The organism is Streptomyces sp. NPDC003042, assembly GCF_053591315.1.
The window spans coordinates 1-57,671 of record NZ_JBSFTP010000047.1 but is presented as its reverse complement, the minus strand read 5'-3'; the positions used below and the strand labels follow the sequence as shown (position 1 = coordinate 57,671).

Below are 57,671 nucleotides of genomic sequence, written 5' to 3'. Positions count from 1 at the left end.
AAACAGGTCACCGGAACGGTTTTCACGCGGTTCATGGTGTGGGGATCACGGAAGACCAGCTCGCGGTCCATGGAGGCCATCACGATCGCGTACTTGCCGTTCGGCGTGAAGTACAGGTTGTACGGGTCGTGCACCTCGACGGGCTTGCCCGCCTCGCCGGTGGCCGGGTTGATCGGGGTGAGCGTGTGGCCGCGGTTGTTGTTGACCCACAGGGTCTTCATGTCCCACGAGGGCACGACGTGCTGCGGCTGGACGCCGACCGGGATGGTGTCGATGACCTTGTACGTGGCCGGGTCGATGACGGACACCGTGTTGGAGCTGGTGTTCGGCACGTAGACGCGGGACGGGAAGTCCTTGACCACCGGGGACAGGTTGCCGGGCCGGTTCGCCGCGTACACGTCGTTGGGGTCGAGGACCGGCGGCATTCCCGGGAGTCCCGGCGGCACGGCCTGGGCGGGCCGGGCCGGCCCCTTGGAGCCGAGCGCCTCGGGCGTGCCCTTCCCGCCGGATCCGCAGCCGGCCAGGGCGGCGAGGAGCAGGGCGGCGAGGAGCGCGGTGGCCTTCCGGGGAAGGCGGTTGTTGATCATGACGTCAGCAGCTCCGTGGTGGTCACCGCGCGCAGGTCGCGGCGCGCGAGTTCTTCGAGGAGGGGCGGCATCGCGTCGACCGTGTCCGCGTAGCCGAAGTGCAGGCTCACCACCGATCCGTGTCGGATCGTCCCGGTGACGGTGCGGATGACGGCCGCGGCGCCGGGCGAGGTGAAGTCGAGGGAGTCCACGTCGTACGAGAGGACGTGCGGGTAGCCCGCCCGCTGGGCCAGCTTCTGGACGAGCGGGGTGGCGTACTGGGTCTGCGAGGGGCGGAACCAGGTGCCGATGGAGCCGGTGAGGCGCCTCAGGCGCTGGGCGCAGCCGGTGATCTCGGCGTAGGCCTGGTCCTCGGGCAGGTCGTTGATGGCGAGGTGGCGCTGGGTGTGGTTGCCGAGCTCGTGGCCGCCGTCCAGGACGCGGCGGGCCAGGGCGGGGTGGGCGTCGAGCCAGCTGCCGATGGCCAGTACGGTGACCCGCGCGCCCGCTCTCTCGGCCTCGGCGAGTACGGCGCGGGCGATGGCGGGGTCGCCGTTGCCGTGGAAGGTGAGGGCGACGCGGGGGCGGTCGCGCGGGCCGTGCGCGATCTCGACGGGCTGTCCGGCGAACCGGCGCGGGCCGGCGGCCGGGACGGCCGGGGCCGCTTTCGCCGGGGCCGCTCCGGCGGCGGTCGGCTGGGCGGAGGCCGACGGGGCGGAGGCGGGGGGCGCGGCGGCGGTCCGGCCCGTTCCGCAGGCGGCGGTGAGGCCGACCACGGTGGCGACGCCCGCGCGCAGGGCCGCGCGGCGGCCTGGTGGTGAGAACACCTACCCATTTAAGGGGTGGATGGGGCGGAAGATAATGATTGACCCCATTACGGACCTTCGACGCCCCGAGTTCCACTGGGGTTCATCCGTTACGTGATCAACGATTCACTCACCGGAGTCGATAGTTATTCATGGATTACCAGGTGAGTGGCCCATCTCACCTAGGATTTAGGCAGAAACTCTTGCGATATGCACACTTATGTCCAAGTAGCGGCTTTTGGCGTTCCCGCCCGCGTCTGCCATAGTCGGAATCACGGCTTCCCCATTGACCCGAGCGAAGTCGCCCCGCCGAGGATCACACCCCTTCGATCCTCGGCGCACCCATGAAACCCCCGCAGCGCCCCACCCCGGCGACAGGGGGTTTCTGGCGTTCCGGGGTCCAGAGGGATACCCCCTAGCGGTCGGCGACCCGCATCTCGAACCAGGTGATCTTGCCGCGCGCCAGCAGATCGGCGCCCCAGCGGTCGGACAGCTTGTCCACGAGGAACAGCCCGCGGCCCGTGGTGTCCAGTTCGTGCACCGGCATCAGACAGGGCAGCCCGCGCGAGGGATCCCGCACCTCCACCCGGATCCACCCGCGCCGGCGCACCATCCGTAAGCCGAACGAACGCGCCCCGGTGTGGCGTACGGCGTTGCCGACGAGTTCCGAGACCAGCAGGACGGCATGCTCGGCGATCTGCGGCGACAGGCCCCAGAACCGGATCACCACGCTCTGGGCGAGCCGGCGGGCGGTGCTCGCGGACTCGGGCATGGACGGCAGTGTCACCTCGGCCTCGGCCGGGTTCCCGTACAACTCCAGCGCCTTGAGACCTTGTTCGTCCTCAACCGCTGCCGTGAGCCGTACGGCCGAAGCGCTGCTGCGCTGCCGCGGCTGTTCCACACCCTCCAGGCCCGCCATGCACCCATCATGGACGGCCGGTACGCCCGTCCGGGCCGTTCCGCAGGAATACACCCCCGGAATCGGAGATCCGGAGGGAGCGCTTTGGCATATGCGGAAGGCAATCGGCGGCCCATGACACCACCACGACCTGCGGTGACAGGCTGCTGGCCGACGATCACCATCCGTAGATCACGCTCTCGCCTCAAGGCTCCCTTAAGGCCTGGCTAAACCACCCACAGGGAGGAACGGGCGACGACGGCATCATTCACACGGCCGCGTACGGCCCGCGCTCATACGAACTTGGCCTTGCCCGGGCCCTCTTCGACGAAGCTGCGCATCCCGCGCTCCCGGTCCTCCGTGGCGAACAGGCCCGCGAACCAGTTGCGTTCGATGGTCAGGCCCGTGTCGATGTCCGCCTCCAGGCCCGCGTCCACACACTCCTTGGCCGCGCGCAGCGCGATCGCCGGACCCTGCGCCAGCTTCGCGGCCCACGCGTGCGCCTGCTCGTACACCTCCGCGGCGGGCACCACGCGGTCCACCAGCCCGATGGTCAGGGCCTCGTCGGCCTTGACCATCCGGCCGGTGAAGATGAGGTCCTTGGCCTTGGAGGGGCCGATCAGCCGGGACAGCCGCTGGGTGCCGCCCGCGCCAGGGATCAGGCCGAGCAGGATCTCGGGCTGGCCGAACTTCGCGTTGTCGGCGGCGATCCGGTAGTCGGCGCAAAGGGTGAGCTCGCAACCGCCGCCGAGCGCATAGCCGGTGACGGCGGCGACGACGGGCTTGGGGATCCGGGCGACGGCGGTGAAGGCGTCCTGCAGGGCGCGGGACCGGGCGATCATCGCCGCGTGGTCCATGGTCTGCATCTCCTTGATGTCCGCGCCGGCCGCGAACACCTTCTCCCCGCCGTAGAGGATGACCGCGCGCACGTCCGAGCGGTCGGTGGCCTCCACCGCGAGCTCGCGCAGCCGGTCCTGGGTGGCGATGTCCAGGGCGTTCATGGGCGGCCGGTCCAGGCGGATGGTACCGACGCCTTCGGAGACTTCGAGAGAGATGGTCATACGGGTGAGGTTAGTGCCAGGGGGTCCGGGGGTCTCCCCGGAAAAGCACAGCACCAGGAGTGGCCCGGTGCTGTAGGTCACAGCACCGGGCCACCCGGACTTCGTACGCCTACGCGGCGAGGCTTACTTGATCCACTCCGACCACGCCATGTTCCAGCCGTTGAGGCCGTTGTCCGGGGCGATCTGCTTGTCCTTGGAGTTCTTCACGACGAGCACGTCGCCGATCAGCGACTCGTTGAAGAACCACGCCGCCGGGGTGTCCTTGTCGCCGGCGCCACGCACGTCGCGCAGGCCGACACAGCCGTGGCTGACGTTCTCCGAGCCGAACGTGCTCGAAGAGGCCCAGTAGTTGCCGTGGACGAAGGTGCCCGAGGTCGACAGCCGCATCGCGTGCGGGACGTCGGAGATGTCGTACTCGCCGCCGAAGCCGACGGTGGCGCCGTTCATCCGGGTCACCTTGTACTTCTCGCTGATGACCATCTGCCCGTTGTACGTGGTGGTCGACGGGGCGCCGGCCGTGATCGGGATGTTCTTGAGCACCTGGCCGTCGCGGACGACCTCCATCTGCTTGGTGCTCGCGTCGACCGTGGTCACCTGGGAGCGGCCGACGGTGAAGGTGACCGTACGGGTCTGCTTGCCGTAGACCCCGGGGCGGCCCTCGACCCCGTCGAGGGCGAGCCTCACGGTGACCTTGGTGCCCGCGGCCCAGTAGTTTTCGGGGCGGAAGTCGAGGCGGTCGTTGCCGAACCAGTGGCCCTCGACCGGCACGGACGGCTCGGCCGTGACGGTGATGGCCTTCTCGACGGCTTCGGGATTGGTGATGCCACGGGTGAAGTTGATCGACACCGGCATGCCCACGCCGACCGTCGCGCCGTCTTCCGGCGTGTAGTGGCCGATGAAGGTGTTGACCGGGGTCAGGGTGGTGAAGGTGGTGTCCTTGGCGGACTCCCGGCCGGCCTCGTCCTTGGCGACCGCGTGCACCTTGTACTCGGTGGCGGAGGCCAGGTGGCGGGCGGGCTCCCAGCTCGCGCCGTCCTCGGCGAGCTTGCCCTCCACGGCGTTGCCCTTGGTGTCGGCGACCGCCACCGTGGTGAGCTTGCCGCCGGTGCTGGTTATCTTCAGGACGCCGCTGGTGGCGACTTCCTTGGACCCGTCGTCCGGCTTGACGCTGACCACGGCCCTGGACGCCTCGGTGCCGGTCTTCGCGCCGCCACCGCCCGTCCCGCCCTTGTCCCCGCCACTGCCCCCGCTGTTGCCGCCGCCGCTGCACGCGCTGGTCAGCAGCAGGGCCGCTCCCAGCAGGAGGGCCGGCAGGCCGGTGCGGACGCGGCCGCGTATCGGCTGCAGGTTCACTCGTGTTCTCCCCATGTCCCCCGCGCGCGGACAGTCGCGCGCTTGCCGACAGGTAATCACATGGGGACAACACGAAAGGGCACGGTCTTGTCACTGTTCCGTCCCAAGTGTCGGGGCGGTCAGGGCTGTCCGGGCGGTGGGCGGTTCAGTCCTCGGTGCCCGGTTTGGTACCCCAGACGTAGACGGAGTCACCGTTGCGGAGGAGGTTCCACAGGCGTTCCGCGTCCCGCGGCGTGAGGTTGACGCAGCCGGCCGAGCCGCCGCGATCGAAGAACTGTCCGGGGCGGCCGTGCAGGGCCTGGCCCCCGTCGAAGAACTGGGCGTGGGGCATGGGGGTGTTGTAGAGCGTGGACACGTGGTTCTTGTTGCGCCAGTAGATCTTGTGCCAGCCGCGACGGGTCTCCTGGCCGTCGCGGCCGGTACGGATGGCCACGGGCGTGAAGACGACGCGGCGTCCGCGCTGCACCCAGAGCAGCTGCCGCGTCAGGTCGACGCAGGTGACGCGGTAGGTGCGGACGGGGCAGGCGCCGGCGGCGTTGGGGTTCGCATGGGCGGCGATGGCGACCATGGTGCGGTAGGTCGCCAGGCCCGCGTAGCCGTTGGCGGGGGTGATCCCGTACCTGCGCTGGAAGACGCGCACCGCGCCGCAGTCGGCCGGGGACTGCACCCCGTCGGACGGCCGCTTCAGGTAGGCCTCCAGCTCGCGCTGGTAGGGGCCGGTGCCGGCGGTGCAGGCCGTCTCCGGCTCCAGGACGGTGGCGGAGGCGGAGGCCTGCGCCGGTCCGGTGAGAGCGAACAGCGCGGCGAGGACGGCCGTCCCCGCGATCACGCCTGTCGTCCGACCTGTCGTCATACGGTCCTCCTCGGGTCCCGCGGCTGGGCTCATGACTTGTCCCGCTTGTTGTGCAGCGTCACCGCGAGCCGCCTGCCGGGGGTCTTCGCGTCCAGCCTCAGCGGACCGGTCACCCGGTTGTCCGGCACGACGTAGCCCTCGGAGACGTCCGTCTCGACGAGGTAGTACCAGCCGTCGGAGAGCCGGTCGAAGTCGCACACACCGGCGCGGTCGGTGGCGCAGCCGCGCTTGGCCCTCAGGTCGGCGTTGACGCCCCGGGTCTGGAGTCCCTTGGTGTTGTTGGTTTCCTTCCAGACCTCGAACACCGCTCCGCGCAGCGCCTGTTTCGTCTTGGCGTCCTTCGTCAGGATCCTGATCGAGCCGCGCCCCTGCTGACCCTTCTTCTGGTTCTGGAAGGTGAGGACGACGCCCTGGGCGATGTGGCCGTCCTCCAGGGGGAAGGCGGCAACCGGGTCGCGGGGCGGTTCGTAGCCCGCCGGGGCGGCCGTCTGGCGCCAGTAGTACGTCTCACCGACCGGAAGTTCGATCGCGCAGGTGCCCTTGGCGTCGGTCACGCACGCGCCGTCGGTCTTCTCGTCGGGGTGCTGTCCGGAGGTCTGGAGCCAGGCCTGGTCGTTGGTCTCGCGCCACAGCTCGAAGCGGGCGCCGGGCAGGGCGGCGCCGGTGTTCTCGTCGGCCGTGCGCAGCACGACCTTGGCGCCTGCCGCCGCCCGGTCGTCGCCGGAGTCCGCCGCGAAGGCCGTCGGCGCCGCCCCGACAGCCAGCACGGCCGCGATCGCCGGCCCGAGGGCCCGTTTCCTAGCTGACATGACGCTCCGTCCGTTACCTGCCCCGATGTGCCCTGACAGGCTGGAGGCACGCTTCGGCGGGGCGGCGGCAGGACACTCCCCCGCTACGGCATTGCGGTCACACGAATCACCCGTTCGTGCTCGCGTGACGGCGAGAAGCGACGGCTCGGGCTACGGGCTACGGGCGACGGGCGACGGCTTCAGGCCACGGCCTCAGGCGATGGCGGAGCCGGCGACCCAGTCCGCCCAGGACATGTTCCAGCCGCCCAGACCGTTGTTCGCGGCCACGGTCTTGTCCTGCGAGTTCACGACCTCCACCACGTCCCCGACCAGCGTCCGGTCGAAGAACCAGCCGGCCGGGGTGTCGGAGCCGCCGCCCTTGTCGTCGCGCAGGCCCACACAGCCGTGGCTGATGTTGGTGGAGCCGAAGGTGTCCGGGCTGGCCCAGTAGTTTCCGTGCAGGAAAGTGCCGGAGGCGGTGAGGCGCATGGCGTGCGGGACGTCGGGGATGTCGTACTCGCCCTTGCCGTCCTCGCTCGTGAAGCCGACGGTGGCGCCGTTCATCCGGGTGACGTCGAACATCTCCATCACCACCATCTTGCCGTTGTAGGTGGTGTTCTTGGGCGCCCCGGCGGTGATGGGGACCGTGGACACCAGCTGCCCGTCCCGGCGGACCTCCATGGTGTGGGCCTCCGCGTCCACGGTGGAGATCTGGGAGCGGCCGACCGTGAAGCGGATGGTCTTGTCCTGGATCCCGTACGAACCGGGCGCGCCCTCGATGTCGCGCAGGTTCATCTTCACGGTGACCTCGGTGCCGGCCTTCCAGTACTCCTTGGGCCGGAAGTCGAGGCGCTCGCCGCCGAACCAGTGGCCCACGACCTCCACCGCCGGGTCGGAGGTGACCTTGATGGCCCGTTCCACGTCCGCGCGGTGCTTGACGGCGCGGCTGAAGTTGAAGGAGACGATCATGCCGGTGCCGACGGTGGAGCGGTTCTCGGGTTTGAAGTAGCCGATGAACCGCTCCTCGGGGACGTAGGTGGTGAAGGTGGTGTGCCGGGCCTGGCGGCGGTTGTGCCCGTCGAGGGCGACGGCGTCGACCGTGTACTTGGCGGCGAGCGAGAGCCGACCGGCCGAGGGGTCGGGGCTCCAGCTGAGGCCGTCGGCGGCGATCGATCCGGGGACCTTCTCCTCCTGGGCGTCCTCCACCTTGGTCACGACGACCCGCTCGAGCCGCCCCTCGGGAACATTGACCCGCAGCGGGCCGTCGGCCGGCACCCCCTTGGCGTTGTCCGCGGGGGTGATCCGGATGGCCTCGTCCGGCGACCGGGGTTTGCCGGGCAGCTGGATCTCGACCGGGGAGCGGCCGTCCTCGGTGCAGCCGGTCAGCCCGCCCAGCAGGCACGCCCACGCCGCCACGGCGGCGAAGCCCGCCCCTGCCCGCCTCGTCAGAAAAGTCACGTTCCGTCCAACGACACGCCCCCTCCCGGGGAAACGTGGGCGCGGGCCACGTTCCGGGCGGGGCAGTGCGGGCAGAACAGTGTGAAGGACCAGACGGGGGCGGGCCCAGGCCGGGACGCCGGGGCCGCAACCGCTACCCCCGCCGGTACCCAGGAGCCGTGGAGGCGTGCAGTGTCGAGCGCAGCCGAGCAGGAGGCGGTGGAGACCGCCGCGACGGACACCGTGCGCAAGCGGGTCCAGGCGCAGGTGTTACGGGTGTCCGCGCGCCCGGGACCACCGGTGTGGCCAGGGTCCTCGCACCCGCTGGGAGCCCGTTACCACGTCGGCCCCGGCGGGGTCGCGGGTACCAACTTCGCCCTGTGGGCGCGGGGCGCGGAGGCGGTGGAGCTGTGCCTCTTCGACGGGGACGGCCCCGAGAGCACCGAGACGCGCTGCGCCCTGACCGAGCTGACGCACGAGATCTGGCACGGCTTCGTGCCCGGCGTGCGCCCCGGGCAGCGGTACGGATTTCGGGTGCACGGCCGCTGGGACCCGTGGACGGGGGCCCGGTTCAACGCGGCGAAGCTGCTGCTGGACCCGTACGCGCGGGCGGTGGACGGGGCCCCGGGGAATGATTACGGCACGCTGCCGCCGGAGGTGTACGGGCACGTGCGGGACTGGCCGCAGCAGTACATCGCGGACACGGTGCGCGACGACCGGGACTCGGCGCCCTTCGTCCCGAAGGGGGTCGTCGTCCACGATGACGACGACTGGGCGGACGACGTCCGGCCGAAGACGCCGTGGGCCGATTCGGTGATCTACGAGCTGCACGTGCGCGGCTTCACGATGCGCCATCCGGGTATTCCCGAGAAACTGCGGGGCACGTACGCGGGGCTCGCCCATCCGGCGGCGATCGAACACCTGACGCAGCTGGGCGTGACCGCGGTGGAGCTGCTGCCGGTGCACCAGTTCGCGCACGAGGACCATCTGCTGCGGCGCGGGCTGCGCAACTACTGGGGCTACAACTCGGTCGGCTACTTCGCCCCGCACGCGGCGTACTCGTCGAGCGGGACGACCGGGCAGCAGGTCGGAGAGTTCAAACGGATGGTGCGGGCGCTGCACGCGGCGGGGATCGAGGTCATCCTCGACGTGGTCTACAACCACACCGCCGAGGCCGGCGAGCTGGGCCCGACGCTGTCCCTGCGCGGAGTCGACAACCGGGGCTACTACCGGCTCCAGTCCGACCAGCGCCGCTACGCCGACTACACGGGCTGCGGGAACACCCTGCACGCCGGGCGCCCGCACGTACTGCGGCTGATCACCGACTCGCTGCGGTACTGGGTGACGGAGATGGGGGTGGACGGCTTCCGCTTCGACCTGGCGGCGGCGCTGGCCCGCTCGATGCACGACGTGGACATGCTCTCGCCGTTCCTGGCGGTGATCGCCCAGGACCCGGTGCTGCGGCGGGTGAAGCTGATCGCGGAGCCCTGGGACGTGGGCTCGGGCGGCTACCAGGTGGGCGCGTTCCCGCCGCTGTGGACGGAGTGGAACGACCGGTACCGGGACGCCGTACGGGATTTCTGGCGGGGCGCGCTGCCCGACGTACGGGACCTCGGCTACCGGCTGTCGGGGTCGAGCGACCTGTACGCGTGGGGCGGGCGGCGGCCGTACGCGTCGGTGAACTTCGTGACGGCGCACGACGGTTTCACGCTGCGGGACCTGGTCTCGTACGAGCGCAAGCACAACGAGGCCAACGGGGAGGAGGGGCGCGACGGGACCAACGACAACCGGTCCTGGAACTGCGGGGCGGAGGGGGAGACGGGTGACGAGCGGGTCGGCGCGCTGCGCCGGCGGCAGCTGCGCAACCTGCTGACGACGCTGCTGCTGTCGACGGGCGTGCCGATGCTGGTGGCGGGGGACGAGTTCGGGCGCACCCAGGGCGGCAACAACAACGCCTACTGCCAGGACAACGAGACGGGGTGGGTCGACTGGTCGCTGCTGTCCGATCCGGCGTGGGCCGGGCTGTTCGCGCTGACCCGCCGGCTGATCGCGCTGCGCCAGGCCCATCCGGTGCTGCGGCGGCGGGCGTTCTTCTCCGGCCGGTCGCAGGGCGCGGACGGGCTGCGGGACCTGGCCTGGTTCACCCCGGCGGGGGCGGAGATGACGGAGCGGGACTGGTACGCGCCGGCCGCCTCGGTGGGGCTGTACCTGTCGGGGCGGGACATCCCCGGCCGGGACGAGCGGGGGCGGCAGGTGACGGACGACAGCTTCCTGGCGCTGCTGCACGCCGGGGACCGGCCGGTGGAGTGGGTGCTGCCGGGCGCCCCGTGGGCGGGGGTGTACGAGCTGGTGCTCGACACCTCGCGGGAGTCGCAGGACGCCCCGCCCGCGAGCCGGCACCGCGGCGGGGAGAACCTGACGGTCCCGGCGCGGTCGGTGCTGCTGCTGCGCGTCCTGACGTGACGGGCCTCGCTGGGCTCCCGGCGGACGGCGGGGGCGGGGCTGGTGGTGGTCGCGAACCCGGCCGTACCGCTGCTTCAGGACGTACGGGCGCATCCCGAGCCGAAGGCCGCGTACGCCCTGCGATGATGTGGCCGTTCATACGAACGGCGAACAAGAGTTCAGGCAGGGGTACGCATGGCGAGAGTCGGGACCGCGCTGCGGGAGCTGCGCGGGGCGCAGAAGTCGGCGAAGGGGGTGTCGCTCTACTCGCGGTTCGTCAACCGGCCCGCCGGGCGGTACCTGGCCGCCGGGTCGTACGCGCTGGGGCTCACTCCGAATCAGGTGACGCTGGTCAGCGCCGCCTTCAGCTTCGCCGCCGTCGCGGCGGTCGCGCTGGCCGCGCCCTCGTGGGGGCTGGGGATCGCCGTGTGGGCCGCACTCGCGGTCGGCTTCGCCTTCGACTCCGCCGACGGACAGCTGGCCCGGCTGCGCGGCGGCGGCAGCGCGGCGGGCGAATGGCTCGACCACGTCGTGGACTGCGCCAAGCTCACCGCCCTGCACACCTGCGTGCTGATCGCCTTCTACCGCTTCCCGGATACGTATGGGATCGCGGGGGGCGCGACCGGCGCGGACGGCTGGCTGCTGGTGCCCCTCGGCTTCCAGTTCGTCTCGGTCGTCACCTTCTTCGGCGGGCTGCTCACCGAGAAGCTCAAGCCCAAGCCGGCCCCGGGAAGCCCCGCCGCCGCGCCGTCGACGCTGCGCGCGGTGGCGTTGCTGCCCGTGGACTACGGCGTCTTCTGCCTGGTGTTCCTGCTGCTCGGCGGCGGGAAGCTGTTCGTCTACGGGTACGCGGCGCTGGGCGCGGTCGCCTCGCTGTTCCTGCTGGCGTTCCTGACCAAGTGGTTCCGGGAGCTCAGCGCCGTTCGGCGGTGAACGGCTCGGCGACCGGGACGGGTTGGGCGAGCACGTCCAGGGCCCGACGCAGCTGGGTGCTGGAGGTGTGCACGGTGTAGGGGAAGTAGACGACGTCCACCCCGTGTTCGGCGAAGTCCTGCTCCAGCCGCTTGCCCTTGGGCGTCCCCCGCCAGTCGTCGCCCTTGAAGATGACGTCGAAGCGGACCTGCTTCCAGGTCTCCACCTTGTCGGGGACCGTTTCGACGAAGGCGGCGTCGACGTACTTGACGCTGCGGACGATCTCCAGCCGTTCGACGAGCGGGATCATCGGGCGGCGGCCCTTGGCGAGTTCGGCCATCTCGTCGGAGACCACTCCGGCCACCAGGTAGTCGCACTGGCTGCGCGCGTGCCGAAGGATGTTCAGGTGTCCGATGTGGAACAGGTCGTAGGCCCCGGGCGCGTAGCCGACCCGGTACGGTCTGCGCGCTGACGCTCCACGGTCGGACAAGTCGTACTCCGTCATCAGGTACCCCCCAGAGACCACACCCCCCGGTGTGGCAGATCAGCCGACAATAGCGTGCACGTTCCACACCTTGTGGGTGAACGAATAGGGTGACGTGCGCATCATCCAGGGGAGAAGGGGACGTTCAGTGTCCAGATCCGGTCACCGGCGGCTGCTGCTGGTTTCCACCAACTACGCCCCCGAGCACGCGGGCATAGGCCCGTACGCCACTCAGATCGCGGAGCACTGGGCGGATCTCGGCCACGAGACCCACGTCCTGGCGGGCATGCCGCACTACCCGGCCTGGTCGGTCGAGCCGGAGTACAAGGGGGCGCTGCGGCGCACGGAACAGCGCGCGGGGGTCACCGTGCACCGGCGAGCGCACACCGTGCCGCCGCGTCAGACCGCCGTCAAGCGGGCGCTGTTCGAAGGATCGATCCTGCTGCACGGAGCCGTGGCCCCGCCCCGGATGCCGAAGCCCGACGCGGTCATGGCGCAGATGCCGAGCCTGGCCGGCGGGGTGCTCGCCGCGCGGCTGGCCGCGCGGTGGAAGGTCCCGTACGTCCCGGTCGTCCAGGACCTGATGGGCGCCGCGGCCGCGCAGAGCGGGATCAGCGGCGGCGACAAGGCGGCCGCCATCGCCGGGCGCGCGGAGGCGTACGCCCTGAAGCGCGCCACCCTGGTCGGCGTCATCCACGAGACCTTCGTGGACCGGGTCGTCGGGATGGGCGTGGACCCCGGGAAGATCCGCCTGGTGCCCAACTGGTCCCACGTGCCGCAGCCCACCAAGCCGCGCGGCGAGACCCGGCGCCACCTCGGCTGGGCGCCCGGGCAGACGGTCGTCCTGCACTCCGGGAACATGGGCCTCAAGCAGGGCCTGGAAGTCCTCGTCGGCGCCGCCCGGCTGGATCCGAGCGTCCGGTTCGTGCTCATGGGCGACGGCAGCCAGCGCTCGGCCCTCGCCCACCTCGCGGCCGACGTGCCCAATCTGGACATCATCCCCCCTGCCGCCGACGGCGAGTTCCCGGATATCCTCGCCGCGGCGGACGTCCTCGCGGTCACGCAGCACGCGGCCGTGCTGGACATGAGCGTGCCGTCCAAGCTCACCTCCTACTTCCAGGCCGGCCGGCCGGTCGTCGCGTCCGTCGCGGCGCGGGGCGGCACCGCCCAGGAGGTGGAACGGTCGGGCGCGGGGGTGCTCGTACCACCGGAGGATCCGGGAGCCCTGCTGAAGGCCGTACGGGCCCTGGCGCAGGACCCCGAGGGGGCGGACGCGTTGGGGGCGGCCGGTCCCGTCCACGTGGCGGCGCACCTGAGCCGTGGGGCGGGCCTGGCCCGGATCGACGCACTGATCGACGAAGCTCTTGGGGGGCACCCGACGTGACCGAGACGAACCGGCCGGCAGCGGCCCCGGCCGACGACGAACCCGATCTCCTCAGGGACCAGTTCCGCCAGCTGCTGCGCTACCGGCGGCTCATCGGGGCGGGGATCGGGATCGGCCTGCTGGGCGGCGTCTACCTCGGCATTTCCACGGCGGACACCTACGTCGCGACCGCCGACGTCGTCCTGCGCGCGCCCACCGACGACCCGTTCAACCCGAGCCTCGCGCCCGACAAGGCGATCAACATCGGCTCCGAACGGCAGGTCGCGCTCTCCAGCTCCATAGCCGTCGAGGCCGCGAAGAAACTCGGCGTGGCCGACAAGGACTTCGGCGCCCTGCGCAGCGGCCTCCAGGTCACCAACCCGCCGCAGACGATGGTGCTCCGCTTCACCTACACCGCGTCCTCCCCCCACGAGTCCGCCAAGCGCGCCAACGCGATGACCGACGCCTACCTGCTCAAGCGGCAGGAAGCCCTCGACGTCACGCGCGACCAGATGGTCAAGGGTTACAAGGCCCAGCGCGACCCGGTCGCCAAGCAGCTCGACGAGCTCGTCAAGGAGATCGCCCGGATGCCGGCCGGCGCCCCGCGCGACACCGCCACCTCCACCAAGACGGACCTCCAGAGCGAGGTGGGCCGCTACAACGGCAGCATCACCAAGCTCGAAGCGCTCGACATGACCCCGGGCCGCGTCACCAGCAAGGCCACCGCGCCCAGCAACGACGACGGCCTGGGCCTGGTCATGTCGCTGGCGCTCGGCGCGGCCGTGGGTCTGGCGCTCGGCCTGCTCGCCGCCTGGGTGCGGCTCGTCTTCGACCCCTCCCCGCGCTCCGAGGGCGATGTGGCACGGGCCCTGCGCGCACCCGTGCTGGGCTCCCTGCCCCGGGACAAGACCGGCGGCGGGCCCCTGCTCGCGGCCGGCGAGGAGGATCCCCGGCTCGCCGAGGAGTACCGCTCGGTGGCCTTCCGGCTCGCCTACGACGCCCGCTTCGCCGACCGGCGCCGCCTGCTCGTCGTCGCCCCGCGCGGCAGCAGCGAGATCGCCGCCGCCGTCGCCGTGAACCTGGCCGCCTCCTTCGCCGAGACCGGCAAGGACGTGCTGCTCATCGAGGCCGACCTGCGCACCCCGGTCCTGGCCAGCCAGCTGCCGACCGACGCCGGCGGACGGCCGCGCTGGGGCCGGCAGCCGGGCGGCTCCCCCGACGGGCACCCGGGCCGGCAGGCGGAATCCGACTGGCCGGACGGACGCCAGCTCGTCGTGGACGCCGGGGAGTCGGGCGCCTTCGACCTGATCCCGGGCGAGCGGGTGCGCAACGTCGCCCGCGCGCTGACCTCCCCGCGCGCCACCCGGCTGATCTCCGAGGCCGACTCCCCCAACTCCACCGTCGTCGTGCTCGCGCCGCCCGTGCTGTCCTACGCCGACGCCCTCGCCCTCGTCGACCGCGTCGACGGCGTCCTGGTCGTCTGCGACCCGCGCGCCGTCCACCGCACCGACCTGTCCCGCATCCGCGAACTGATCAGCGGCGCCGGCGGCATCGTGCTCGGCGCGGTGCTGCACGGGCCGCTGCCCGGCGAGAAGCGCGGGCGCGGCAAGACCAAGCGTGCGGCCGCCACCCCCGTCGCGCCGCCCGCGCCGCAGCCGATCCCGCGCGAGGCGGCCGAACCGGAGCAGCACATCCCGGGTGACGGCACCGACACCGTCGCGCTGCGCACCGTACGCACGGGCCGGAGGTGAGCCGGCGGGGCCTCGCCGCGCTCTCCTCGGTCCTGGACCAGGCCGCCTCCAGCGCCACGAACATCCTCGTGGTGGTACTGGCCGCCCGGCTCTCCACGGCGGCCGGCTTCGCCGACTTCTCGATGGTGTACGTGGCGTTCAGCGTGCTCCTCGGACTGAACATGGCCTACGTCGGCCAGAGCGTGGTGCTGGAGAAGGGCGAGGGGCTGGGCACGGTGTGCCGCTCCTCGGTCGCCTTCACCGGGGCCGCCTCGGCGGTGGCGGGGGCGGTACTGGCCCTCGTCGGCCTGCTGCTCTCCGGGGCCACGGGGCGGGCCTTCCTCGCACTGGGACTCGTACTGCCGTTGGTGCTCGTACAGGACGGGCTGCGGTACTGCTTCTCCGCCCTGCGGGTGCCGGAGCGGGCGCTGGCCGCCGACGCGCTGCGGCTGGCGTGCGCGGTCGCGGCGCTGGCCGTACAGCCCGAAGGGGCCTCGGCGGGGCGGCTGGTCTTGGTGTGGGGGCTCTCCGCGCTGCCGGCGCTGGGCCTCGGGCTGTGGCTGCTGCGGCCGTACGTACGGGGGGTGCGGGGCGAGCTGCGTCCGTACCTCGACCGGGGGCACCTGGGACGGCGGTTCGTGGTCGAGTTCGCGGTGGGCAACGGCTCCAGCCAGCTCGCCGTGCTGGGCCTCGGTCTCTTCGCGACGCCGCTGGCCGTCGGTGCGCTGCGCGGTGCGAGCACCCTCTTCGGGCCGCTGAACGTGCTGTTCAACTCCGCGAACGCCTTCGGGCCGCCGGTGCTGGGGCGGCTCGGCGGCAAGCCGGGTGTGGTCCGGGCGACGGCGCTGCTCGGGCTCGTACTCGCCGCCGTCGGCGCGGGCTGGGCGGCGGCCCTGTACGTCCTGCCGGACCGGCTGGGCCGGGAGCTGCTCGGTGACACCTGGGCCTCGGCGGCGGCGCTGCTGCCGGCGACGGGGGCGCAGTACGCGGTGATGGGGCTGGGAACGTGCGCGCTGCTGACGCTGCGGGTGCTGGCTCCGAAGGCCACGCTGTCCTTGCAGGTCGTCTTCTCGCTGCTGTCGGTGGGCCTGCTGCTGGGTGGCTACGCCGTGTGGGGCGTGGCCGGGGCCGCGTGGGGCCTGGCGGCCGGCTCGACCCTGAAGGCGGCGGCCGCCTGGCTCCGGGTCGCCCGGCTCAAGTCCCCTGCTCCGCAGGACGAGCCCGTCGCGGCGTAGCCGCTGCCCGGCACCTGCCGACGCAGCTCAGCCGAATCGAGCCCCGCCGCCGATTGAGGCGCGGGTCCGGGCGGAGCCCGGGAACGGCGGGGCGCGGGTCAGCGCAGCGTCGTGGCCCGGTCCTGGCGGTACGTCGCGACCAGCGCCAGGCACAGGGCCGCGATCGCCACGCGCCCCGACGCCTGGAGCAGGGGGCCCCGCAGCAGGATGAACGAGTACCCCGCGACCAGCGGGACCACGACCGAGATCAGACTCCCCGGCGGGGACCGCCGCGTGGCGCGCTTGGCGTAACGCCGGTCCACGCGTGCCGAGGCGTACCCCATGCCCAGCAGCCCGGCGCCCATGCCCAGCGGGCCGAAGTCGATCCACAGCTCCGCCCAGATCGGGGAGGAGAGGTTGGTGTTGACCGTGCCCATCCACTGCCCGACCATCACCCCGGTGTCGCGCGGCTTCCCCGGCCACACCGATCGCGGCACCGCGAAGAAGACGGACCCGGCGAGCTGGCGCCCGTAGAAATGGCCGGGGCCGGAGTTGGAGAAGGTGATGGTGTTCGCGAACATGCCGATCTGGTCGTAGTCCTTGAGCGCCATCGGCTCCAGGAACGAGGTCGTCTCGACGGGCTTGTAGTTCTTCTCGTCGTACCGGAAGCGGTCCGCGAACGGGAAGACGAGCAGGGCGACGACCACGGCCATCGACAGGGCCACCCGGTACATCGCGGCGCTCACCGGGAAGACGGTGAAGAGCAGCGCGAACATGACGGTCAGGAACCAGTAGCGCGGGTTCGAGACCGGGTTGTTGACCACCAGGTTCAGCGCGGCCAGGGCCGCCCAGGTCACGATGACCGACACCTTGCGGCGGGCGAACTTCGAGGTGATCATCCAGCGCGTGTAGAGGAGCAGGGCGAGCAGCGCCGGTACGGTGCCGAAGCCGCGCAGCAGGGCCTGGCCGGCCTGGCCGTCGCCGTTGGAGACGCCCGCCTCCTCGATGCCCGCGATGATCTCCTGGCGGCTGGAGAAGAAGACGGCCGGGCCGCCCAGCTTCGCGATGAACGCCGCGCTGCACAGGAACGCGAGGACGGTCAGCAGTTGGAGCCGCCGCCGGTGCGCCATGACGGGCCGGGGCTCCTTCTGGGAGCCGCCCGCGCGGCCCGCCGGCCGGTGCCGGGCGAGCAGGACGCCGACGTCGAAGGCCGTACAGCCGAGGAGCACCAGGCCGATGGCGACGGTGAGGTCGGAGCGGGGGCCGACGACCGGGGTGGGCACCTGCCCGAGGACGGCCTGGGCGAGGGGGGCGACCCCCATGGCCATGTAGACGAAGAGCCAGAAGGAGCCCTGGAGCAGCTTGCGGCGGCTGGTCAGCACCATCGCGGAGAGCCGGGCGCCCGCGTACATGGTGAGCAGCAACTGGAGCCAGAAGGCGGCGTCGTGGGCGCCCGCGCCGGACTGGACGGCGACGAAGAACGGCAGGAAGACGGTGAATCCGAGGGCGAGCGGTACGGAGAGCGCCCGGGAGAGCAGGGTGCGCGAGGTGGTGACCGTGCCCCACTGGCTCTCGTCCTCGACGGGGGGCGGCGCCACCGTGGCGGAAGGCTTGCGTACGTCCGTCACCACTGTCGCATCACTGTCGCCCCCACCCCTGTGCGTGACCCGCGCGCAGTCTAGGACGTGATCCGTAAGTCACCAAAGGGTGAGCTGCGGATCGCGGCCGGGGCGGTGTCCGGGCTGCCCGGCGTGGTCACGCTTTGGGCGTGGCTCATCCGGGGTCGCTCGGGACCGCTGTCCGGCGGTTCGGGGAGCAGAGGTTCCACGGCATTGCCGTGGGACTGCCACGCGGCCGACACCGCAAGCGGCAGCGAACCCCGCCCCCGCGACGCTCAAGCCGGTTGGAGGCCCGGTTCACCGGCGGCGACGGCCCAGGAGGCAGTGGTACGCACCGGCGCCTGACGGACCGCGATGGTGTCGACGGTCCGTGCGTCGGTGATCCACTGCTGACGGTCGATGTTCAGCCGCAGATAGCCGCGGCGGGAGCCGTCGTAATAGCGGACATGCGGATTCAAGACGGGGTTGAACGCCCTGAGCGGTGCGTCAAAGGCGGCGGGGAAGTCGGAACTGACGCTGGTTGCCGTGAACTCGACGGCGACCGGTTGACTGGAGAGGTCGTCGCGTTCGATCCGCAGATCGCTGAACCAGGAAGAGTGGATGTCGCCCGCGAGCACGATCGGGTTCGGCACTCTGGCGTCGCGCAGGAAACCCAGCAGCCGGCGGCGGGCGGGGTCGTAGCCGTCCCACTGGTCGAGGTTGACGATGGAGGGCAGCGGCCGGGTCGGGTCGAGGAAGTTGGGGAGCCGAATCTGGCTCATCATCACCTGCTGGGCGATGACGTTCCAACGGGCAGGGGAGTCGGCCAGTCCGCGCCTCAGCCACCTCTCCTGGACATCGCCGGTGAGTGTGCCGGCGGTGTTCTGCGTGCCGGCCGCCTCCGGGCCGAAGTCGCGGGGGTAATCCCCCGGCTGGTCCGTGCGGTACTGGCGGGTGTCCAGCACATTCAGCCGAAGCAGGTCACCGAAGTCGAACCGGCGGTAGAGCCGGTAGTCCGGGGAGCCGGGATCGAGGCGGTGCCGGAGCGGCAAGTGCTCGTAGTAGGCCTGGTAGGCGGCCGCGCGCTGACGCGCGAAGGTGGCGGGGTCCTGCCTACGGGCGCCGACATCATCGTTCTCGTCCATGAGATCGGCGTAGTTGTCCTCCACCTCGTGGTCGTCCCAGGTGACGATCCAGGGGAAGGCGGCGTGGGCTGCCCGCAGCGCCGGGTCGGTCTTGTACTGGGCGTGCCTGGCCCGGTAGTCGGCGAGGGTGACCAGCTGGTCGAGACCAGGGGTCGTGGGGGTCGTGTGCAGCCGGTCGGGGTAGACGCTCTCGGGGTCGAACTCGTAGATGTAGTCACCCAGGTGCAGCACCGCGTCGAGGTCCTCCTCGGCGAGCCCGCTGTACGCCGGCCAGTAACCGTTCTGCCAGTCCTGGCAGTTGACCACGCCGAACCGAAGCGCACCGGGGCGGGAACGCGGCGACGGGGCGGTGCGCGTCCGGCCGACCGGGCTGAGCTGTCCGCCCGTCCGGAAGCGGTACCAGTAGTCACGGGCCGGGGCCAGGCCTCGTACATCGACGTGGACGCTGTGGGCGAGCGCGGGGTCGGCGTCCACGGCACCGCGGCGGACGACCCGGCGGAACTGCGGATCGGCAGCGATCTCCCATTCCACGCGCACCGGGCTGGTCCCCATGGAGGGGGCGTCGTAGGGATCGGCGACCAGCCGCGTCCACAGGACGATCCCATCGGGCAGCGGATCACCGCTGGCCACACCGAGTTTGAACGGGTCCTGCTGGACCCGCTCCGCGTGGGCGGTACGGATGCCCAACGCCTGAGCACCCGCGGCGACGGCCGCACCGACCAGCAGTCCGCGTCGGCTGATCGCCGGCGGCCGGGGTCTGGCAGGGGCAAGGGCAGGGGAAGACCGGCCGACGCGGCCAGACCATCGACGACAACGCCCGCGCCGTCGCAGTACTCCACAACCTCGAGATCGACTAGGTGTGAATTGCGGATCATCTCATAGGCTGAGCGGTGGCCCCCGGGGAGGCGTGGCTGTGGGGGTTCCCTCGGACGGAGTCTGGGGGCGGATGATGAGGGGCGACCGTTGCGTGATCTTCCTGCCTTCACGCTGGCCGGATACGACAAGGGCCGGGGGCTGTTGACGCAGGCGCTCTGGTTCGCCGTGATGAACACGCTGTTCATGTCCTGGTTCTGTCCGGCCCGGCTGCGGGTCGCGCTGCTGCGTGCGTTCGGGGCGGAGATCGGCGAGGGGGTCCTGATCCGGCACAAGGTACGCGTGCTGTGGCCGTGGAAGCTCACCGTCGGGGACCACACCTGGATCGGCGAGGGCGCATGGCTGCTGAACCTGGAGCCGGTGACGATCGGTTCGCACGTCTGCCTCTCGCAGGAGGCGCTGCTGTGCACCGGCTCCCACGACCACCGGGCCGCCGACTTCCGCTACCGCAACGCGCCGATCACCGTCGAGGACGGCGCGTGGGTGGCCGTACGGGCGACCGTGCTGGCCGGGGTGACCGTGGGCCGCTGCGCGGTCGCGGGCGCGGGGGCCGTCGTACACAAGGACCTGCCGGAACTGACCCTGCAGACGCAGGACGGGCGCCGACGCCCGGTGGAGGAGCCCGCATGAGAATCCTGCACGTCGTCACCCTCCACTCCCCCTCGCACGCCTTCGGCGGGCCGGTCCGGGTCGCGCTGAACCTCGCCAAGGGGCTGCGGGCGCGCGGCCACGAGGCCCGGCTGCTCGCCCTCGGCGAAGGCTTCGGCGAGCCCTGGCCGACGGACGTCGAAGGTGTCCCCGCCAAGCTGTTCCCCGCCCGGCGCCTCCTCCCGCTGGGCTTCAGCGGGATGACCTCGCCCGCACTGCTGGCTTCGGCCGGGCGGCTGGTGCGGGGCGTGGACCTGGTCCATGTCCACCTGGCCCGGGACCTGGTCACCCTTCCGGTGGCGCTGGCCGCGCTGCGCGCCGGGAAGCCGGTCGTCCTCCAGACCCACGGCATGGTCGACCCGAGCGACAAGCTCCTGGCCAAGGTGCTGGACGCGGTGGCGGTACGCCGCCTGCTGCGCGGCGCCGACACCGTCCTGTACCTGACCCCGCACGAGCGGACCGGGCTGGACGCGGTCGTCGGCGGCGAGCCGCTCGCGAACGCGGTCCGGCTGGTCAACGGCACTCCGGAACAAGAGGAACGGCAGCCGCTGAGCGGACCGCCCCGGATCCTGTACGCGGCCCGCCTCCAGGCCCGCAAGCGCCCGGTGGACTTCGTGGACGCGGTCCCGGCCGTACTCGCCGCCCACCCCGACGCGGAGTTCACGCTCGCGGGACCGGACGAGGGCGAACAGCCCGCCGTACTGCGCCGGATCGCGGAGCTGGGGCTGGCGGACAAGGTGCGGGTGCCCGGCCCGCTGAGCGGCGGGAACGTGCTGCGGGAGCTGCGCCGCTCGCACGTCTACGTACTGCCCTCGGTGGACGAGCCGTTTCCGATGTCGGTGCTGGAGGCCCTCTCGGTGGGCGTCCCGTCGGTGGTGACCCACTCCAACGGCCTGGCCCGCGACATCGCCACGGCGGGCGCGGGCCGCGCGGTCGATCCCGGCCCGGAAGGGGTCGCGGACGCGGTCCTGGCCCTGCTGGACCCGGCCGCCAACGACGCGGCCTCGACCGCCGCCCGCAAACTGGCCGCCGCCTCTTTCTCGATGAACGCGGTCCTGGACACCCTCCTCCCGGTGTACGAAGGGGCCCGGCGCCGCGTCTAGAGCCCGTCCCGGCGGGACTCCTGAACCACCGGGACGGCGCCCGTCACCCGGCGGCGCTTGAGGACGCTCGCGTAGACCGCGAGGCCGACGGCTCCCGCCACGATCATGATCAGGCCGGCCACGTCGAGGTTGACGCTCTCCATCTCCCAGTCGCTCGCGAAGGTGAGGATGGCCCCCACCACGATCAGGGCGATGCAACCGCTGATGCCCCGCATAGGACTCGCCTCCAGGTGGTCGTGTGACCTCGCGGGTACCCGGCGAGCCGACATGAAAACGCCGCAGCCGTCCGGACGTTCGAGCGGCGGCGGCGTCTTCGTGCGATGCGGGTCCTACGCCGGGAGCCAGGCGTAGCAGGCCGTCGAGGTGAATTCGGCGGTGCCGGGCGGAATGGTGGCCGTGGTCTTGGCGCCCGGAGCGACCGGGGCCTCGGGGCCCGAGGCGAGGACGGTGCCGTCCTTGGACTTCGCCTCCCACGTGCACGTCGTGCTCTGGGTCAGCGCCCGGTAGGTGCCCGGCGCGGGTGACGGGCGGGGGCCTTCGCCGAAGCCCTTCTGCGCCGCGTCCAGGATGGGCTTCTGCTCGGGGCAGAGGTGGGTGATCGCTTCCTTCGCGCCGGTGATCTCCCCGGAGATGACGGCCCCGGTCGCCGCGTCCTTGTCCCGCTTCGCGGTGCGCTCCACCCGCTGGCAGGCCTCCTGGCCGGACTGCAGGACGGCCGCCGGGTCCATCTTCTCGGGGACCCGACCGCTCAGGTACTTCTTCTCGTTGTCCTTGAAGGTGCCGGTCTTCGGCGTGAGCTTCGCGTCCGGCAGGACGGGGCCCGTCGGCTCGGCGTCGGGCGAGGCGGCCGCGGAGGGCGCCTCCGAGGCGTCCGCGGGGTCGGGGACCGGGGAGGAGGCGGGCGGCTTGGGCTTGACCGCTGCCTCGGCTTCGGCCTTGCGGTCGCCGGAGGAGCTGCAGGCGGTCAGCGTCAGGGCGGCGGCCAGCAGAACAGCAGCCGCTGCGGAGCGTCGGTACATCAGGGGGCTCCCGTACTTACTGGGGACTCGGGTGAGAGAGGTGTACGGGGCCCGGCGCCAGTGGCCGGGCCCCGTACGCCGTCAGGCGGTTACGGCTGGCCGAAGGTGAGGATCAGCTGCGGAGCCGCGTCCACCGCCGTCGACTCCGAGGACCAGATCCACAGCGGGTCCGTGCCCGTGCCCGTCAGGCCGAGGCTGTAGCTGCTGCCCAGCACCGCGGAGAGCGCGGCGGTGTCCAGCTCGACGTTCTGGACCGCCGAGCCGTCCGGCACGCCGGCGATGCTGCCGAGCGCGGTGGTGCCGAGGGTGGGCTTGGTGTTGAACGTCGTGCCGGCGCCGCTCCAGGTGCCGGTGACCGGGACCACGGAAACGGTGTCCGCCGTCCCGGCGCCGGTCTGTGTCGTGGTCTTGACCTGGAGGGAGGCGGCCTTCAGGACCTGTCCGGCGGGGGCCGCCGGGAGACTGAAGCGCAGGTACGTCTCGTACGCCGAGGTGCCGCGCACCGCGAGCGACGTGGACGTGCCGTAGGCGGTGCCCGGGGCGCCCTGGTTGATGTAGGTGTCCTCGGTCGCGACGACCTTGGAGACCGTGTCGGTGGGCGCCTTGGCCAGGTCGAAGTGGGACGTGATCTGGGCCTGGGTCAGCGCCGTCGGGTAGACGGCCGTCTCGTCGATCTGCCCGGCGAAGAAGTTGCTGGTCGGACGGTTCGGCCAGCCGCTGAGGTTGTCGCCGCCCACGTGCCAGAAGCCCGCGTACGACTGGAAGTTCGTGACGGGAAGCGTGCCCTTGCTCTTGCCGTCCACGTACAGCGCCATGCCGCCGGGGCCCTGCGTGCCGACGACGTGGTGCCACTTGTTGTCGTTGTACGTGTCGAAGAGGCCGGTGGTGATGGTGCGGGCCGAGCCGTTGTAGACGCCGAAGGCCAGCCGGCCGGTGTTGGTCATGTACAGCATCTTGTCGAACGAGCCGCTGCTGTAGACGGTGTTGTTGCCGAAGCCGATCAGCTTGCCGCCGCGCGTGGTGCCCGTCTTGAACCAGGTCTCGATGGTGTACGAGGTGCCGACGAACTGGCGGTGGTCGCTGTAGACCTGCTCGTTGGTGCCGTTGAAGCCCATCGCCGTGCTGGCACCGGTGACGGCGCCGGGGGTCTGGCGCAGCGCCGGGGCGTTGACCTGGATGCCGCTGGTGTTGCCGCTGACCGAGGAGTCCGCGACGTACGGGCTGACCGTGTCGTCGTAGCGCCAGTACAGCTTGGCGCCGTCGGTGCGGACCTTGTCCGGGTAGGCCTGGACCGAGGTCGGCACCGTCACGGAGACGTTCGCCGACAGGGCGCTGGTGTTGCCCGCGGCGTCGCTCGCGGTCACCCGGTAGCTGTACGACTGGCCGGCCTTGACGGTGGTGTCGGTCCAGGAGGCCTGGGGACGCTCGAACTCCAGGGAGTCGGCGGTCATGGTGTGGACCGGGGTGCCCGAGCCGTTGCGGAAGATCCGGTACGTCAGCTTGCTGTCGTCCTGGTCGTAGCTGGTGCGCCAGCGGACCTGGACCTCGCCGGGCTTGACGCTGGCGGCGCTCGCGACCGGGGTGGTCGGGGCGCCGACGTCGCCGGTGGAGGCGAAGCGGGTCAGGGCCTGCTGCGGCTTGCCGTTGATGAGGGTGAACTCACCGCCGACCCACATGTACGAAACGTCGTTCTTCGCCGCCACGGCCATGACGCGCGGGCCGATGCCCTCGCCGAGGCCGTCGTTCGCGGTGGGGTGCCAGCCGAGCTTGCGCGGGCCGCGCACGAAGCCGTCCACCGGCGCGGGTGCGGCGCCTTCGTGGTCGGTCGGCTGCGCCAGCAGGAAGTGCCGCTTGCCGTCGGGGAACTCCAGCTCGGTGGAGCAGTCGTGCGCGTGCGAGGAGCTGTACAGCACACCGTCGTGGGGCAGTACGAACTGGGTCGCGCCGAGGCAGCGGTCGCGCCACTTCTCGCTGAAGTCGGGGTTCAGGGCCAGGCGGCCGTCGAAGACGCCGCCGCCGGAGCCCTCGTTGCCGGTGTAGTAGCCCGTCGCGTCCGCGGAGATGTCCTTCACGACGGAGTTCGACGGGATGTTGCTGTACGTCTTGGTGACCGCGCCCGTGGTGGCGTTGACGACCGCCAGCGCGTGCGAGTTGGTGCCGTTGACGGCGAAGAAGTCACCGCCCAGCAGCACGTGCTGGCCGTCGTTGCTGACCTCGACGGCGCGGCCCGGCTCGTCGGCGTTGGCGGTGAAGGGCTTCAGCGCACCGGAGGTGGCGTCGACCGCGGCGAACCGCTCGCGGATCTCGCCCTGGACGGTACCGAAGTCACCGGCCGCGTAGAGGGTGTCGTCCGTGACGGCGAGCCCGCGCACGGTGGCGGGGAAGTTCGGGTGGAACGAGGCCTTGGGGGTGCAGCTCGCGATGTCGATCGCCGCGACGCTGGATACCGGGGTTCCGTTGACGGCGCCGAAGTAGCCGCCCGCGTACAGGGTCTTCTTGTCCTTGGAGACGACCAGCGCCCGTACGGTCGCGGTGCCGTCGCCGACGGTGAAGGCCAGCTTGCAGGAGCTGGGGTTGCCGGTGGCGGCGTCCAGCGCCACGAAGTTCACGGCCTCCTGCTCGGTGCCGCTGCCGATGCCCTCGGGCGGGCTGACCGCCGAGAAGGTGCCGCCGGCGAAGACGGTTCCGTTCGCCTGGTCCATGGCCCAGACGACGCCGTTCGGCTGCCAGGTGGGCAGTTCGTCGGCGGTGAATGCCACCGGCGGCGTGATGGCGGACGCCTCGGGCATCAGCACCAGGCCTATACCGGTGCCGACACCGGCCAGTGACAGGACGAGGGCAGCAGTCAGCCCTCTGGATCTACGCATGAGCCCCCCAGGGCAATTGCCCGCTTTGATGGCTGGAACTATCCGAACAGCCATATGTACTTCGCGCAGACTAGGGCCCGCTTGACGGACCGGTCACCTCACTTGACCCAATTGCATACCAACTTGGAATCAACAGGGTTCGGCAGAGAGGGCGTCCTGAGGACATACGGCAGGTTTGTCCCCGGTCACACCCCGCGGGAGCACCACGGGGATGACCGGGACACGGCAAATCGTAGGCGAAATGCGGAGGTGCCAGAGGCATCAGAGTCCTCTGACGCCTCTGGCACCTCTGGGACCTCTGGGACCTCAGCGGTCGATGCGGACCGTCACGCCCGCCAGTTGGTCCTCGACCTGACGGACGTCGGAGTCCACCATGATCCGCGCCAGTTCGGGGACGAGGACCGTCGGCTTCCAGCCGAGGATCTCCCGCGCCTTGGAGGCGTCGCCGATCAGCGCGTCGACCTCGCTCGGGCGCTCGTACTTGGGGTCGTAGCGCACGTGCTCGTTCCAGTCGAGGCCCGCGTGCGTGAAGGAGGACTCGACGAACTCGCGGACGGTCGCGGCGACTCCGGTGGCCACCACGTAGTCGGTCGGCTCGTCCTGCTGGAGCATCCGCCACATGGCGTCCACGTACTCCGGGGCGTATCCCCAGTCGCGGACGGCGTCGAGGTTGCCGAGGTAGAGGTGGTCCTGGAGACCGGCCTTGATCCGGGCGACCGCGCGGGTGATCTTGCGGGTCACGAACGTCTCGCCGCGGCGCGGGGACTCGTGGTTGAAGAGGATCCCGTTGACGGCGAACATGCCGTACGCCTCGCGGTAGTTGACCGTGGTCCAGTACGCGAACACCTTCGCGGCCCCGTACGGGCTGCGGGGGTGGAAGGGGGTCCCCTCGTTCTGCGGCGGCGGGGTCGCGCCGTACATCTCGGAGGACGAGGCCTGGTAGATACGGGTGTCCACGCCGCTGGCCCGGATGGCCTCCAGCAGGCGCAGGGCGCCGAGGCCGGTGACGTCGCCGGTGTAGAGGGGGGCGTCGAAGGAGACGCGGACGTGGGACTGCGCACCGAGGTTGTAGACCTCGTCGGGTCGTATGTCACGCAGCAGGTTCACCAGGGCGACGCCGTCGGACAGGTCCGCGTGGTGCAGGACGAAGGACCGGTTGGCGGTCTGCGGATCCTGGTAGATGTGGTCGATCCGCTCCGTGTTGAAGCTGGAGGACCGCCGCACGAGCCCGTGCACCGTGTAGCCCTTGGACAGCAGGAGCTCGGCGAGGTACGAGCCGTCCTGTCCGGTGACGCCGGTGATCAGCGCGGTCTTGCCCATGTGGGGTCCCCCTGGAGTTCGTTCGTCGTGGTTCGGTCTGACTCTGGCCCGGCCGGCCGGATGACGGGGCTCGGGGCCTGCGGCCCGGGAGCCGCCCCGCTCCGGCCGGACGCCCCGCCAGGTCCCGGCACGGAAGCGCCCGGCCGGGGGCTGGATGCGTACCGTACACGCCCGGTCCGGCCGTCTTTGCGGCGGATTCCGCCCGCCACCGGCCCCGCCACCGCCGGTGCCCGCCCCGCGCCCGCACGCCGAACCGGCCCGCGGGGCACGCCGATCGCCCACGCGGCGCGACCCGCCGGCCCGGGTCCGGAACACGGTTCCGGACCTGCGCCGTCCCGCCGGGACTCCCGGCTGCGCCGGAAGCCCCGGCAGCGACCGCTCGCAAGCCGCACACCGCGCCCACACCCACGACCCGGCCACAGCACGACAGCCGCCGCATGCCGAACCGGCCTGCGGGGCGCGGCGATCGGCCACGCGGCGCGCGCCGCCGGCCGGGGGCCCCGGAACTCCGCCGCCGTCCCCGCCGGTCACGGGTCGGCGCCGTCCCGACGGGATCCCGGGCTGCCCCGGAACCCGCGGCAGCGGCCTGGCATCATCGGCGGTATGACACGTTCGCTGCCGCTCCTGCCCCCGCACGCCCGCGTCTTCGTCGCCGGTCACCGCGGCCTCGTGGGGTCCGCGGTCGTCCGGCGACTCACCGCCGACGGCCACGAGGTGCTGACCCGGGGACGCGCCGATCTCGACCTGCGCGACGCCGCCGCGACCGAGGCGTACCTGAGGGACGTCCGCCCGGACGCCGTCGTGCTGGCCGCCGCCAAGGTCGGCGGGATCATGGCCAACAGCACGTACCCGGTGCAGTTCCTGGAGGACAACCTCAAGATCCAGCTCAGCGTCATCGCCGGCGCGCACGGCGCCGGGGTCGGCCGGCTGCTGTTCCTGGGTTCGTCGTGCATCTACCCCAAGCTGGCCCCGCAGCCGATCCGCGAGGACGCCCTGCTGACCGGCCCGCTGGAGCCCACCAACGAGGCCTACGCCCTCGCGAAGATCGCCGGCATCGTGCAGGTCCAGTCGTACCGCAAGCAGTACGGGGCCTCGTACATCTCGGCCATGCCCACGAACCTCTACGGCCCGGGCGACAACTTCGACCTGGAGTCCTCGCACGTCCTGCCCGCCCTGATCCGGCGCTTCCACGAGGCCGCCGCCGAGGGGCGTGACGAGGTCACCCTGTGGGGCTCCGGCACCCCCCGCCGGGAGTTCCTGCACGTCGACGACCTGGCCGCCGCCTGCGCGGTGCTGCTGGAGCGCTACGACGGCGGCGAGCCGGTCAACATCGGCTGCGGCGAGGACCTGACCATCAGGGCGCTGGCCGAGACGGTCGCCGAGGTGACCGGCTTCCGGGGCCGGCTCGCCTGGGACACGTCCAAGCCGGACGGGACCCCGCGCAAGCTGCTGGACGTCTCCCGTCTGACCTCGCTGGGCTGGAAGCCGGGCATCCCGCTGCGGGACGGCATCGCCGCCACCTACCGCTGGTGGCTCGACCAGAACTGATTCCACCCCGGCCCCTCAGTACGCTCCGCGCCCGTCGACGACGGCGCGGAGGGTGCGGCCCATCACGTCGACGTCGCTGGTGAAGGACCAGTTGTCCACGTACTGCAGATCGAGCTGAATCGTTTCGTCCCACGACAGGTCGGAGCGCCCGCTGATCTGCCACAGGCCCGTCATCCCGGGCCGTACGGCGAGCCGGCGCAGCTCGACCTCGTCGTAGCGCGCCACCTCCTCCGGCAGCGGCGGACGCGGACCGACCAGCGACATGCTGCCGGTCAGTACGTTGTACAGCTGCGGCAGTTCGTCCATGGAGGTCCGCCGCAGCAGTCGGCCCACCCGGGTCACCCGGGGGTCGCGACGCATCTTGAACATGAGCCCGTCGTTCTCGTTGGCCCCCGACAGCTCGGCCTTCAGCCGGTCGGCGTCCACCACCATCGTGCGGAACTTCCACATGACGAACGGCGTTCCGTCGCGGCCGATCCGGCGCTGGCTGTACAGGGCCGGGCCGCGCGAGCCCAGCCGGATCGCCAGGACGACCGCGAGGAAGAGCGGTGACAGCACGAGCAGCCCGAGGGCCGCCCCGGTGCGGTCCAGCCCCGACTTGAGCAGGGTCTGCACCCCCCGGCGCACGGGCGGCGCGATCCGCAGCACGGCGAGCCCGCCCGCGGACAGCGTCTCCAGCCGCTTGACGGAGACCTCCACCAGCCCGGGGAAGACGGCCAGTTCGAGCCCTTCGTCGTGCAGGGCCCAGGCGATGCGGCGCAGCCGCTCCCCGCCGACCCGCGCGCCGGGCGCGACGAGCACCAGGTCGGCGTGGTGGCTGCGGACGGCGCCCAGCACGGCGGCGGCGTCCCCGTGCGGGGGCCCGGACATCACGGCGTCGAGCCGGGCCGCGACGGGGGTACCGCTGGTGAGTTCGCCCGCCCCGACGGGGACGACGCCGACGACGACGTAGGGGTGGTCGGTGCGCGCCGCGAGGTGCGCGATGACGCCCTCGGCGGTGTCCGGCTCCCCGACGACCAGGACCCGGCTGACGGCATGTGCCTCGCGGCGGGCGGCCGTGAGGTGGCGGTAGGTGAGCTTGTGGCAGGCGACGGTGATGAACAGTGCGGGCAGCAGCGCCCCGAGGGCGGCCAGCCGGGGGGTGCTTTCCCCCGTCAGCACCCGTACGACGGCGAGGACTCCGATCAGAATCAGCCAGTCGTGGACGACGGGCAGCACAGCCCGGCTCTCGCCGAGCACCCGGGCCGCGTAGCGGTGGCGCAGCGCCTGCACCCCGGTCCACGCCATGGCCGCTCCGACGGCGCAGTACAGCGGCCTGGCCTGCTGCGCGGCCTCGAAGACGAGGCCTACGGGAAGGGCGGCGCCGACGAAGTCGGCGGTGACGGCGGCGGGCAGGTACCAGCGGTTCTTGTCACCGAGCCGCCGGGCCGGCGCAGTTGCCGTCCCCCCCGACTCCCCGGTTGTTCTGGCCACCCTTTGCGCAGGAATATGGACATGCCTCATGGGCCCCCCTGGCACGTGGTCTATGGCAGTGGCGCCTGCCCGTGGCTTCCCCTGGCTACCGGCATGTGGCGCACCGGGAAACAGTACGACAAACGCCCGTACGGTAGATGCCGTTTGCGTGAACGAGGTCCGTTGCCGCCCGAGCGCCGGCGATCGGTATCAGGCATTCCGAATTCCGCGCTACGCCTTCGCACACGAAGGTGAATGGTTCGGATACCGGATACGTATCTTCGGACAACGGACTGTTTCCGGCCAACATTTTGACGCGGCCCTGACATCACGGCCCACAGGTGGCACTCTTCGACCGTTCATCGCACCAGCCCGATCTGCCCGGAGGCCCACCCAGCCATCCGGAACCCCCCTTGCAGAAGGAGTCTGCGTTGAGTCCCACCCCCCAGAGGCGTGCCACCGCTGCCGGCGCGCTCATCGCCGCGGCGGCCCTGATCGCCGTAGGCATACAGGCCGGCACCGCAACCGCCGACGCCACCGCGTCGCAGGCCCGCACGGCCGCCCAGCCCAACCCGGGCGCGGCCAACCTCAAACTCAGCGCTTCGGAGCGTGCGACGCTCCTCGCCGAGGCCAACTCGACCACCGCGCAGGCCGCCAAGGCGCTCGGCCTCGGCAGCGGCGAGAAGCTGGTCGTCCGCGACGTGGTCAAGGACGCCGACGGCACCACGCACACCTCGTACGAGCGGACCTACGACGGTCTGCCCGTACTCGGCGGCGACCTCACCGTCCACGCGAAGGACGGCGTCACCAAGAGCGTCACCAAGGCGACGAACCACGAGATCAAGGTCGCGGACACCGACGCCTCGGTGACCCCGGCCGCCGCCGAGAGCCAGGCCGTCTCCGCCGCCAACGCCGAGGGCTCGAAGGAGGCCAAGGCCTCCAAGAACGCCCGCAAGGTGATCTGGGCGGCCGAGGGCGCTCCGGTCCTCGCCTACGAGACCGTCGTCGGCGGCCTCCAGCACGACGGCACGCCCAACGAGCTGCACGTGGTGACCGACGCCAAGACCGGCGCCAAGATCACCGAGTGGCAGGCCGTCGAGACCGGCACCGGCAACACGCAGTACAGCGGCCAGGTGACCCTCGGGACCACGCAGTCGGGCAGCACCTGGAACCTGACCGACGCCGTCCGCGGCGCCCACAAGACCTACAACCTCAACCGCGGCACCTCCGGCACCGGCACGCTCTTCTCCGGCCCGGACGACACCTGGGGCAACGGCCTGCCGGCCAACCTGGAGACGGCCGGCGCCGACGCGCACTACGGCGCGGCCCTCACCTGGGACTACTACAAGAACGTGCACGGCCGCAACGGCCTGCGCAACGACGGCGTGGCCCCGTACTCCCGGGTCCACTACGGCAACAACTACGTCAACGCCTTCTGGCAGGACTCCTGCTTCTGCATGACCTACGGCGACGGTGACGGCAACGCCAAGCCGCTCACCTCCATCGACGTGGCCGCGCACGAGATGACCCACGGCCTGACCTCGGTCACCGGCAACATGACCTACAGCGGTGAGCCCGGCGGCCTGAACGAGGCGACCTCCGACATCTTCGCGGCGGCCGTGGAGTTCCACGCCAACAACGCGCAGGACGTCGGCGACTACCTGGTCGGCGAGAAGATCGACATCCGTGGCAACGGCACCCCGCTGCGCTACATGGACAAGCCCAGCAAGGACGGCTCGTCCAAGGACGCGTGGTACTCGGGCATCGGCTCCATCGACGTCCACTACTCCTCGGGCCCGGCCAACCACTGGTACTACCTGGCCTCCGAGGGCTCCGGCGCCAAGGTCGTCAACGGCGTGAGCTACGACTCGCCGACCTCGGACGGTCTTCCGGTCACCGCGATCGGCCGCGACGCCGCCTCGAAGATCTGGTTCCGCGCGCTGACCACCGGTCTGTTCAAGTCGAACACCAACTACGCGGCCGCCCGTACGGCCACCCTGCAGGCCGCCGCCGATCTGTACGGCGCCGGCTCGGCCACGTACAACAACGCGGCCAACGCCTGGGCGGCCGTCAACGTCGGCCCGCGCGTCGTGAGCGGTGTCTCGGTCACCAACCCCGGTAACCAGAACACCGTCACGGGCAGCGCGGTCAGCCTGCAGATCCAGGCCTCCAGCACCAACGCCGGTGCGCTGAGCTACGCGGCGACCGGCCTGCCGGCCGGACTGTCGATCAACGCCTCCACCGGTCTGATCTCCGGCACGGCGAGCACGGCGGGCACGTCCAACGTGACCGTCACCGTGACCGACGCGCAGAGCAAGTCGGGCACGGCGGCGTTCACCTGGACGGTCGGCACCAGCCAGCAGACCGTGTTCGAGAACACGGCCGACTACCAGATCGCGGACAACTCGACGGTCGACTCGCCGATCACGGTGAACCGCACGGGCAACGCGTCGAGCGCCCTCAAGGTGGACGTGAACATCGTCCACTCCTACGTCGGTGACCTCAGGGTCGACCTGGTCGCCCCCGACGGCACCGTCTACAACCTGCGCAACCGCACCGGCGGCAGCGCGGACAACATCGTCCAGAGCTTCACGGTCAACGCCTCGTCCGAGGTCGCGGCCGGCGTCTGGAAGCTCCGGGTCGCCGACCTCGCCAGCATCGACACCGGCTACATCAACAGCTGGAAGCTCACCTTCTAAAACCCCCGGTGAGTGACCACTGACAGACCCACCTGACGACCGACGCGGGGCCGCCCGGGAGGAAACCTCCCCGGGCGGCCCTGTTTCCATGGCTCAGTCCGACGGGACGAAGCGCACGGAGTAGGTGCGGATGATGGAGTCGTCTCCGGACCTCACCGCGTCCATGGGGTGGCCGACGCAACCCCTGGTGCTGTAGAGCAGGGCGGTGCCGCTGGTCTCGTTGACCAGGTCGGTGGCGGGAGTGCCGCCGACGCCGGGGAGGTCGATGCAGACGTGGTCGTTGGGGCGGACGAGCACGGCGGTGGCCGATTCGCCCCAGCCGTCGGTGAAGGTGTACACGAAGCCGCCGGAGGCGGCGGAGGACGGTGCGGCGGCCGGCAGGACGAGGGCGAAGGCGGCGGCGACGGCTGCGGTCGCGGCGGCGGTACGGGTGCGCATGGGCGGCAGCGTAGGAGCCGACGTCGCCGCCGAAACGATCCGCCGCGCGCAGCGCGTGCGAAGGTTCACCCTCCCGGTGCGGCATACGGAAGGGGACGGGCGGCCGGCGGACCCGGCGCGCCCGTCCCCCGGCCCGGCTCAGCGCAGCAGGACGCCGCCCACCCCGTCGGTGTCCACGGGGGCCGCGACCAGACCCAGTTCGGCCGGGGTCGCCAGCAGCGGATGCGCGGGCAGGATCCGTACCGTGTAACCGAAGGGGCCCGTACGGTCCAGGGCGAGCGGGCCCTCGTACACCCAGCGTCCCTCCAGGTCCGGCCCGGCGGCGGGCTTGAGCGGGAAGTTCCGCGCGTCCCGGATCACGTCCTGCGCGTCGACCCGGCCCGCGACGGCCTGCACCTCCACGTCCTCGGGCGCGAGCGAGTCCAGCGCCACCCGCACCCGCAGCGTGAGGGTGGCCCCCAGCTCGGCGGTGCCGCGGACCGGGGCGGCGGCGACCGCCTCCACGTGCTCGACGGCGACCCGCGGCCAGGCCGCCCGGACGCGCCCCTTCCACCAGGCGAGGTCCCGCGCGGCCTCCTGCGTGAGGGCGCGGTGGGAGAGTGCGGCGGGAGCGTAGAGCCGCTCCACGTACTCCCGCACCATCCGTCCCGCGAGCAGCTTCGGCCCCAGCGACACCAGGGTGCGCCGGACCATCTCGATCCACCGCACGGGCAGGCCGCCGACCCCGGTCCGGTCGTAGAAGCGGGGCGCGACCCTCCCCTCGATCAACTCGTAGAGGGCGTTCGCCTCCAGGTCGTCGCGCCGGTCCTCGTCGCTCCCGAGGCCGTCGGCCGTGGGGATGGCCCAGCCGAAGTCGGGCTCGAACCACTCGTCCCACCAGCCGTCGAGCACCGAGAGGTTGAGGCAGCCGTTGAGCGCGGCCTTCATCCCGCTGGTCCCGCAGGCCTCCAGCGGCCGCAGCGGGTTGTTCAGCCAGACGTCGCAGCCCGGGTAGAGCTTCTGCGCCATGCCCATGCCGTAGTCCGGCAGGAAGACGATCCGGTGCCGCACCCGCGGATCGTCCGAGAAGCGCACCAGCTCCTGCACGAGCCGCTTCCCGCCGTCGTCCGCCGGGTGGGCCTTGCCCGCGACGACGATCTGCACCGGGCGGTCCGGATCCAGCAGCAGCCTGCGCAGCCGCTCCGGATCGCGCAGCATCAGCGTGAGCCGCTTGTACGACGGCACGCGCCGGGCGAAACCGATCGTCAGCACGTCCGGGTCGAGTACGGAGTCCACCCAGCCCAGTTCGGCGTCGGCGGCCCCGCGCTGCTTCCACGAGGCGCGCAGCCGGTCCCGTACCTCCTGGACGAGCTGCTCGCGCAGGGCCCGCCGTACGTCCCACACGTCCTGGTCGGCGATCTGCGCGACGGCGTCCCAGCGGGGCGAGCCGCCGACCGCGAGGGCGTCCTCGGCCCGCCCGGCGCCGATCTGGCGGGCGCCGAGCCGCATGACCTCGGGGGCGACCCAGGTCGGGGCGTGCACGCCGTTCGTCACGGACACGATGGGCACGTCGGCGGCGTCGAAGCCCGGCCACAGCCCGGCGAACATGCCGCGGCTGACCTCCCCGTGCAGGGTGGACACGCCGTTGGCGCGCTGGGCCAGGCGCAGCCCCATCACGGCCATGTTGAACACGCCGGGATCGCCCCCGGGATAGCTCTCGGCACCCAGCTCCAGGATCCGGTCGACCGGTACGCCGGCCAGCTCACCGCCCTCGCCGAAGTGCCGGGCGACGAGGGCCCGCTCGAAGCGGTCGATGCCGGCGGGCACGGGCGTATGGGTGGTGAACACGGTCCCGGCGCGCACGGCTTCGACGGCGGCGTCGAAGCCGAGGCCGCGCTCGCCGTCCAGTTCCCTTATGCGTTCGAGCCCGAGGAACCCGGCGTGGCCCTCGTTCGTGTGAAAGACCTCGGGATCGGCATGCCCGGTGATCCGGCAGTACGTGCGCACCGCGCGCACGCCGCCGATCCCGAGCAGCATCTCCTGGAGCAGCCGGTGGTCGCTGCCGCCGCCGTAGAGCCGGTCGGTCACCTCGCGGGCGCCGGCGTCGTTGTCCTCGACGTCGGAGTCGAGCAGCAGCAGCGGCACCCGCCCGACGCGGGCCTGCCAGACGTGCGCGTGCAGGGACCGCCCGCCGGGCAGCGTGAGCGACACGCGGGCGGGGCTGCCGTCCTCCTGGCGCAGCAGGGCGAGGGGCAGTTCGTTGGGATCAAGGACCGGATAGTGCTCCTGCTGCCAGCCGTCGCGCGAGAGCGACTGGCGGAAGTAGCCGTGCCGGTAGAGCAGTCCCACCCCGATGACCGGCACACCGAGGTCACTGGCGGCTTTGAGGTGGTCCCCGGCGAGGATCCCGAGCCCGCCGGAGTACTGGGGAAGGGCGGCGGTGATCCCGAACTCGGGTGAGAAGTAGGCGATCGCGGCGGGAAGCGCGTCGCCGCTCTCGTGACTCTGGTACCACCTCCCGCCGTGGACGTAGTCATCGAGGTCGGCGACGGCAACGGCCAGCCGCCGCAGGAACCGCCGGTCGGCGGCGAGTTCCGCCAGCCGGGCGGCGGGCACGGCACCGAGCAGCCGGACGGGATCCCCGCCGGCGGCATGCCAGCCCTCGGGGTCGACGGATTGGAAGAGTTCGCGGGTTTCCGTATGCCACGACCAGCGCAGATTGCGCGCGAGCTCGGCGAGCGGCATCAGGGGTTCGGGGAGGACGGGGCGCACGGTGAATCGACGGATAGCCTTCACGTGTCCACCTTCGCAGGGGATGACGGATCGAAGCGGCCGCACCACGCTGTGCACCGCGCATCGCCCCCGGAAGGCTATCCCCGACACCCCCCGCCGAACCATCCCGCCTCACGCCGCGCGCGGCGGCCCCCCGCGCGTTCGCGCGGGCGAAGCACCGAGCCCGGGCACGGCCGCGCGGGAAGTGGCGGGACGGGGAGCGAACGGGCCCCCCGCGCCCCGCCCGGCCGGGCCGGCGCAACGGCTACGCGTCCGTCGCCAGCCGGGCGTGGAGGTGTTCGTCGTGCCAGCCGTCCGCGTGGAGGAGGGCTTCGCGCATGGTGCCCTCCAGCGGGAAGCCCGCCTTCACGGCGATGGCGCACGAGGCCGGATTGGCCACCGAGTGGCAGATCCGCAGGCGGTGCAGGCCGATGTCCTCGAAGGCCCAGCGGGACACCGCGGTCACGGCCCGCGTCATGACTCCCCGGCCCCGCCCGGCCGGCAGGAGCCAGTACAGGAACTCCGCGCTGCCGGCCGCCGGATCGAAGTCGGCGAGGCCGATGAGGCCCACCGGAGCGGAATCCGGCGAGGGGGCCACCGCCCAGATCGCCGCCTCCCCGGCGGTCCAGCGCCGCTGCCACCCCGCGATCCGCGCCACCGCCTGCGCCCGGGACATCTGCTCCGGCCGGTTCCAGTGCCGGATGTCCGGGTCCTCGTAGGAGGCCTCCAGCACCGGCGCGTCAACCTCGTGCCACGGCCGCAACACCATCCCGTAGGGCAGATCGAACACCGGCTGGACCCCCCTCGCGGGCGGGCCGGAAGAGGCGGACGGGACAGGGGTGACAGGGGGTATCTCGGAGTCCATCGACCCATCCTCGCCGACTTGACGGAGCCTCGGCGGATCTCGATCCGGCCCTTGGTGATCCGCGTGCCACTACGTACGAGTAGTTAACCAACAGCGCGGATTGGGCGGGGTGAGAGTGGGAAGGGCTCCCCGGGTACGCGATACGTACACGCACGGCGCACCCGCCACCAACCTCTCCCCGCCACCCGAGTGAACGCGGACAGGAGCGGCCATGCCCGCAGCCCAGCCGTCTTCCGAGCGGCTAGAAACAGAGCGAACAGAGCGTGCGCTACCAGCTGCCCTCGCGGCTGGCCTGTTGTCACCGAGCCCTGCGAACTGCCCCCAGGTGATCCCATCATGATCGGTCGCATTCCCGTGCTGGACGTCCGCCCCGCCGTCGACTGCGGCGCCAGACCCGCCAAGGCGGTCGTGGACGAGGTCTTCGAGATCTCGGCCACCGTGTTCCGCGAGGGACACGACGCCGTGGGCGCCCACGTCGTACTCCGAGATCCCCGCGGGCGGCTGCGGCCCCCCGTGCCGCTTCGCGAGCTCGCCCCCGGTACCGACCGGTGGGGGGCCCGCGTGTCCGCCGAGGTCGAGGGGAGGTGGACCTACACCGTCGAGGCGTGGAGCGATCCCGTCGCCACCTGGCGGGCCTACGCCGCGATCAAGATCCCGGCGGGCCTCGACACCGGCATCACCCTCCTCGAAGGCGCCGAGCTCTACGAGCGGGCCGGCTCGCGGATCCCCAAGCGCGACGGCCGCGAAGCCGTGCTGGCCGCCGCCGACGTGATGCGCGACGAGGACCGGCCCGTCGCGCAGCGGTACGCCGCCGCGCTCGCGCCCGCGGTGGACGCGGCGCTCGCGAAGCGCCCGTACCGGGAGCTGGTCAGCTCCGCCAAGGCACTGCCCCTCCTCGTCGAACGCAAGCGTGCGCTCTTCGGTTCCTGGTACGAGATGTTCCCGCGCTCCGAGGGGGCCGTGGTCGAGCCCGGTGAGGCGCCGGTCAGCGGCACCTTCGCCACCGCCGCCGAGCGGCTGCCCGCGATCGCCGCCATGGGCTTCGACGTGGTCTATCTGCCGCCCATCCACCCCATCGGGAGCACGTATCGCAAGGGTGCCAACAACACGCTGTCGGCCGGTAGTTGGGACCCCGGTGTGCCGTGGGCCATCGGGTCCACGGAGGGCGGCCACGATGCCGTCCACCCCGAGCTGGGCACCATCGAGGACTTCGACGCCTTCGTCGCGCGCGCCCGCGAGCTGCGCATCGAGGTCGCGCTGGACTTCGCCCTCCAGTGCTCCCCCGACCACCCGTGGGTGGAGAAGCACCCGGAGTGGTTCCGCCACCGCGCGGACGGGACGATCGCGTACGCCGAGAATCCGCCGAAGAAGTACCAGGACATCTACCCGATCCACTTCGACACCGACATGGCCGGCATCGTGGAGGAGACGGTGCGGATCCTGCGGTACTGGATGGATCACGGCGTCCGGATCTTCCGGGTCGACAATCCGCACACCAAGCCTGTCGTCTTCTGGCAGAAGGTGATCGCCGACATCAACAAGTCGGACCCGGATGTGATCTTTCTTGCCGAGGCCTTCACCCGCCCCGCCATGATGCGGGCGCTCGCCTCGGTCGGCTTCCAGCAGTCGTACACGTACTTCACCTGGCGCAACACCAAGGCGGAGATCACCGAGTACATGACCGAACTGGCCGACACCCGGTCCGCCTCCGTCATGCGGCCGAATTTCTTCGTCAACACCCCGGACATCCTGCCGGGATACCTCCAGCACGGCGGCCGCCCCGCCTTCGAGGTCCGAGCCGTCCTCGCCGCCACCCTCTCCCCCACCTGGGGCGTCTACGCCGGCTACGAGCTCTGCGAGAACACCGCGGTCAGAGAGGGCAGCGAGGAGTACCTGAACTCGGAGAAGTACGAGTTCCGGCCACGCGACTGGGCCGCCGCGGACCGCGAGGGCCGCACGATCGCCCCGCTGATCACCACCCTGAACCGGCTGCGCCGCCGCAATCCGGCCCTCCAGCAGCTGCGCGACATCCACTTCCACTCCACCGACAACGAACAGGTGATCGCCTATTCCAAGCACGCGGGCGGCAATTCCGTACTGGTGGTCGTCAACCTCGATCCGCACCACACCCAGGAGGCGACGGTCTCGTTGGACATGCCGGTACTCGGCCTCGACTGGCACGGGTCCCTCGCGGTGCGCGACGAGCTCACCGGCGATACCTATCACTGGGGCAGGGCGAACTACGTGCGTCTAGAGCCGGGCCGCACGCCCGCGCACGTACTGGCCGCTCTGCGACCGTCCCCGCCCACCGGAGGGTCACCCACCACATGATGATCAACGATCCCGTCCCCGACACGTTCGAGGACACCCCCGCCAAGGACCGCGATCCCGACTGGTTCAAGCGGGCCGTCTTCTACGAGGTCCTGGTCCGGTCCTTCCACGACACCAACGGCGACGGCGTGGGAGACCTCCAGGGGCTCACCGCCAAGCTGGACTACCTCCAGTGGCTCGGCGTCGACTGCCTCTGGCTGCCGCCCTTCTTCGCCTCACCCCTGCGCGACGGGGGCTACGACGTCTCCGACTACACCTCCGTGCTCCCCGAGTTCGGCGACCTCGCCGACTTCGTGGAGTTCGTGGACGCCGCGCACCAGCGCGGCATGCGGGTGATCATCGACTTCGTCATGAACCACACGAGCGACCAGCACGAGTGGTTCCAGCAGTCGCGCAAGGACCCGGAGGGGCCGTACGGCGACTACTACATGTGGGCCGACAACGACAAGCAGTACCAGGACGCCCGCATCATCTTCATCGACACCGAGACCTCGAACTGGACGTACGACCCGCTGCGCAAGCAGTACTACTGGCACCGCTTCTTCTCGCACCAGCCGGACCTCAACTACGAGAACCCGGCCGTGGTGGAGGAGATCGTCTCCGCGCTGCGCTTCTGGCTGGACCTCGGCATCGACGGCTTCCGCCTCGACGCCGTGCCCTACCTGTACGCGGAGGAGGGCACCAACTGCGAGAACCTCCCCCGCACCCACGCCCTCCTCAAGCGGGTCCGCGAGGAGATCGACGCGCACTACCCGGACACCGTCCTGCTCGCCGAGGCCAATCAGTGGCCCGAGGACGTCGTCGACTACTTCGGGGACTACGCGAAGGGCGGGGACGAATGCCACATGGCCTTCCACTTCCCCGTCATGCCGCGCATCTTCATGGCCGTGCGACGGGAGTCGCGCTACCCGGTCTCCGAGATCCTGGCCAAGACCCCGGCGATCCCGGACCGCTGCCAGTGGGGCATCTTCCTGCGCAACCACGACGAGCTGACCCTCGAAATGGTCACGGACGAAGAGCGCGACTACATGTACGCCGAGTACGCCAAGGACCCGCGCATGCGGGCCAACATCGGCATCCGGCGCCGGCTCGCCCCGCTCCTGGACAACGACCGCAATCAGATCGAGCTGTTCACCGCCCTGCTGCTGTCCCTGCCCGGCTCGCCGATCCTCTACTACGGCGACGAGATCGGCATGGGCGACAACATCTGGCTCGGTGACCGCGACGGCGTCCGCACGCCCATGCAGTGGACCCCGGACCGCAACGCCGGTTTCTCCTCCTGCGATCCGGGCAGGCTGAACCTGCCGGTCATCATGGACCCGGTCTACGGATACCAGGTCACCAATGTCGAGGCCGCGATGGCATCGCCCTCCTCACTGCTGCACTGGACCCGCAGGCTGATCGAGATCCGCAAGGCGAACCCCGCCTTCGGGCTCGGCTCGTACACCGAACTGCCCTCGTCCAACCCGGCCGTACTCGCGTTCCTGCGCGAGTTCGGGGACGACCTGGTGCTGTGCGTGCACAACTTCTCGCGCTTCGCGCAGCCCACAGAGCTCGATCTGCGGTCGTTCAACGGGCGGGTCCCCGTGGAGCTCACGGGCGATGTGCGTTTCCCGCCGATCGGCGAATGGCCGTACTTGCTGACCCTGGCGGGGCACGGCTTCATGTGGTTCCGGCTCCGGAAGGAAGTGCGTCCCGAACAACGGGCCGAGCTGCGAACCGAATAGCGGGCCGGGTACGGGGCGGGCAATGCGAATGGGTCAATCGCCCGCCCTGTACGGATCATCCTGACCCGACACTCGCACTTGCCGGAGAAGCAACTGCCGCGCATCCGGGACACTCTGCGCATTCTGTGACGGCCCGGGGAAAGGACGCGACGCCATGTCGGAGGCTGCATCCGCCCGGAGCCGGCTGACGGCCGACCGGGCCGCATGGACCGGGATCGGCCCGCTGGAACCGATGCTGAGGGCCTGGCTGCCCGCACAGCGCTGGTTCGCGGGCAAGGGGCGCACCATCAGCAGGCTCAGAACCGTTTCGGCGGCCGAGCTGCTCCCGCCGGACTCCACACCAGGGCTGCTGCACCTGCTGCTGGACGTGGACGGCGACTGCTACCAGCTCCTGCTGGGCATCCGCCCGTCCCCACTGCCCCCGGGGCTCGCCCCCGCCCTGATCGGCCGCGCCCAGGACGGCCCGTACGCGGGCAAGGCGGTGTACGAGGCGCTGGGCGACCCCCGGCTCGCCGCCATGCTGCTGGAGCGGCTGCGCGCCCCCGGCCTGCTCGGCCCGCTCCGCTTCGACCGGGACCCGGCGGCGCCGATCCCGGCAGGGCTCCTGCCCCGGCCGCTGTCCGGCGAGCAGACCAACTCCTCGCTCATCTACGGAGATTCGTTCATCCTCAAGGTGTTCCGCCGGGTCGGCCCCGGGGTCAACCCGGACCTGGAGCTGCCCAGAGCCCTGGCCGCCGCCGGCTGCGCCCGGGTGCCCGCGCCGGTCGCCTGGTACGAGGCCGAGCTGCCCGCGGGCGAACCACTGACCCTGGGCGTCCTCCAGCCCTACCTGCGCGGCTCCGACGACGGCTGGCAGCTGGCCCTGCGAAGGCTGGGCGCCGGGGCCGACTTCACCACCGAGGCGCACGCGCTCGGCCGGGCCACCGCCGAGGTGCACAGCGCCCTGGCCGCCGCCCTGCCCACCCTCGCGCTCGGCCCCGAGCAGACCGCCCGGCTCGCCGCCGGGATGACCGCGCGCCTCGCCGCCACCGCCCGGGAGGTGCCCTCCCTGCGGCCCTACGAGGCGGGGCTGCGCGGCGCGTTCGACGCCCTGGCCGCCTCCCGCGGCGCCGGGGTCTCCGCGCAGCGCATCCACGGGGACCTGCACCTGGGCCAGACCCTGCGCACCTCCGACGGCAGCTGGGCGCTGATCGACTTCGAGGGGGAGCCGGCCCGGCCGCTCGCGGACCGCCGCCGCCCGGAACCGGCGGTGCGCGACATCGCCGGGATACTGCGCTCCTTCGACTACGCCGCCCGCTCGCACCGGCCGTTCGCCCCCGCCTGGGCGGACGCCTGCCGGGGCGCGTTCTGCGAGGGCTACGCCCGCACCACCGGCCGCGATCCGCGCGAGGATCCCGTACTGCTGCGCGCGTACGAGACCGACAAGGCGGTGTACGAGGCCCGCTACGAGTCCCGGCACCGCCCCGACTGGCTGCACGTCCCGATGGCGGCGATCCGCCGCCTGGCCTCCGGCACGGACCGGAGTTTCGGCCGGACCATGCCCGCTCCCGGCGCCGCACCCGCCACCGGTGAAGGCTTCGCCCCCTCCCCCCTCTCCCCCCCGCCCCTGTCCCTCTCCCGCCACCCCCGCCCGCAGCCACCTAGGAGGCCCCACACGTGAGCGCCGCTCGTCAGTCTCCCTCCACCACCACGCCGTCCACGGCTTCCGGACACGGCGCCCCCGACGCGGCGGCGCAGAAGCCCCCGACCCAGACGCCGGAGACCCAGAAGCCGCCGACTCAGAAGCCGCAGTCTCAGAAGCCCCAGACGCCACGCGCCCGCCGAGCCCCCGCCCCCGCCCACGGCGTGCGGCCCGCACCCGCGCTCGGCGGGGAGGAGCGGTCCCGGCTGCTGGAGGGCCGCCACCACGATCCGCACGGCGTGCTCGGCGCCCACACCCGGCGCGACGGGGTGACCTTCCGGGTGCTGCGCCCGTACGCGAAGACCGTCACGATCCTCGCCAAGGGGCTGCGGGCGGAGCTCTTCGACGACGGGGACGGCCTGTTCTCCGGACTGCTGCCGCTGACCGGGGTGCCGGACTACCGGCTGCTGGTGGCGTACGAGGGCGACGAGATCGAGGTCCACGACCCGTACCGGTTCCTGCCCGCCCTCGGCGAGCTGGACCTGCACCTGATCGGCGAGGGCCGGCACGAGGAGCTGTGGACGGCGCTCGGCTCCCAGCCGATGGAGCACCAGGGGGTGGCGGGCACCCGGTTCACGGTGTGGGCGCCGAACGCCCAGGGCGTACGGGTCAGCGGGGACTTCGCGTACTGGGACCCGACCGCCTACCCGATGCGCTCGCTCGGTTCGACCGGTGTGTGGGAGCTGTTCCTGCCGGGGGTGGGCGAGGGCACGCTGTACAAGTACGACATCGCCCGCCCGGACGGCAGCCACACGCTGCGCGCCGACCCGATGGCGCGGCACACGGAGGTGCCGCCCGCCAACGCCTCGGTGGTGACGGCGTCCCGGTACGCGTGGCAGGACGCCCAGTGGATGGCGACGCGCGGCGCCCGCCCCCTGCACCGGTCGCCGATGTCGGTGTACGAGGTGCACCTGGCGTCCTGGCGGCCCGGGCTCAGCTATCGCCAGCTCGCGGAGCAGCTGCCCGCGTACGTGAAGGAACTGGGCTTCACACACGTGGAGATGATGCCGGTCGCCGAGCATCCCTTCGGCGGCTCGTGGGGCTACCAGGTCACCGGCTTCTACGCCCCGACCTCGCGGATGGGCAGTCCGGACGACTTCCGCTTCCTCGTGGACTCGCTGCACCGGGCCGGGATCGGGGTGATCGTCGACTGGGTGCCGGCGCACTTCCCGCGCGACGACTGGGCGCTCGCCGAGTTCGACGGGCGGCCGCTGTACGAGCACCACGACCCGCGCCGGGCCGCGCACCCGGACTGGGGGACCCTGGAGTTCGACTACGGGCGCAAGGAGGTCCGCAACTTCCTCGTCGCCAACGCCGTGTACTGGTGCCAGGAGTTCCATGTGGACGGGCTGCGCGTGGACGCGGTGGCCTCGATGCTGTACCTGGACTACTCGCGCGGCGAGGGCGAGTGGGCGCCGAACGAGTTCGGCGGCCGGGACAATCCGGACGCGGTGGCGATGCTCCAGGAGATGAACGCGACCGTGTACCGGCGCTGCCCGGGTGTCGTCACGATCGCGGAGGAGTCCACGGCCTGGGACGGGGTGACCCGGCCGACGGACGCCGGCGGGCTCGGCTTCGGCCTGAAGTGGAACATGGGCTGGATGCACGACACCCTGCGGTACGTGTCGAAGGAGCCGGTGCACCGCAAGTACCACCACCACGACATGACCTTCGGGATGATCTACGCCTTCAGCGAGAACTACGTCCTGCCCATCTCGCACGACGAGGTGGTGCACGGCAAGCAGGCGCTGGCCTCGAAGATGCCGGGCGACTGGTGGCAGCAGCGGGCCACGCACCGCGCGTACCTGGGCTTCATGTGGGCCCACCCGGGCAAGCAACTGCTCTTCATGGGGCAGGAGTTCGCCCAGGGTTCGGAGTGGTCGGAGGCGCACGGCCCGGACTGGTGGGTGTTGGACTCCTCCTACTCGGCGGCCGGTGACCACCGGGGCGTACGCGACCTCGTGCGCGACCTGAACCACACGTACGCGGCGGCGCCCGCGCTGTGGGAGCGGGACACGATGCCGGAGGGCTTCGCGTGGGTGGAGGCGGACGCGGCGGAGGACAACGTGTTCGCGTTCCTGCGCTACGCCCAGGACGGGTCGCCGCTGCTGTGCGTCTCGAACTTCTCACCGGTGGTCCGGCACGACTACCGGCTCGGAGTGCCCGACGAGGTGCCGCAGTGGCGGGAGGTCCTCAACACGGACCGGGAGGTCTACGGCGGCAGCGGCATCCACGACAGCCGGCCGCTGCGCCCAGAGCCGGTACCGGCCCAGGGGCGCGCGGCGAGCCTGCGGCTGACGCTCCCGCCGCTGGCGACGCTCTGGTTCAGGCCGTAACGAGCACCTCGTCCAGTTCCTGGAGCAGTTTGCGCTTGGCGCGCGCCCCGACCATCTGCCGGACGGGTTCGCCGTCGCGGAAGACGAGCAGGGTCGGCATGGACAGCACCCCGTACCGCGTGACGGTCTCGGGGTTGCTGTCCGCGTCGATCTGGACGACCTTGAGCCGCTCGGCCTCCTCGGCGGCGATCGCGGACAGGACGGGGGCGAGCTGGCGGCAGGGCCCGCACCAGTCGGCGGTGAACTCCACCAGGACGGGCCGCCCCCGCTCCTCCAGCACCCGCGCCGCGAAGTCCGCGTCGGTCACTTCCGCGACCCCTTGGGCACGCGTCATCGTCATTCCCCTCTCGTGTGGTGTGGTGTGGTGTGGTGTGGTGTGGTGTGGTGCGATCGGTCCGCCCCGCGGCCGCGCGGCTCAGCCCGTCATCTCGCACCGCGGAGCCGCCGCTTCCCCGGCGGCCTCCTCGGCACTGGCCAGCTGCCGCGCGACCTGATCGCGTACGTCGGCCAGCTGGCCGATCAGACCGTCGAGCTCCGCGAGCTTGCGGCGGTAGACGGCCAGCGAGGCGGGGCAGGAGTCGCCGGCGGGGTGGCCTGCCCGCAGGCAGTCCACGAAGGGCCGGGTCTCCTCCAGCTCGAAGCCGAAGTCCTGGAGCGTGCGGATCTGGCGCAGCAGGCGCAGGTCGTCCTCGTCGTAGGCGCGGTAGCCGTTGCCGTCCCGCCCCGCGGTGAGCAGCCCCCGCGCCTCGTAGTAGCGCAGGGTGCGCGTGCTGGTCCCGGCCCGCTTGGCCAGTTCGCCGATTCGCATGGCCCGACCGTAATCCTTGACGCCGACGTCAAGGCAAGGCGACAGGACGCGAAAGTCGTCGAGGCCCTCGCCACCCCCGTATGCGAGGGCCCCGGCATGGATCACGTACGGGACGGGCCTCCGGTTCAGGGCGTGTGAGCGGGATCACTTCAGGGGTATGCCCGGGTACCTGAAATGGCGTGGCTGGATCCGTACGCTGTCAATGGATCTTCGAACGACTCGATTACCGGTCAGTCGCAGGGAAACCCGGCCAAAGCGCAGAACTTCATAGGAGCTTCCTACGAGTTATGGGCTTGTTTGTTTGGTTGGTAGTCGACATGCCTCAGCCACTCCTACGGTGTGCCATGTGCACTCCAGCCCACCTTTCAATGCCCCCGCCGCGCGTCGTCTGCGCGCGGCCCTGGGCATGGCTCCCGGTCATGTCGCCTATGGCCTGCGGGCCCAGTACGGACTGCTTGTCGCCCCCGAGACAGTGATGGCCTGGGAGAGGGGCGAGATCTCGCCGACCTCCACCGAGCTGACGGCGCTCGCGGGCGTGCTCTGGTGCTCCCCGGCAGAGCTGCTCGCCGAGCCGGTCACCCTGCGGGAGCACCGGATCGCCCGCGGCCTCGACTCCGAGGATCTGGCCCGACGGATCGGGATGGAGACGAACGTCTACCAGAAGATGGAGGACACGGGCCGCTGGAAGGGCAACGAGCGGCAGTCCGCCACCCTCGCCTCGGTGCTCGGGCTGACGCTGGCCCAGTTCATGACGGCGACCGGCAAGCACGAGGAACTCGCCGACCTGCTGCGCAGCGCGGTCACCACCCGCTGGCAGGCGTACGTGAAGCCGCTGGCCAAGCTGCTGCCCATACCCAAGGCCCACCTGGAGCGGGCCCTGGAGATGCTGCACCAGGACTACCAGTCGCGGATGATGTCGACCCTCAGCTGGGGCGGCGGGGGCGCCACCGACAACGGGGACGCCGGCCGGGAGTTCCTCGCGGAGATCCTGGACCGGTTCTGGGCCCTGGCCGGCGGTGCGTGACGAGGGAAGTGCCGGTCAGAAGACCGACTCGGCCTCGTAGATCCGGTCGTTCGGGACGGTCTTCAGCGCGGTGACGGCCGAGGCCAGCGGGGCCATCACGATGCTGGTGCCGCGCAGAGCGGTCATGTTGCCGAAATCGCCGCGGTGGACGGCCTCGACGGCGTGCCAGCCGAAGCGGGTCGCGAGCACGCGGTCGTAGGCGGTGGGGGTGCCGCCTCGCTGGACGTGGCCGAGGATGACCGGGCGGGCCTCCTTGCCCAGGCGCCGCTCCAGCTCGACGGCGAGGCGGTTGCCGATGCCGGCGAAGCGCTCGTGGCCGTACACGTCGATGGCGCCCTTCTCGTACGGCATGGAGCCCTCGGCCGGGTGCGCGCCCTCGGCGACGCAGACGACGGCGAACTTCTTGCCGCGGGCGAAGCGCTCTTCCACCATCTTCACCAGGGCGTCCACTTCGAAGGGACGCTCGGGCAGGCAGATGCCGTGGGCGCCGCCGGCCATGCCGGACTCGAGGGCGATCCAACCCGCATGGCGTCCCATGACCTCGACGACCATCACGCGCTGGTGCGATTCCGCGGTGGTCTTGAGGCGGTCGATGGCTTCGGTCGCGACCATGACGGCGGTGTCGAAGCCGAAGGTGCGGTCGGTGGAGGAGATGTCGTTGTCGATGGTCTTGGGCACGCCGACGACCGGCATCCCGGCGTCCGACAGCATGCGGGCGGCGGTCAGGGTCCCCTCGCCGCCGATCGGGATCAGGGCGTCGAGCCCGTACCGCTTCGCCAACTCGGCCGCGTTCTCGGCGGCTTCGTGGAGGCGGGCGCGCTCCATGCGCGCGGAGCCGAGGATGGTGCCGCCCCGGGCCAGGATGCCGCTGACGGCGTTGATGTCGAGGGGACGGAAGTTGCCGTCCAGGAGGCCCTTGAAGCCGTCCTCGAAGCCGATGACCTCGTCTTCGTGCCCGACCAGGGCACGGTGTACGACCGACCGGATGACAGCGTTCAGGCCCGGGCAGTCGCCGCCTGCGGTGAGAACTCCGATACGCATCGTGCTGTGTCTCCTGCTCCTGGTCGTACACGTGGTCGTACACGTGGCCGTCCGCGTGCGGGCGGCGAGCCGTCCACATGACGTACATATGAAGGGCGTATGAGTGAAGCCTGTCCGATTGTTCCACGGGCGGGGGGTGTCCCGCTCTTCGCGCTACTCCATCCACCAGGCCCTTCGACCCTCCCGAGCTGGGCCTTTTCCCGGCGGGCGCCCTATCCAGCCGCAGAGGTATCGTCAAGAGGCCGAGCCCATCCCAAACGGGATGAAACACACCATGGACGGAGAGCACGCGTGACGCGCAGCGTGTACGTGACCGGTATCGAGCGGGGGGACGGCCGGCAGGTCGTCGAACTGGGGATCATGGAGCTCCTGACCCGGCAGACAGGCCGGGTCGGTGTGTACCGCCCGTTGCTGCACGACGCACCCGACCGGCTCTTCGACCTGCTCAAGGCCCGCTACCGGATCGACCAGGACGCCGGGACGGCCTACGGCATGGAGTACCACGAGGCCTCCGCCGTCCTCGCCGAGAAGGGCACCGACGAGCTGGTCTCCCGGCTGGTCGACCGGTACCACCGGGTGGCCCGCGACTACGAGGTCATGCTGGTCCTGGGCACCGACTACGCCGACACCAACCTGCCCGACGAGCTGGCACTGAACGCCCGCCTCGCCAACGAGCTCGGCGCGGTCGTCATTCCCGTCGTGGGCGGCACCAAGCACCCCGCCGAGGCCGTGCGCGCCGAGGCCCAGAGCGCCCACCGCGCCTACGAGAGCCTGGGCTGTCACGTCGTGGCGATGGTCGTGAACCGGGTGGCCCCCGAGGACCGGGACCTCATAGCCGAGCGGCTCGGCGCCCGGCTCCCCGTGCCCTGTTACGTACTGCCGGACGACAAGTCCCTGTCGGCCCCGACCGTCGCCCAGATCACCCGGGCGCTCGGCGGCGAGGTGCTGCTCGGCGACGACGCCGGGCTGGCGCGCGACGCCCTGGACTTCGTATTCGGCGGTGCGATGCTGCCGAACTTCCTGAACGCCCTGACCCCCGGCTGCCTGGTCGTCACCCCCGGAGACCGCTCCGACCTGGTCATCGGCGCGCTGGCCGCGCACGCCTCCGGCACCCCGCCGATCGCCGGTGTGCTGCTGACCCTGAACGAGCGCCCGGGCCGGGACATCCTGACGCTGGCCTCGAAGCTGGCGCCCGGCACCCCGGTCGTCTCGGTGGCCGGCAACAGCTTCCCGACGGCCGCCGAACTCTTCTCGCTACAAAGCCGTTTGAATTCCGCGACCCCGCGCAAGCTGGAGACCGCGCTCGGCCTCTTCGAGCGGCACGTGGACACCGCCGAACTGCGCGGCCTGCTGTCGGTGGCCCGTTCGGAGCGCGTCACGCCGATGATGTTCGAGCACGAGCTGCTGGAGCGGGCCCGCTCCGAGCGGCGCCGCGTGGTCCTGCCCGAGGGCACCGAGGAGCGCGTACTGCGCGCGGCGGACGTGGTGCTGCGGCGCGGGGTGTGCGAGCTGACCCTGCTGGGCGAGGAGCAGGCGATCCTGAAGAAGGCCGCCGACCTGGGGATCGACATCTCGGCCGCCCAGCTCATCGATCCGGCGACCTCGCCCCTGCGGGAACGTTTCGCCGAGTACTACGCCGAGGTCCGCGCCCACAAGGGCATGACCGTCGAGCTGGCCCACGACGTGGTCACCGACGTCAACTACTTCGGCACCCTGATGGTCCAGGAGGGCCTGGCCGACGGCATGGTCTCCGGCACGGTGCACTCCACCGCCGCGACCATCCGCCCCGCCTTCGAGATCATCAAGACCAAGCCTGACGCCTCCATCGTCTCCTCGGTCTTCTTCATGTGCCTGGCCGACAAGGTCCTGGTCTACGGGGACTGCGCGGTCAACCCGGACCCCGACGCCGAGCAGCTGGCCGACATCGCCGTCCAGTCCGCGGCCACCGCGGCCGCCTTCGGCGTCGAGCCGCGGGTCGCGATGCTCTCGTACTCGACCGGCACCTCCGGGACCGGCGCGGACGTGGACAAGGTCCGCAAGGCCACCGAGATCGTCCGCGAGCGGCACCCGGAGCTGCTCATCGAGGGCCCGATCCAGTACGACGCCGCCGTGGAGCCCTCGGTGGCCGCGACCAAGCTGCCGGAGTCCGACGTGGCCGGCCGGGCGAGCGTGCTGATCTTCCCCGACCTCAACACGGGCAACAACACGTACAAGGCCGTGCAGCGTTCGGCGGGCGCGGTCGCGGTCGGCCCGGTGCTCCAGGGTCTGCGCAAGCCGGTCAACGACCTCTCGCGCGGTGCGCTGGTGCAGGACATCGTCACCACCGTGGCGATCACCGCGATCCAGGCGCAGTCGCAGACCCAGTCCCAGCAGCAGCCCAGCTGATGTCGCACCCCACACGAGAAGGCACCGCACCCGTGACCGCATCGCGCGTACTCGTCCTCAACTCCGGCTCCTCGTCGGTCAAGTACCAGCTCCTGGACATGGCGGACCGCTCCCGCCTCGCCGTCGGCCTGGTGGAGCGCATCGGCGAGGACGGCTCCCGGCTCGTGCACGAACCGTTGACCGGCCCCGGAGCGGCGGGCGGCAAGCGGGAGCGGCTCAGCCGGATCGCCGACCACGAGGCGGCGCTGAAGGCCGTCGCGGCGGAGCTGGCCGCCGACGGGCTGGGCCTGGACTCCCCCGAACTGGCCGCCGTGGGACACCGCGTGGTGCACGGCGGCACGAAGTTCACCCGGCCGACGGTGATCGACGACGAGGTGCTGGCGGAGATCCGGAGTCTGATCCCGCTGGCCCCGCTGCACAACCCGGCGAACGTGACCGGCATCGAGGTGGCGCGCGAACTGCGCGGGGGCATCCCGCAGGTCGCCGTCTTCGACACGGCCTTCCACGCGACGGTGCCGGAGTACGCGGCGCGGTACGCGATCGACGCGGCGACGGCCGACAAGTACTCCATCCGGCGGTACGGCTTCCACGGCACCTCGCACGCCTACGTGTCCCGGGCGACGGCGGCCCTCCTGGGCAGGCCGGTCGAGGACGTGAACGTGATCGTGCTGCACCTGGGCAACGGCGCCTCCGCGTCGGCCGTCCGGGGCGGGGTGTGCGTGGAGACCTCGATGGGCCTGACCCCGCTGGAGGGCCTGGTCATGGGGACCCGGTCGGGCGATCTGGACCCGGCGGTCGTCTTCCACCTGGCCCGGGTCGGCGGTCTGTCCGTCGACGAGATCGATTCGCTCCTGAACAAGAAGAGCGGTCTGCTGGGCCTGTGCGGCGACAACGACATGCGCGAGGTGCAGCGGCGCGCGGACGAGGGCGACGAGGCGGCGCGGCTGGCGCTGGCGTCCTACGTCCACCGCCTGAAGAAGTACATCGGCGCCTATACGGCGGTACTCGGGCGGGTGGACGCGGTGACGTTCACGGCGGGCGTCGGCGAGAACGCGTCGGCCGTCCGGGAAGCTGCGGTGACGGGCCTGGCGGAACTGGGTCTCACGCTGGACCCGGAGGCCAACGCGGTGCGGTCCTCGGAGTCCCGGCTGGTGTCGGCGCCGAGCTCCCGGGTGGCCGTGGCCGTGGTCCCGACCGATGAGGAACTGGAGATCGCGAGCCAGGCGTACGCGCTGGTTACCCGTTAGTCACTTTGGACTTTCCACCAGACGGAATATTCCACTGCGAAACAAACCCGATAGGATCCGCTTCATGCGCCGTTCCAAAATCGTCTGCACGCTGGGCCCCGCCGTCGACTCGTATGAGCAGCTGAAAGCGCTCATCGAGGCAGGTATGAACGTGGCCCGATTCAACTTCAGCCACGGATCCCAGGCAGAACACCAGGAGCGGTACGACCGCGTCCGGCAGGTCTCCGAGGACACCGGGCGCGCGGTCGGCGTCCTCGCCGACCTCCAGGGCCCCAAGATCCGCCTGGAGACCTTCGCCGAGGGTCCCGTCGAGCTGGTGCGCGGTGACGAGTTCACCATCACCACCGAGGACGTCCCCGGTGACAAGTCCATCTGCGGCACCACCTACAAGGGTCTCCCGGGCGACGTCGCCAAGGGTGACCAGATCCTGATCAACGACGGCAACGTCGAACTCCGGGTGATCGAGGTCGACGGCTCCCACGTCAGGACCATCGTCATCGAGGGCGGTGTCATCTCGGACCACAAGGGCATCAACCTGCCGGGTGCCGCCGTGAACGTCCCCGCCCTGTCGGAGAAGGACGTCGACGACCTGCGCTTCGCGCTGCGGATGGGCTGCGACATGGTCGCCCTGTCCTTCGTCCGCGACGCCGGCGACATCAAGGACGTCCACAAGGTCATGGACGAGGAGGGCCGCCGGGTCCCCGTCATCGCCAAGGTCGAGAAGCCGCAGGCCGTCGAGAACATGGCGGCCGTGGTCGACGCCTTCGACGCGGTCATGGTGGCCCGTGGCGACCTGGCGGTCGAGTACCCGCTCGAAAAGGTCCCGATGGTCCAGAAGCGGCTCATCGAGATGTGCCGCCGCAACGCCAAGCCGGTGATCGTCGCGACCCAGATGATGGAGTCGATGATCACCAACTCGCGCCCGACGCGCGCCGAGGCGTCCGACGTCGCCAACGCCATCCTCGACGGCGCGGACGCGGTCATGCTGTCCGCCGAGTCCTCCGTGGGCGCCTACCCGATCGAGACCGTCAAGACGATGTCGAAGATCGTCGCGGCGGCCGAGGAGGAACTCCTGTCCAAGGGCCTCCAGCCGCTCGTCCCGGGCAAGAAGCCCCGTACCCAGGGCGGTTCCGTCGCCCGCGCGGCCTGCGAGATCGCGGACTTCCTGGACGCGAAGTCGCTGGTCGCCTTCACCCAGTCCGGTGACACCGCCCGGCGGCTGTCGCGCTACCGCGCCTCCCAGCCGATCCTGGCCTTCACCACCGACACGCACACCCGCAACCAGCTGACGCTGAGCTGGGGCGTCGAGTCGTACGTCGTCCCGCACGTGGACAACACCGACGCGATGGTCGACCTCGTGGACGCGGAGCTGCTCAAGCTCCAGCGCTACAACAACGGCGACACGATGATCATCACCGCCGGCTCGCCCCCCGGCGTCCCGGGCACCACCAACATGGTCCGGGTCCACCACCTGGCCGGCGGCGCCCGCGACTGACGTCGCCCGACCGCCCGACTCTGCCGCACAGAGACCGAGGGCGGCACCCCGCATCGCTGCGGGGTGCCGCCCTCGGTGTTTCCTCGTTCCTCGGAGCGCTGAGCGGCTACTCCGGCGGGCCGATGTAGTTCTTCAGGCCCGGGACGGTCAGGTTGCCGCCGAACTGGCCCGCCTGGACGACCTTGACGTCCGAGAAGAACGCGAACGGGACGTTGAGCGGCGGCGGGGTGTTCGGGGTGAACTCGACCGGGATGATCCCGAAGAGGTTCCCCTTGAGGCTCTCGGTGTACATCGTCACCTTGCCGCCGCGGATCGTGGACGTGGACCCCGGACGGGACTTGAGGTGGGCGACGTCGCCCTCCTTGCCGACCGTCTGGTAGAGGTCCTTGATGTCCAGCTTGTCCGCCGTGAACTTCAGGACCTTCTTGGTCTTGCCGCCCGCCGTCTTCACCTCGACGATGCCCTCGTAGTCCAGGCCGTAGAGGGTCAGCAGCGAGCTGTCGAGGTACCAGGGCTCGTCGGGCAGGAGCGGGATGCCCTGCTCCATCTTGGCGTCGGCCAGCGCCTGGGCGTCGTGGGTCGGGCACGGGAAGGGCTGCTTCCCGTCCGCGTCCGTCGTCGCCGAAGCCGAGGGGGACGGCGAGGTCTTGTCCTCGTCCTCGTCCTCTTCCTCGTCGGCCGTCCTGCCCGTCTCGTCCTTCGGGGACTTGGCGGTGTCCTTGACGTCCTGGGGCAGCTCCTCGACCGTGACGCCCGCCTTCTTCGCCGCCTCGCGGATCGCGTCCGCCGACGGGTCGGGGGTGGGTGCCTTGGTCGTGGCGGTCGCGGTGGGCGTCGGGGTGGCCGGCTTCACCGCGCCCTGGAGGGGCCTGCCGAGTTCGTCCACGAGGCCCTTGACGGCGTCACCGACACCCAGCGGGTCCAGCGGGTTCGGGGTCTTGGACGCCGAGGGGGACGGTGAGGCGCTCGCGGACGGTGTGGCCGTCGGGGAGCTCTGCTTCGGCGTCTTCGGGGTCTCGGCGGGCTTCGACGCCGAGGGGGTCGCCCCCGGCTTCGGCGCCGCGCTCGCGCCGGGCGACGTACTCGCGCTCGGCAACGGAGACTTGGAAGGCGACGGCGACGGCGATTGCGTAGGCTCGTCGGACCGCGTCACACACGGGCCGGGCGCGAAGGGGATGTCCTTCTCGTCGGCCAGCGCCAGCTTCGGCGCCATGCCCAACCCGACGAACACGGCCGTCGGCATCGCCGCCAGTGCCATCGTCTTGCCGACGGGTATCTGGAGCTTGTTCAGCAGCGACTTCCTGGGCGCCGCGTGGCGCGGGCCCTTTATTTCACGGGACTCTGCGCCTGGGGCCACGCCCCGGTGCGTCTCGTCACCCCGCACTGTTCCTCCCGCCATCGGCGTGGGCAGTCGTCTCTGTCGCGTAAACCGTTTCCGTGTCCCGGGGACCCGAAAGGTTGAGGGGAGAGTCGGCGAACGCCTCCGCCTTGGCCGCCGCCGCGTCCCGCTCCACCCCGGGGTCGGCCGGCGTACCTGGGGCCCAGGAGAGCGCGAGGGCGCCGCCGAGCAGGGAGAAGAGGAAGCCGATGAAGAAGCCGCCGAGATTGGACACCGGCAGGGACACCAGGGCCAGCAGGATCGAGGCGACGCCGGCGAAAACCTGGATGCTCTGCTGGAACCAGAGGGCGGCCCCCAGCGTCATCAGCAGGACGCCGATGATCAGCGAACCCGCGCCGGCGGTTGTCGCCATGGCGAGGGTGACGTTGCCCAGCCGAAGGTCCGCGTAAGGGAAGTACGCGATCGGGAAGCCCCCGAAGAAGACGAAGAGCCCCGCCCAGAAGGGGCGGTGTCCCCTCCAGTCACGAAAGCGGTAACGCACCACGGTGAGCCAATGTTCGTCTTCGGAGCGAACCGGGGCCTCGGCGTTCATGGACAACAGCTCCCTGGAAACGGTGGTACGGAAAACTGTGTGGAGTCCGGGAGGGCGAGCGACAACGGCCGCCCTCCCTCCCGGTCACGCACCGGAATGGCTACTGGACCTCGGAGTCCTGGTAGCACGGCTTGTCTCCACCCAACAGACGCAGCTTCAGGTCGGGCAGCTTGAAGGTGCCCGCCGTCGTCGCCCACGCCTTCTGCTTCACGTCGGACAGGACCGCGCGCTCGGCACGCTGCGAGAAGGCGTACTTGTTCTTCTCGTCGACCGTGCCCGCCTGCGGCTTGGTCTTGTGGCTCGGGTCACTAACGGCGACACCGATGTCCAGGTTGGTGAACTCGGCGTCCGTGTCGAGCTCGGCCACATCCAGGTAGATGTTGGTCGCCTCGGCCGGCGTGCCCTTGTGGCCCGTCCGCAGCTGCAACGTGACGTTGCCGAGCGGGGTGGGCGTCACCAGCGACTGGCACATGTCGGTGATCTTGGCCTTGCTGAACCCCGAGATGGTGACCGGGTGCTTGACCGGTTCGCCCTTGAGGTTGTGACCCTCGGCCATGCCGCCGTACTGGATCAGGTTCTCGCCGTCGAGCTCCTTGGCCGAGACCTTGAAGTCCTGGCCGGACACGCTGAAGGACGCTGCGAGGGCACCCTGCGCCAGACCCACACCGACCGCGGCCGTGGCCGCGATGCTCGGGACCATGACGAGCGCGAAGCGCTTCCATCTGGTCCCACCACGAACCTGAGAACTCATATCGTTCCTCCTTCTCGGACGTACATCTCCGGTCCGGGCGGTGCCCGTCCTGGGATGGGAGAAGTGCTACGTCCTCGGGAAGGAGCGCAGGCGGCCGAGCCGCGGCGAACCACGTCCGTACACCGGCGTTCACCCCCGAGCGACAACCACTGGGCCACGCGTTCGCGCAACCTGGAGGACAGGCTCTGCCGGTGGGCAAAGACCCCCCTGTCCCACGGCCGGTGCCACTGCCACCGGCCGGCTCGGTGGGGACCCCGCACCGCGGCTCCGGGTGAGCGGCTCCGCGGGAAGGACCGAGCGTCGCCGATCGTGGTGCATTCCCGGCCGGGGCACAAGGGGGATCGTTACTGGCGGGTAACGGCTGGATAACCGGGGTGCGACCCAGCGCCGTCGGGCGGCGACACAGGGTGTCACCGAGGGCCACGACAATCGGCGGAAGAGTGAACACACCGGACAGTTCACGGGGTTCGACTTACTGCCAGTAACAGCGGCCGCGATTACCAAGTTTTGGCAAAGCGCGACCGCTGTTCATCTACGTGTCAATAAATCGCCGGTGGCCTCACGGCGGTCGGAGGCCCGTCGCAGACCGGCCTAGAAGAGCACCCGCGCCAGAGCCGTACGGGCCGCCGAGACCCGGGGATCGTCCGCCCCGATGACTTCGAACAGCTCCAGGAGCCGCACCCGCACGGAGTCCCGGTCCTCACCGAACGTCACCCGGACGGTGTCCACCAGGCGCCCGAAGGCGTCCTCCACGTGCCCGCCGGCCAGCTCCAGGTCGGCCGCGGCCATCTGCGCGGCCGGGTCCCGCGGGTTCTCCGCCGCGGCGGCGCGCACCGACTGCGGGTCCATGTGCTGCACCCGGGAGAGGAGTTCGGCCTGGGCCAGGCCCAGCTTCGCCTCGGTGTTGCCCGGGTCGTCCGCCAGTACGTTCTTGTACGCCTGCACGGCTCCGCCCAGGTCACCCGCGTCCAGCGCCACGACCGCCGCTTCCAGCAGCGCGTCGTACGGGCCGGCCGGCGCGGCGGCCGGGGCCGCGGCCGCCCGCGGGGCGCCCTCGGCGTCGAGGTCGACCTGGAGGCCGACGAGACCGAAGCGCTCCTCGGCGACCTGGATCAGCTGGGCGAGGGTCTCGCGGATCTGCTGCTCGGGCACCACGCCCTGGAACAGCGGCAGCACCTGGCCCGCGACCACGGCGAAGACGGCCGGGATGCCCTGGATGCCGAACTGCTGCATCAGCGTCTGGTTGGCGTCGACGTCGATCTTCGCCAGGACGACACGGCCGTTCGCCTCGACGGTCAGCCGCTCCAGGAGCGGGCTGAGCTGCTTGCACGGCTCGCACCACTCGGCCCAGAAGTCGAGGACGACCGGAACCTCGTTGGAGAGCTGGATGACGTCGCTTTCGAAGCCGGCTTCCGCTACGTCGATGACGAGCGCGGACGGCGGAACGGCGCCGCCGGGCGCGCCGGCCGCGCCGCCGCCACCCTGCCGGGCCGCGTCGGCGCGCGCCTGCTCGGCCTTCGCCTTGGCCTCGGCGGCCGCCTTCACCGCGGCGAGGTCTACGACGCCGCTCATGGACATGTTTCTGGGCTGCATGCGTACATCCTCCCCCGAGTGCGCGCGCCGACGAAAAAGATCCCGAAAGATCACGTGCCGAATTGTTCGGCGCCGGGTCCCCACCTGACGCCAGTAGCCTTCGCGTGGTTGTCGCTCTTACGCTACGAGCCGTAGCGTAACTCCCCCGGACCCCGCCGCGCCCGTGATCTCAACCACACCGGATCGGTACCGCCCGGTTCCCGTACTGGCGGGTATGGTCGCGGCCATGCCCCATCCGACCCCCGGCACCAGCTCCCCCCACGGCCGCACCGGACGCCCCCGCAGCGCCGCCGCGGACGCCGCCATCCTGGCCGCGACGCGGGACGCGCTGGTGGACCTGGGCTGGTCGAAGCTGACCATGGGCGACGTCTCGACCCGGGCCGGCGTCGCCAAGACCACCCTGTACCGGCGCTGGGCGGGCAAGAACGAGCTGGTCGTGGACGCGGTGGCCGAGCTGTTCGACGAACTCGACCTCCCCGACCGGGGCTCCCTCGAAGCCGACATCGAGTACGTGGTCCTGCAGTTCGCGGAGTTGCTGCGGCGCCCGGAGGCCCGTACGGCCCTGATGGCGGTGGTCGCCGAGTCCACCCGGGACGAGGCCCTGCGCGACCGGATCCGGTCGGCGATCGTGGACCGGCAGAAACGTCTCGTCGTACAGGGCCGCGAACGGGCCCAGGCCCGTGGCGAACTCCCGTACGAGGAGGACGAGGACCTCGCCGACCGCACCACGGACCTGATCTTCGACGTGATCGCGGGCACGGTGGTGCACCGCGCCCTGGTGAGCGCCGAACCGGTGGACACGCTCTGGGCGGCCTCGTTCACCGCCCTCCTGATGCACGGCCTGGGGCGCGCGGCCCCCGCCTGACCCGGGACCCGGCGGGACGGACCGCCGTCGCGGTCACGGCCCCGTCCCCGGCTCCGTCTCGCCGCTTTCGCCGGGCGGTTCGAAGTCGACGACGATGTACGCGTACGGCCCGCAGCCGGTCTGCATCACCACACGGACGCTCACGCCGGGCACGGCGCGGTTGAGGGGAACAGGGGGAAGGCCGGTCGTGCCCGCCACCGTAGAGGCGGGCGCACAAATCCGC

General features: G+C 71.2%; 45 protein-coding genes (1 of these 45 running past the window's edge). 18 read left to right on the top strand and 27 right to left on the bottom strand.

What is annotated here, in order from left to right; genetic code table 11:
• From ACWDYJ_RS22525 to ACWDYJ_RS22490, 8 genes are all read right to left on the bottom strand, one after another.
• Positions 1-587: the 5' portion of a YncE family protein gene (locus ACWDYJ_RS22525; protein WP_451567374.1), read on the bottom strand. Its footprint begins 592 nt before the window's first position; the window shows 587 of its 1,179 coding nt (coding positions 1-587); its start codon is at positions 585-587; its stop codon lies off the left edge, out of view.
• Positions 584-1,393, bottom strand: a complete 810-nt coding sequence (locus tag ACWDYJ_RS22520) for a polysaccharide deacetylase family protein (RefSeq protein WP_451567373.1) — start codon at positions 1,391-1,393, stop codon at positions 584-586. The genes ACWDYJ_RS22525 and ACWDYJ_RS22520 overlap by 4 nt, the downstream gene beginning before the upstream one ends.
• 394 nt (positions 1,394-1,787) lie before the next feature.
• Complete coding sequence (locus ACWDYJ_RS22515; protein WP_451567372.1) at positions 1,788-2,291, bottom strand: ATP-binding protein; 504 nt, start codon at positions 2,289-2,291, stop codon at positions 1,788-1,790.
• A gap of 272 nt (positions 2,292-2,563) precedes the next feature.
• Positions 2,564-3,331: an enoyl-CoA hydratase/isomerase family protein gene (locus ACWDYJ_RS22510; RefSeq protein ID WP_451567371.1), complete on the bottom strand. Its 768-nt coding sequence runs from the start codon at positions 3,329-3,331 to the stop codon at positions 2,564-2,566.
• A gap of 123 nt (positions 3,332-3,454) precedes the next feature.
• Positions 3,455-4,699, bottom strand: a complete 1,245-nt coding sequence (locus ACWDYJ_RS22505) for a L,D-transpeptidase (RefSeq protein ID WP_451567370.1) — start codon at positions 4,697-4,699, stop codon at positions 3,455-3,457.
• 130 nt (positions 4,700-4,829) lie between these two features.
• Entirely contained in the window at positions 4,830-5,537 is a 708-nt protein-coding gene (locus ACWDYJ_RS22500; protein WP_451567369.1) for a L,D-transpeptidase family protein, read from the bottom strand.
• 29 nt (positions 5,538-5,566) lie between these two features.
• Complete coding sequence (locus tag ACWDYJ_RS22495) at positions 5,567-6,346, bottom strand: MSCRAMM family protein (protein WP_451567368.1); 780 nt, start codon at positions 6,344-6,346, stop codon at positions 5,567-5,569.
• A 192-nt stretch (positions 6,347-6,538) separates the two neighbouring features.
• Positions 6,539-7,783, bottom strand: coding sequence for a L,D-transpeptidase (locus ACWDYJ_RS22490; RefSeq protein WP_451567367.1), 1,245 nt, complete (start codon positions 7,781-7,783; stop codon positions 6,539-6,541).
• 171 nt (positions 7,784-7,954) lie between these two features.
• On the opposite strand from ACWDYJ_RS22490, the gene glgX reads away from it, so the two are divergent.
• Both glgX and ACWDYJ_RS22480 read left to right on the top strand, forming a co-directional pair.
• Positions 7,955-10,225: a glycogen debranching protein GlgX gene (gene glgX / locus ACWDYJ_RS22485; protein ID WP_451567366.1), complete on the top strand. Its 2,271-nt coding sequence runs from the start codon at positions 7,955-7,957 to the stop codon at positions 10,223-10,225.
• A 174-nt stretch (positions 10,226-10,399) separates the two neighbouring features.
• Entirely contained in the window at positions 10,400-11,137 is a 738-nt protein-coding gene (locus ACWDYJ_RS22480) for a CDP-alcohol phosphatidyltransferase family protein (protein WP_451567365.1), read from the top strand.
• Here the strand turns inward: ACWDYJ_RS22480 and ACWDYJ_RS22475 are convergent.
• A complete protein-coding gene (locus tag ACWDYJ_RS22475) occupies positions 11,118-11,621 on the bottom strand; it encodes an adenylyltransferase/cytidyltransferase family protein (RefSeq protein WP_451567364.1) in 504 nt (167 codons plus the stop codon). The genes ACWDYJ_RS22480 and ACWDYJ_RS22475 overlap by 20 nt on opposite strands.
• 157 nt (positions 11,622-11,778) lie before the next feature.
• Between ACWDYJ_RS22475 and ACWDYJ_RS22470 the strand changes: the two genes are divergently transcribed.
• From ACWDYJ_RS22470 to ACWDYJ_RS22460, 3 genes are read left to right on the top strand one after another with little or no spacing between them, the layout of a single operon-like run.
• Positions 11,779-12,984 (top strand): glycosyltransferase family 4 protein, encoded by a 1,206-nt coding sequence (locus ACWDYJ_RS22470; protein WP_451567376.1) that lies wholly within the window; start codon positions 11,779-11,781, stop codon positions 12,982-12,984.
• On the top strand, positions 12,981-14,714 hold the full coding sequence (locus tag ACWDYJ_RS22465) for a lipopolysaccharide biosynthesis protein (RefSeq protein WP_451567363.1): 1,734 nt from the start codon (positions 12,981-12,983) through the stop codon (positions 14,712-14,714). The genes ACWDYJ_RS22470 and ACWDYJ_RS22465 overlap by 4 nt, the downstream gene beginning before the upstream one ends.
• A complete protein-coding gene (locus ACWDYJ_RS22460) occupies positions 14,711-15,928 on the top strand; it encodes a hypothetical protein (RefSeq protein WP_451567362.1) in 1,218 nt (405 codons plus the stop codon). The genes ACWDYJ_RS22465 and ACWDYJ_RS22460 overlap by 4 nt, the downstream gene beginning before the upstream one ends.
• A gap of 98 nt (positions 15,929-16,026) precedes the next feature.
• Here the strand turns inward: ACWDYJ_RS22460 and ACWDYJ_RS22455 are convergent, their stop codons facing one another.
• Entirely contained in the window at positions 16,027-17,538 is a 1,512-nt protein-coding gene (locus tag ACWDYJ_RS22455) for a hypothetical protein (protein ID WP_451567361.1), read from the bottom strand.
• A 263-nt stretch (positions 17,539-17,801) separates the two neighbouring features.
• The gene (locus ACWDYJ_RS22450) at positions 17,802-19,337 is read right to left on the bottom strand and encodes an alkaline phosphatase D family protein (protein WP_451567360.1); all 1,536 of its coding nucleotides are present in this window, start codon (positions 19,335-19,337) and stop codon (positions 17,802-17,804) included.
• A 276-nt stretch (positions 19,338-19,613) separates the two neighbouring features.
• Here ACWDYJ_RS22450 and ACWDYJ_RS22445 point away from each other — a divergent pair, with 276 nt between their 5' ends.
• Both ACWDYJ_RS22445 and ACWDYJ_RS22440 read left to right on the top strand, forming a co-directional pair.
• On the top strand, positions 19,614-20,153 hold the full coding sequence (locus ACWDYJ_RS22445) for a WcaF family extracellular polysaccharide biosynthesis acetyltransferase (RefSeq protein WP_451567359.1): 540 nt from the start codon (positions 19,614-19,616) through the stop codon (positions 20,151-20,153).
• On the top strand, positions 20,150-21,274 hold the full coding sequence (locus ACWDYJ_RS22440; protein ID WP_451567358.1) for a glycosyltransferase: 1,125 nt from the start codon (positions 20,150-20,152) through the stop codon (positions 21,272-21,274). Before ACWDYJ_RS22445 ends, ACWDYJ_RS22440 begins: the two co-directional genes overlap by 4 nt.
• On the opposite strand, the gene ACWDYJ_RS22435 is transcribed toward ACWDYJ_RS22440, so the two are convergent.
• The 4 genes from ACWDYJ_RS22435 to gmd form a co-directional block, all read right to left on the bottom strand.
• Complete coding sequence (locus ACWDYJ_RS22435; RefSeq protein WP_451567357.1) at positions 21,271-21,489, bottom strand: hypothetical protein; 219 nt, start codon at positions 21,487-21,489, stop codon at positions 21,271-21,273. The two genes, ACWDYJ_RS22440 and ACWDYJ_RS22435, sit on opposite strands and share 4 nt — an antisense overlap.
• A 114-nt stretch (positions 21,490-21,603) precedes the next feature.
• Complete coding sequence (locus ACWDYJ_RS22430; protein WP_451567356.1) at positions 21,604-22,293, bottom strand: hypothetical protein; 690 nt, start codon at positions 22,291-22,293, stop codon at positions 21,604-21,606.
• Positions 22,294-22,382: 89 nt separating this feature from the next.
• Positions 22,383-25,160, bottom strand: coding sequence for a CBM96 family carbohydrate-binding protein (locus ACWDYJ_RS22425; protein WP_451567355.1), 2,778 nt, complete (start codon positions 25,158-25,160; stop codon positions 22,383-22,385).
• A gap of 306 nt (positions 25,161-25,466) precedes the next feature.
• Positions 25,467-26,480: a GDP-mannose 4,6-dehydratase gene (gmd, locus tag ACWDYJ_RS22420; RefSeq protein WP_451567354.1), complete on the bottom strand. Its 1,014-nt coding sequence runs from the start codon at positions 26,478-26,480 to the stop codon at positions 25,467-25,469.
• Positions 26,481-27,083: 603 nt separating this feature from the next.
• On the opposite strand from gmd, the gene ACWDYJ_RS22415 reads away from it, so the two are divergent.
• On the top strand, positions 27,084-28,028 hold the full coding sequence (locus tag ACWDYJ_RS22415; protein ID WP_451567353.1) for a GDP-L-fucose synthase family protein: 945 nt from the start codon (positions 27,084-27,086) through the stop codon (positions 28,026-28,028).
• 15 nt (positions 28,029-28,043) lie between these two features.
• Here ACWDYJ_RS22415 and ACWDYJ_RS22410 read toward each other — a convergent pair whose 3' ends face one another.
• Complete coding sequence (locus tag ACWDYJ_RS22410; RefSeq protein WP_451567352.1) at positions 28,044-29,531, bottom strand: sugar transferase; 1,488 nt, start codon at positions 29,529-29,531, stop codon at positions 28,044-28,046.
• Between the two features lie 380 nt (positions 29,532-29,911).
• Between ACWDYJ_RS22410 and ACWDYJ_RS22405 the strand changes: the two genes are divergently transcribed.
• Positions 29,912-32,179, top strand: coding sequence for a M4 family metallopeptidase (locus ACWDYJ_RS22405; protein WP_451567351.1), 2,268 nt, complete (start codon positions 29,912-29,914; stop codon positions 32,177-32,179).
• Between the two features lie 93 nt (positions 32,180-32,272).
• Here ACWDYJ_RS22405 and ACWDYJ_RS22400 read toward each other — a convergent pair whose 3' ends face one another.
• The 3 genes from ACWDYJ_RS22400 to ACWDYJ_RS22390 form a co-directional block, all read right to left on the bottom strand.
• Positions 32,273-32,617 (bottom strand): hypothetical protein, encoded by a 345-nt coding sequence (locus ACWDYJ_RS22400; protein ID WP_451567350.1) that lies wholly within the window; start codon positions 32,615-32,617, stop codon positions 32,273-32,275.
• A 138-nt stretch (positions 32,618-32,755) separates the two neighbouring features.
• Entirely contained in the window at positions 32,756-35,392 is a 2,637-nt protein-coding gene (gene glgP, locus ACWDYJ_RS22395) for an alpha-glucan family phosphorylase (RefSeq protein ID WP_451567349.1), read from the bottom strand.
• 241 nt (positions 35,393-35,633) lie between these two features.
• Complete coding sequence (locus tag ACWDYJ_RS22390; RefSeq protein WP_451567348.1) at positions 35,634-36,158, bottom strand: GNAT family N-acetyltransferase; 525 nt, start codon at positions 36,156-36,158, stop codon at positions 35,634-35,636.
• A gap of 411 nt (positions 36,159-36,569) precedes the next feature.
• Between ACWDYJ_RS22390 and ACWDYJ_RS22385 the strand changes: the two genes are divergently transcribed.
• The 4 genes from ACWDYJ_RS22385 (at position 36,570) to glgB (ending at position 44,308) form a co-directional block, all read left to right on the top strand.
• Entirely contained in the window at positions 36,570-38,564 is a 1,995-nt protein-coding gene (locus ACWDYJ_RS22385) for a maltotransferase domain-containing protein (RefSeq protein WP_451567347.1), read from the top strand.
• Positions 38,561-40,291, top strand: coding sequence for a maltose alpha-D-glucosyltransferase (gene treS / locus ACWDYJ_RS22380; protein ID WP_451567346.1), 1,731 nt, complete (start codon positions 38,561-38,563; stop codon positions 40,289-40,291). Before ACWDYJ_RS22385 ends, treS begins: the two co-directional genes overlap by 4 nt.
• A gap of 154 nt (positions 40,292-40,445) precedes the next feature.
• Complete coding sequence (locus tag ACWDYJ_RS22375; RefSeq protein ID WP_451567345.1) at positions 40,446-41,951, top strand: maltokinase N-terminal cap-like domain-containing protein; 1,506 nt, start codon at positions 40,446-40,448, stop codon at positions 41,949-41,951.
• The gene (glgB, locus tag ACWDYJ_RS22370; RefSeq protein WP_451567344.1) at positions 41,948-44,308 is read left to right on the top strand and encodes a 1,4-alpha-glucan branching enzyme; all 2,361 of its coding nucleotides are present in this window, start codon (positions 41,948-41,950) and stop codon (positions 44,306-44,308) included. The genes ACWDYJ_RS22375 and glgB overlap by 4 nt, the downstream gene beginning before the upstream one ends.
• Here the strand turns inward: glgB and trxA are convergent.
• Together trxA and ACWDYJ_RS22360 are read right to left on the bottom strand one after the other, a co-directional pair.
• Positions 44,298-44,642, bottom strand: a complete 345-nt coding sequence (gene trxA / locus ACWDYJ_RS22365) for a thioredoxin (protein ID WP_451567343.1) — start codon at positions 44,640-44,642, stop codon at positions 44,298-44,300. The genes glgB and trxA overlap by 11 nt on opposite strands.
• An 81-nt stretch (positions 44,643-44,723) precedes the next feature.
• Entirely contained in the window at positions 44,724-45,116 is a 393-nt protein-coding gene (locus tag ACWDYJ_RS22360) for a MerR family transcriptional regulator (protein WP_451567342.1), read from the bottom strand.
• A 406-nt stretch (positions 45,117-45,522) separates the two neighbouring features.
• On the opposite strand from ACWDYJ_RS22360, the gene ACWDYJ_RS22355 reads away from it, so the two are divergent.
• On the top strand, positions 45,523-46,140 hold the full coding sequence (locus ACWDYJ_RS22355; protein WP_451567375.1) for an XRE family transcriptional regulator: 618 nt from the start codon (positions 45,523-45,525) through the stop codon (positions 46,138-46,140).
• A 15-nt stretch (positions 46,141-46,155) separates the two neighbouring features.
• Here the strand turns inward: ACWDYJ_RS22355 and ACWDYJ_RS22350 are convergent, their stop codons facing one another.
• The gene (locus ACWDYJ_RS22350; RefSeq protein ID WP_451567341.1) at positions 46,156-47,181 is read right to left on the bottom strand and encodes an ATP-dependent 6-phosphofructokinase; all 1,026 of its coding nucleotides are present in this window, start codon (positions 47,179-47,181) and stop codon (positions 46,156-46,158) included.
• A gap of 291 nt (positions 47,182-47,472) precedes the next feature.
• Here ACWDYJ_RS22350 and pta point away from each other — a divergent pair, with 291 nt between their 5' ends.
• From pta to pyk, 3 genes are all read left to right on the top strand, one after another.
• Positions 47,473-49,566, top strand: a complete 2,094-nt coding sequence (gene pta, locus ACWDYJ_RS22345) for a phosphate acetyltransferase (protein ID WP_451567340.1) — start codon at positions 47,473-47,475, stop codon at positions 49,564-49,566.
• 32 nt (positions 49,567-49,598) lie between these two features.
• Positions 49,599-50,813 (top strand): acetate kinase, encoded by a 1,215-nt coding sequence (locus tag ACWDYJ_RS22340; RefSeq protein WP_451567339.1) that lies wholly within the window; start codon positions 49,599-49,601, stop codon positions 50,811-50,813.
• A 64-nt stretch (positions 50,814-50,877) separates the two neighbouring features.
• Positions 50,878-52,308: a pyruvate kinase gene (pyk, locus tag ACWDYJ_RS22335; RefSeq protein ID WP_451567338.1), complete on the top strand. Its 1,431-nt coding sequence runs from the start codon at positions 50,878-50,880 to the stop codon at positions 52,306-52,308.
• A gap of 106 nt (positions 52,309-52,414) precedes the next feature.
• Here the strand turns inward: pyk and ACWDYJ_RS22330 are convergent, their stop codons facing one another.
• From ACWDYJ_RS22330 to ACWDYJ_RS22315, 4 genes are all read right to left on the bottom strand, one after another.
• Positions 52,415-53,692, bottom strand: coding sequence for a hypothetical protein (locus tag ACWDYJ_RS22330; RefSeq protein WP_451567337.1), 1,278 nt, complete (start codon positions 53,690-53,692; stop codon positions 52,415-52,417).
• Positions 53,682-54,239, bottom strand: a complete 558-nt coding sequence (locus ACWDYJ_RS22325) for a DUF6114 domain-containing protein (protein WP_451567336.1) — start codon at positions 54,237-54,239, stop codon at positions 53,682-53,684. Before ACWDYJ_RS22325 ends, ACWDYJ_RS22330 begins: the two co-directional genes overlap by 11 nt.
• A 100-nt stretch (positions 54,240-54,339) precedes the next feature.
• Positions 54,340-54,990, bottom strand: a complete 651-nt coding sequence (locus ACWDYJ_RS22320) for a DUF6230 family protein (protein ID WP_451567335.1) — start codon at positions 54,988-54,990, stop codon at positions 54,340-54,342.
• Positions 54,991-55,581: 591 nt separating this feature from the next.
• Positions 55,582-56,583 carry a tetratricopeptide repeat protein gene (locus ACWDYJ_RS22315; RefSeq protein ID WP_451567334.1) on the bottom strand — a complete coding sequence of 334 codons (1,002 nt, stop codon included), beginning with the start codon at positions 56,581-56,583 and terminating at the stop codon, positions 55,582-55,584.
• Between the two features lie 226 nt (positions 56,584-56,809).
• Between ACWDYJ_RS22315 and ACWDYJ_RS22310 the strand changes: the two genes are divergently transcribed.
• Positions 56,810-57,448, top strand: a complete 639-nt coding sequence (locus tag ACWDYJ_RS22310) for a TetR/AcrR family transcriptional regulator (protein ID WP_451567333.1) — start codon at positions 56,810-56,812, stop codon at positions 57,446-57,448.
• A gap of 33 nt (positions 57,449-57,481) precedes the next feature.
• Here the strand turns inward: ACWDYJ_RS22310 and ACWDYJ_RS22305 are convergent.
• Positions 57,482-57,671, bottom strand: a 190-nt coding sequence (locus tag ACWDYJ_RS22305; protein WP_451567332.1) for a hypothetical protein, incomplete at its 5' end; no start/stop codon positions are given.

Excerpts from the sequence above, each read along its gene's own strand:
- ACWDYJ_RS22515 (WP_451567372.1), bottom strand. The coding sequence starts at position 2,291 with ATGGCGGGCCTGGAGGGTGTGGAACAGCCGCGGCAGCGCAGCAGCGCT.
- ACWDYJ_RS22510 (WP_451567371.1), bottom strand. The coding sequence starts at position 3,331 with ATGACCATCTCTCTCGAAGTCTCCGAAGGCGTCGGTACCATCCGCCTG.
- ACWDYJ_RS22505 (WP_451567370.1), bottom strand. The coding sequence starts at position 4,699 with ATGGGGAGAACACGAGTGAACCTGCAGCCGATACGCGGCCGCGTCCGC.
- ACWDYJ_RS22500 (WP_451567369.1), bottom strand. The coding sequence starts at position 5,537 with ATGACGACAGGTCGGACGACAGGCGTGATCGCGGGGACGGCCGTCCTC.
- ACWDYJ_RS22495 (WP_451567368.1), bottom strand. The coding sequence starts at position 6,346 with ATGTCAGCTAGGAAACGGGCCCTCGGGCCGGCGATCGCGGCCGTGCTG.
- ACWDYJ_RS22480 (WP_451567365.1), top strand. The coding sequence starts at position 10,400 with ATGGCGAGAGTCGGGACCGCGCTGCGGGAGCTGCGCGGGGCGCAGAAG.
- ACWDYJ_RS22475 (WP_451567364.1), bottom strand. The coding sequence starts at position 11,621 with ATGACGGAGTACGACTTGTCCGACCGTGGAGCGTCAGCGCGCAGACCG.
- ACWDYJ_RS22440 (WP_451567358.1), top strand. The coding sequence starts at position 20,150 with ATGAGAATCCTGCACGTCGTCACCCTCCACTCCCCCTCGCACGCCTTC.
- ACWDYJ_RS22435 (WP_451567357.1), bottom strand. The coding sequence starts at position 21,489 with ATGCGGGGCATCAGCGGTTGCATCGCCCTGATCGTGGTGGGGGCCATC.
- ACWDYJ_RS22430 (WP_451567356.1), bottom strand. The coding sequence starts at position 22,293 with ATGTACCGACGCTCCGCAGCGGCTGCTGTTCTGCTGGCCGCCGCCCTG.
- ACWDYJ_RS22425 (WP_451567355.1), bottom strand. The coding sequence starts at position 25,160 with ATGCGTAGATCCAGAGGGCTGACTGCTGCCCTCGTCCTGTCACTGGCC.
- gmd (WP_451567354.1), bottom strand. The coding sequence starts at position 26,480 with ATGGGCAAGACCGCGCTGATCACCGGCGTCACCGGACAGGACGGCTCG.
- ACWDYJ_RS22415 (WP_451567353.1), top strand. The coding sequence starts at position 27,084 with ATGACACGTTCGCTGCCGCTCCTGCCCCCGCACGCCCGCGTCTTCGTC.
- ACWDYJ_RS22410 (WP_451567352.1), bottom strand. The coding sequence starts at position 29,531 with ATGAGGCATGTCCATATTCCTGCGCAAAGGGTGGCCAGAACAACCGGG.
- ACWDYJ_RS22400 (WP_451567350.1), bottom strand. The coding sequence starts at position 32,617 with ATGCGCACCCGTACCGCCGCCGCGACCGCAGCCGTCGCCGCCGCCTTC.
- ACWDYJ_RS22385 (WP_451567347.1), top strand. The coding sequence starts at position 36,570 with ATGATCGGTCGCATTCCCGTGCTGGACGTCCGCCCCGCCGTCGACTGC.
- treS (WP_451567346.1), top strand. The coding sequence starts at position 38,561 with ATGATGATCAACGATCCCGTCCCCGACACGTTCGAGGACACCCCCGCC.
- ACWDYJ_RS22375 (WP_451567345.1), top strand. The coding sequence starts at position 40,446 with ATGTCGGAGGCTGCATCCGCCCGGAGCCGGCTGACGGCCGACCGGGCC.
- trxA (WP_451567343.1), bottom strand. The coding sequence starts at position 44,642 with ATGACGCGTGCCCAAGGGGTCGCGGAAGTGACCGACGCGGACTTCGCG.
- ACWDYJ_RS22360 (WP_451567342.1), bottom strand. The coding sequence starts at position 45,116 with ATGCGAATCGGCGAACTGGCCAAGCGGGCCGGGACCAGCACGCGCACC.
- ACWDYJ_RS22355 (WP_451567375.1), top strand. The coding sequence starts at position 45,523 with ATGGCTCCCGGTCATGTCGCCTATGGCCTGCGGGCCCAGTACGGACTG.
- ACWDYJ_RS22350 (WP_451567341.1), bottom strand. The coding sequence starts at position 47,181 with ATGCGTATCGGAGTTCTCACCGCAGGCGGCGACTGCCCGGGCCTGAAC.
- pyk (WP_451567338.1), top strand. The coding sequence starts at position 50,878 with ATGCGCCGTTCCAAAATCGTCTGCACGCTGGGCCCCGCCGTCGACTCG.
- ACWDYJ_RS22325 (WP_451567336.1), bottom strand. The coding sequence starts at position 54,239 with ATGAACGCCGAGGCCCCGGTTCGCTCCGAAGACGAACATTGGCTCACC.
- ACWDYJ_RS22320 (WP_451567335.1), bottom strand. The coding sequence starts at position 54,990 with ATGAGTTCTCAGGTTCGTGGTGGGACCAGATGGAAGCGCTTCGCGCTC.
- ACWDYJ_RS22315 (WP_451567334.1), bottom strand. The coding sequence starts at position 56,583 with ATGCAGCCCAGAAACATGTCCATGAGCGGCGTCGTAGACCTCGCCGCG.
- ACWDYJ_RS22310 (WP_451567333.1), top strand. The coding sequence starts at position 56,810 with ATGCCCCATCCGACCCCCGGCACCAGCTCCCCCCACGGCCGCACCGGA.